Here is a 57,671-nt window from a genome sequence, read left to right on the forward strand (position 1 = left end):
ACGAGTATACTGAAGCATTTCCTTCGAACCCCAGCCTTCTGGAAAAAAGTTCACGCCTCTCTCCAAATCCTCTGCTCTATTGCGGAGAATGTTTACTGCTTGCAGTCCTCTTCCATATGCAACGGCCTTCTCATGATCGGTTTCCGTACCGTCAAACCAAAGCCAAATTTCAGAGAGCATTTCCCCTACCATACCTGCTACACTGTACGTATATTGATCCAAATCCTCTTCCGTACGAATGTTCCAACCATGATGCACCCACTCGGCCATCTGCTTGGACATCTTAGCAATGTAACGATAAATAATGGAATTAGCTGCTGCAGGACCATAAACAGCCCACTCATCAAGTCGCATCGTTACCGGAGGTAACACATCACGATAAGGAGACAATCGTTTCTGTATATCTGCAATCGGATCTGAAGATTGAAAATCATCATGAATCCCATTTAAGAGCTCGATTTTCAAATCATTATCGATCTCTTCGTGATCCTCGATCTCATCAATAGCCCTCATACACAGATAGGCCGAAGCGACTGCTTCTTTCAAACCTGAAACTAAGCGACTAATGGGGATGTAAAACGTTCTGCTCGTTTGCTTTAGCATAATCATCGCATCATTCAAAATAAAAACTCCTTCAAGAAAGCAGCTTGGCTTTTACTATTTATTCTTATATACCATGATAGCATATATGGATTTAGATATGGAAATTTCAGATGATTAATTTGAAAAATCGACACTTTAGCAACAAAAAAGGACTGCCAAAACGGCAGCCTCATGCTTTTTTTAAACATAACCTTACTTAATAAGTTCTTTATTCCAAAAATCGATCACCGTATGGTCGGCTCGCTCCATTGAAGCCCATGACACCTTTTTCTTAAACCCATAGCCATCCATAATTTTAATTGTTTTTTCGATTTGAGAATTTTCTACTCTCAATTCCATCGACATACAGTTGTTCATGATATTTGTTAACTCATTTAATTGATCTATAACTTGCTCTGAAGTTGTCATACTCTCTACATCCTTTCACATTACACGACGTCCTGAATGATTTTACCCTAAGAACAAAATTATATCCAGTCCAATTAAGTAGTTTACCTACATTTACTGCAACATTTGCGGGACATGCTCCGTCTTAGTACTCGGTAAAAATAATACTAACATGAGGAGAATGTACACAATGAAGACCCGGGTTATTTCCATGCTGTTGATTACTATCTTATTAGGGAGCTTATTAAGTGCGTGTTCCAGCAAAAATGAGGCAAACAACACAAATGCTGCTGCCGGAACTGAAGTATCCGCTAGCCCAGAAACAAGTCCTGAGGCAGAAACGAGTCCTGAGGCAAGCACAACGCCAGAGGTAACACCTAGCGAAGAGCCGACAGCGACAATAGCACCTTCTCCAACCGCAGAACCAGAAGCAAGCAAGGAACCTGCAGCAACAAAAAAACCAACAGCAACCAAAGAGCCTGCACCAACTAAGAAACCAGCAGCAACAAAAGAACCAGCACCTACAAAAAAACCTACGGCTACCAAGGAGCCGGTTCCAACCAAAAAACCAACACCAACTAAACCGCCAGTTGCTGAAACATTGCCAAACGTTACGAAGATAGTCGATGGGATGCTTGAAAAGGTAGAACAGCCTTCGCTTATGGCAATGGATAATGATAGCCTAAAAGAAATGTATGGAATTGATTCATCCTTGCTTGAGGATTATTCCGTTCGTTTACCAATGATGAATGTAAAAGCAACAGAAATTGCTGTATTTAAAGTGAAAAATAAAAAAGATATCGATACTATTAAAGACGGCATTAAAACACGCGCTACAACGATTCAAAAGAATTTTGAACATTATCTTCCTGACCAATATGAGAATGCATTGAACTATACTGTTACTACAAACGGTAATTATGTATTGTTCATTATTTCAGATAGTGCCGACGATTTGAAGAAAGCATTCAACAGCTACTTTGAGAAAAAATAACTTTTAACAGCTTACATAAGCATTTGTTCGGTAATTGAATCTTATTTAAACCAAAGAGAAAGAGCCCTCTCATTGCGTTATGAACGCAATGAGAGGGCTCTTTCTCTTTCACCACCCTGAACGTGCAATGAGCGATGCGATCTGTGCAATATGATGTCGACCATGCCAAGCATATCTTTGGGCTGCCATATCCAAGTTCATTGCGCCATGAGTGGGACTCGTAAATGTTCGATCAAAGTCTGACGGCTTCATGGACTGAAAGACGGCTACGAATCTACAGTGAATGGCATCAAGCAGAACAAGCGAGGTTTCAATTGGTTCCTTATAATCATTCAGTTCAGCCCACAAATCCTCGCGATAAGAGCCAGCTATTGGACTATCTTCAGTCAGTGTTCTCTTGAAACGTATATAAGCATTCATATCGTTATCAGCTAGATGGTGGACAACCTGTCGGACGGTCCAACCATTTGGACGATAGGGTGTTAGCAACTGCTCCGGGCTTAAGTTTTGCACCGTTAAACGAAGAATCTGAGGTATTGCAGAAATTTCCTCCATCCAGCTTTGACGATGTTCAACAGTTGGATTCTTAATAGCTGCAAATTGACCGATTGGATAGCGAAGTTGTTCCATTTAATCACCTTCTAAACGATTATTTCCATCTAATTTTTGAGATTTAATGTCATTATGAACGCTTTCGATATTTAAGCGGGGTCATGCCAACTACTCTCTTAAATAATTGGATGAAGTAAGGTACATTCACAAATCCAACCGATATTCCGACTTGTTCAACTGTCAATTCCGTCGTTTCAAGAAGTCGGCATGCTTGCTTAATCCGTCTAGCTGTTAAATAGTCCGTGATGCTGCTGCCTGTTTCCTGACTGAACACACGAGATAAATAAAATTTGGAAAGATGCGTTTCATCGGCAAGGCGATCCAGACTCACCTCTTCTGAATAATGCTCCTCAATCCAGCTCATAACCTTCTTGGCGTAGCGCAGTGTACTTCGCTCCTCTAGATCCGTAAGCGTCTCACCGTATGGGTCTCTGTCTTTCCCAATACCGTTCAAGGTTTGAAGCAGAAGCAATGCGATTTCCTCCGCTTCTTCCCCTCTCCCAGCCCTTCTGACTTCATCATAGCCTCGATAACTCCATTCCATCGACTCGGCCTGAGACTGCAAATCATAAGCATGAAGTTGATTTCTCCCCCTCCACAAGGCATTAAGAAGCGCATATCTCTTCGGAAATGGACGAAGTCTCTCCTCAAAGGACAAGGGATCGAAATAAAAAATGGAACGAATATACGGCGTTTCTGGACTCACATCCGCGTAGACGTGATGCAATTGATAGGGCTGAAAAAAAAACAGCATCCCTCTTCGCATTTCATAGGTTTGTCGATTAACGACTATTGTGCCTTTGCCCTCGTGAACAAACAGAACCTCACAGCATTGATGCCAATGATAGTAGCCCTTGAAATAGTCTTCCGTGCGTACATTATAATCCCAAAGCAAAGAAGTCCGATCAAATGGGACAGGCTCGAATAACCGATTCATACAACCTCCACAAGAGCAAGATTTCAACATTTTAGCATATCCTATCATAACTTTACTGGAAAATGAAGCGCTATAATAATCTAAATAACGAATGGAGGAATGCATAGTGGCAGCGAATTACTGGCAGAAAACATTAAAACTGCTTGAATCTAAAGTAGAGAGTATGATTGATGAAATTGGAGATAAATATCCACATGATGCGGGTAAAGACGGTAAGTATTTGGGCAAGTCTTCGGATTACTGGACAACCGGCTTCTGGCCGGGAATGCTGTGGATTATGTTCGATATGACTGGAAAAGAGCGTTTTCGAGAAGCAGCATGGCGTTATGATGAGGAGCTAGAACAATGGTTTATCAAGCATACGGCAGAGCTTCATCATGATGTTGGCTTTCAGTTTCTCTCTACAGCGGTAATCAAGCATACGCTGACTGGAGACGAGGAAGCTCTGCGCAGAGGTTTGGAGGCTGCTAACTTCCTAGCGAGCCGCTATAATCCAGTAGGTCGCTTCATTCGTGCTTGGAATGGGGATAAGCATGGGTGGGCAATCATTGATAGCATGTTGAATATCTCCATTTTGTTCTGGGCTAGTCAAATAACCGGTGATCCTCGCTACAAGCATATCGCTGTCGCTCATGCAGAAACAACAATGCAGTATGGTATCCGTGAGGACGGATCAACGAAACATATCCTCTCCTTCGATCCGGAGACAGGCGCATTCATTGAATCTTTCGGGGGCCAAGGTTATTCGGTTGAATCTACTTGGTCGCGAGGCGCAGCTTGGGGATTGTACGGCTATGCGAATACATATCGTTACACCGGAGATGAGCGTTTTCTGAATACGGCTAAGCGAATTGCGCATTACTTCATTGCAGCCTTGCCAGAAGACAATGTTCCTTACTGGGATTTCCGCTTGGAGTCATTTGAAGGACAGCCAAAGGACAGCTCTGCTGCCGCTATTGCTGCTTCAGGTCTGTTAGAGCTTGCTGAGCATGTGCCTGCCGAAGAGAAACAACTTTATATCAGCGCAGCCGAGCGTATGCTGACCTCTTTGACTGAAAATTATGCGACATGGAATATGCCAGAACAAGAAGCGATCCTACTTCATGGAACAGGAAGCGGCAACTCTTTCATCGATGTACCTTTAATCTTTGGTGACTATTACTATGTAGAAGCAGTAGCTAAGCTGAACGATTGGAAACACCGCATCTATTAAGCCTATTACCGGAATCCCCTTCATGTTTGACCCTCTTTCCAAATGGGTAAATAATTGAAAACAAGGAAAAGAGGTGGGCAAGCATGAATGATTCGAGAAGGATGCAGACGGTGCAGTAAAAAATGGCAAGCGTGACCATCCTGAGCAATATCCGACGGATAAGAAAAGCTTGTTCGACATGTATAAAAGCGAGCAAACGGTAGATCCGATCCCTCTTGAAGATTTGAAGCATCAAGTGCAGGACGAGAAGCATAAGGAAGAGACAAAACACCACTCATCAAGCGCTAATAAATATAAGTAAGGAATGCTGGAAAAAACAAAGAGGACGCTAGCCATCGCCTGCGTCCTCTTTGTTTTGTTGCTACAATATCTTATACAGCATGGTCTACTTGCCTCTTTGGACGAAATAAGAACCCAAGCAGCGCGAATGTCAGAAACGCAGCACCCAAAAATAGAAAGATGCTATGTACGGATACATAGCGGATGCCGAAACCTCCAAGAGTCGGCCCCATGATGCTTCCAATACTGAAGTGGATGGATGCAATGACATTTGCCGCTGGAAGGATGCCCCTGGGCAAAATATCTGCTGCATATGCGAGCCCGAGTGAATAGAACGAACCGACTACACCGCCTGCTAAGGCAAACAATACGAATAACAACACGACATTGTTCCCTGCGATAGGTATGGCAAAGAATACAAATGAGCCAATTATGCCGCAAGCGATCAATATAGGTTTCCTTCCAATCCGGTCGCTCCATATGCCAAGCGGAAGCTGCAGGGTCACTCCTCCAACACCGAATGCCAATAACAAGAGGGATATCCAATACTGACTCAAATCAATACGCAAGCCATAAAGCGGGAAGCTGCTGTTCATGGACGATTCCATCAATCCGTACAAGAAGCCGGGTATGAGTACGAACCACGCGACTCGGTAAGTCGTTATAAACCGATTTTCGGATGAAGCACCCTTTGCAATACGCTCAGGCATCTCATTCTTTAACCTTAGTACGATAAGCAGTACCGTGATGAAGAACAGACTCGATACAAGAAAAGGAACTGCCCTTCCGAGCGGAAGCAAATTAATGCCGAGCGGTCCCAAGCTGAAGCCAAGTCCGTATGACATACCATACAAGGATATATACTTTCCTCGTTTATCAGCTGGACATGAGCTTACAATCCAAAGCTGAGTAGTGAAATGCAAGGCGCTGTCGCCTACGCCGACCAGTAGACGCAAGACGAACCAGATTGCTAGCGAATGAGTAAAAGGAAAGAGCAGATTTGAAAACGCAATAAGCGCTATTCCTGCAACAATCACTTTTTTGTAACCAAAACGCCTGACCGGCTTCTCTACGAAAAACATCGTAACGAAGACACCGATGTACATAGCAGCTGAGTTCATGCCATTCATCTCTGATGAGATGCCGGAATCCTCTAGCATAATGGACAGCAGCGGCAGCAGCAGCCCTTGGCTCATGCCCGCTACGATAACAACTAGTAATAAAGTAATAAAACGTGAACGAAAAGAAAGTGAATCTGATTGAATAACTCGTGATGACAAAACTACTGCACTCTCCCTGCGATAACTATTAATCTAATTTCCCCTTACACATTGTATACTTGACAGCCAACCCTGACAACCGCTCTTTTATTTACAACTTTTGAGAGAATAGTCTCTATTAATGCTATCATGCGTCCAAGTTCCTTATTTCAAATCTCTATCTTGCTTATCCTTTAATGTATAAATTAAGACGTCGAGTCTTTCGATAATACGTTCATCATTTTCTATTTGTCTCTTCAACCTCACATCGATACTGATCATTCCCCAAACGATAATGCCAAAAACAATAATAATGAAAAAAAACATGAAATCTCCTCCTTACAGAATTTTGATCATTCTGAAATTGGCTAATTGCACACCGTTGCGCTCAACTATCTGTGACTGATTTACTAGATACCCGTGATGTTCAAAAAAGGGTTTTGCCGTAATACTTGCATCTGTATCCATTTCAATCAGTCCCATTGCTCTAGCTTCGTGTTCAAGACTATTCACAAGCGTTGAAGCAATTCCTTTCCTTTGATGGTCCTTGTGTATGTAAAGTCTATCTAAATGACCATCCTCCGTCATATCAGCAAAACCAATGAGCTTACTGTTGTCCTCAGCAATAAAGGTGATATTGCGACTCAGAGACTCCTTCCAAGCCTCTCGTTTAAGCGACTCTTCCGCTTTGGGTGCCCAAGCATCGAGCTGCACTTGTGAATAGTCTTGTTTGTTTACGGTATGCACCGTATCGTAAAACAATGAGACTATCTCTTGGATATCCGACTCATGGAATCTTCTAATATTCATTTTGTATTCTCCTTAAAAGCTGCCTCATGCTTCTATTAAACTTATTCATCCCCTAAAGATAGGGTAACAACCATTGCCCATCTAACTGTGTCCAACATTGATAAATCAGATGATTTCATTACATTCTGATCGGTGGCTTGCATGCCCCATACCGCAATTTCTTCATTTTCAGGAATCGTCAATAGTTCATCCATGTTGAGCTGTAGTAACGAGCTGCTTGTAGTTTTGAAATCCGCTTCAATTTCCGTCTCATAACTAGCAGTAGACTGTTTACCTATAAAAGAGGACAATACTGTATATTTTGAATTACCGTCGTTAGCAGAATCTGTTTTTTCCTTCACTCCTATAATAAACTCGCCGTCAAACTCATAGTCACCATCTTTCTCGTTCTGTTTCAATGCTCCTTGAAATGAATTCACTGTTTCTTTTTTCTTGCCATTTTCCCAAATTGCTATGCTAGCCTGAATGGAACTTTTGCTTCCTTTATATTTAAGTTTCACAGCCCCAGACATAGGACCAACAAATTGCTGGAATTTCTTTGCGTCCCCTGCAAATAAATCATACGGAGTTATACTTAGTGTAGCTGGTTTCACTTCATTAGCTTTCGAACATCCAGACAAAGTTATAGACAGTACAATCGCAAAACAAATAACAAAAATTCTTTTCAATTTCTATAATCTCCTTATCTCAACAATATTTTATGTAAGAACTAGCCTCTTTCGAGAATGTCATTCTATTATAGCAAACTTACACACCCATAATTATACAAATCTTCAAAATGAGCTATGAAAAAAACAATAGTATTATTGCAATAAATTCATTATTTCACTTGCATTTGTAATCCAATCCTTATTATCCGTATTTATTTCTATAGTTGGCAGCCTAGATAAACTAGCTTGTTTGCGTAGTTCTGATTGGGTTTGTATAAATTCATCAGCTGACTTTCTAATTTCTTCATCTGATTTGTTCGTCCATTCATAAGGTGTTCGACTTTGCATTCTTTGCTCTACGTTTTCAGATGAAACCGTTAATAATACACATTTCGCTCCAAGGAGGAGTAATTCATTTTCAAGCGATTCGATTTCAACTGAAGAGTCGGAGGGAAATGCCACTCTGTGATTCAAATGAAATCTTTCCAATATAAAAAATAATCCTCTAGATCCCCGAGATGCATCTGGCCCCAAATAATTTGCCCATTCATTTAATTGTCGCAACATGTTAACCCGTTCTTTCAATACCTGAAGATGTTCGTCACGATTTAAAAGTTGAAGCTCCCCATGAACATTGTTTAATACTTGGGAATAATGCTCACTAAGAACAATGATGCTACGCTCAATTGATTCATCTTTTGCTTGAAGTAGCTTTAGCGCTTTTAAAACAGACGTTTTTCCTGCATGTGAATACCCCTCTAGGATAATTCCTCTTATATGGCTCACTAATGACCTCCAACTAACAATTATTTAAAATCAATTATACCAAAGATTACCACTCATTCGTTTGATCTCAATGGATTTAACTTCAAAAGGCTGCCATTTCGGCAGCCTTTGTACACATATATTATTGTTGATGGTATAAGCACGAATATACAAAATGAATAACCATTATGCAATTTGAGTAATAACGAGATGTGCTGAAACAGGTCTTGTTCCTCCAGCAAGAGGAGTGATCGTTAGCGCTGTTGAATTCCCTGTAGGGTTCCGTACAGTTAGTATTGAATTAACGAGTGTCGTTTCTACGATAGACATACCTACTATTTGAGAAGAACCTGTTGCTCGCCCGACCACCGTATAACCTAAGTCACCGCCATTTAGAGTTAAAATCAGTTGTCCTGCTTCGCTCACACTCACCTGAAATAAAACCTGATAAGTGCCAATTGCAGCCAAGCTAAACGTATCGGCACCAGTACGAACAATAGTCGTACCGCTTGTAGGCCCATCTTGTGGAAAATCTACATCTCCGCCAACAGCAACAGTTGCAGCATTATCAAGAGGCATTAAAGCATAAAAATCAGCAAAGCCTAACACTCCTCCAGTTGCTCCGGTCGCCCCTGCTGCCCCAGTTGCTCCTGCTGCTCCGGTTGCTCCTACTGCACCCGGCGCCCCTGTTGCTCCGGTCGCTCCTGCTGCTCCCGGCGTTCCAGCTGCTCCTGTTGCTCCCGCTGGTCCGGTCGCTCCTGCTGCTCCCGGTGCTCCTGCTGCTCCGGTTGCTCCCGCTGGTCCGGTCGCCCCTGCTGCTCCCGGCGCTCCCGGCGCTCCCGCTGCTCCGGTTGCTCCCGCTGGTCCGGTTGCTCCTGGTGCTCCGGTTGCTCCCGCTGGTCCGGTCGCTCCTGCTGCTCCGGTTGCTCCTGCTGCTCCGGTCGCTCCCGCTGCTCCGGTTGCTCCTGGTGCTCCTGCTGCTCCGGTCGCTCCCGCTGGTCCGGTTGCTCCCGCTGCTCCGGTTGCTCCTGCTGCTCCGGTCGCTCCCGCTGGTCCGGTCGCTCCTGCTGCTCCCGGCGTTCCTGCTGCTCCGGTCGCTCCCGCTGGTCCGGTCGCTCCCACTGGTCCGGTTGCTCCTGCTGCTCCGGTCGCTCCCGCTGGTCCGGTCGCTCCTGCTGGTCCGGTCGCTCCTGCTGGTCCTGTTGCTCCCGCTGGTCCGGTCGCTCCCGCTGGTCCGGTTGCTCCTGGTGCTCCGGTTGCTCCTGCTGCTCCGGTTGCTCCTGCTGCTCCGGTTGCTCCCGCTGGTCCGGTCGCTCCTGCTGGTCCGGTCGCTCCTGCTGCTCCCGGCGTTCCTGCTGCTCCGGTCGCTCCTGCTGCTCCGGTCGCTCCCGCTGGTCCGGTCGCTCCTGCTGCTCCGGTCGCTCCCGCTGGTCCGGGCGGCCCACCTGCTGGTCCGGTAGCTCCTGGTAAGCCTGTCGCTCCCGTCGGTCCTCTTGCTCCTATAGTCCCCGGCACTCCTGCTGGACCTTGTATACCTTGTATGCCTTGATAACCTCTAGGCCCTTGCGGTCCTGCTGGAGCAGTAACATTCACTTCAGGCGGAGGACATGTTACTCTAACTATTTTTTTAACCACACGACAACATTTTTTCTTTCTTCTTCTCTTCTTAGGGCAAACCAATACTATTTTCTTTTTACACCGTTTCTTTTTATCCGAACATCCCAAATCGACACCTCCCTATCCTGATAGTTCAGTGTACGCGAGATGTTTATATTAGGGATGGACGAATAGACGTTGCTTGCTAGACTAAAAACCATTTTCAAAAAAATAGGTTAATGATAGGGTATAAATGATAAGGGAGATTAGCACTTAGCATTAAAAACCACAACCCCTATTCAGAGAGATATTATAGGCTTTTCTCCATAAAAAAAGGACATGTTTCTTAGAAACATATCCTTACTTCAATTAGTTGCTATTTGCCGAATAAATAAAATAATCAAAATCCGCATGCTTCTTCGTTCCATTAATATCCTGCGCACATAAACCGATCATCGTGCCCGTGAAGCCTAGTTTTCCACCATATTCATCAGTCAGCATACACATATCCAGTTCATCGCCAACGGCTTCCCACTGCTCGCCATTAGGGGATGCAAAAAACTGCAGGGACTGATTGCTGACGATTGCTCGCAAATAATAAGTCGGCCATCCTTCCACAGAGAGCTCATTTGCTCGATCTTCCCCATATGTTCCATTCATTGAATAGACCACGCCCAGCCTGCGCCCATTGCCATTATCCTTCGTGACTCTTAAATAGAAATAATCTCCTTCATCATAATAAAATACCAATCCAGCCATTTGCATAAAATGGTCCGGTTCATAGTCCATTTTGGTCTCCACCGTGCAATTGAAATGCTGAAGCCGGCGAGCAACCATGCTTTGCTGATGCCAGGAATGAAGAGACTCCCTGCCCCGCAGGCGAAGATGACCTGGACGTTCACATAAGCTAAGCCAGCTTTCTTCGGCTGGTATGCGCAATGTTTGATACTGATGACCAAGAGCTGTCTCATCAAAATCATCCTTCGCAGGCAATTCCCTAAATGGATGCGGAGCTAGATCTGGTAATGGAGCTTCAAGTGCTGGCAGCCTTCCCCCATGAGCGAGCCTTAACCAACCATCTTCGGTCCAGACGCATCGCTGCAGGGATGTTTCTCTGCCTAGCGGATTATACTTTGTGCCTGGGAACGGACGGCTGCATATATGCGACATATACCATTCACCATTTTGCGTTTCAACGAGCATACCGTGTCCCGCATTTTGCAGCGGATAATCCGGATTGCCTCTGGTCGTGAGGATTGGATACAGGGGATCCGTTTTATATGGTCCTTCAAGGCTTCTAGAACGTGCTAGCGTTGCTGCATGATTACTGCCTGTTCCTCCCTCTGCGACGAGTAAATAGTAATAGCCATCCTTCTTAAATACTTGCGGTCCTTCTGTCACGCCGATATCTGTGCCTTCATAGATTTTCCGAATTGGACCCATGAGTTTTTGCTCCTTCTCATCATACTGCTGCATGATGATGCCTCCGAACCGATTATGATGATCACGGAAATCCCACTGCATGTTAAGCAGCCATTTCGTACCGTCCTCATCATGGAACAAATAAGGATCGAAGCCGCTACCGTTCAAATAAATAGGCTCTGACCACGGACCATTAATATGATCCGCCGTAACTAAATAATTATATAAATCCTTATAGACACCTTTCCGTGCCTTCACATCCGTATAAAGCAAATAATAGGTTCCATTATGATAGGATAATGCCGGCGCCCAAATGCCTCCTGAGCTCGGATTCCCACTTAAACTCAGCTGTGATTTACTCTGCAAGGCATGAGGAATGAGCTCCCAGTTTGCCAAATCTCTGGAATGATAGAGCTGAACACCAGGAAACCATTCAAACGTAGAGGTCGCAATATAGTAATCTTCCCCTACCCGCAAAATGGAAGCATCTGGATTAAAGCCGGTTAAAATCGGATTGCTTATCATAGTCAAATAAACCCCCATTTTCTATCTCTCATTTTGTCAAAGCTGTGATTGCAACAGACCATATTTTAACATGCCGTTTTTTTATTTTACATGTACTTTCTATAGCTTTATGTGCAGTAATTTGATCAAAATGGTTGTAGATTTTCTTCGCTCATTGACATGTACATCCTCATAAGGTACATTTATTATACATTTTAGTATATTATATATAGGTATTGAAGGAGAGAATTTTCCAGTGGAACATAAACGGACAGATGAATTAATAGACATAACCATTATTGGCGGCGGTCCAGCTGGCATGTTTGCTGCCTTCTATGCGGGGATGAGACAAGCAAGCGTTAAAATTCTGGACAGCATGCCTCAGCTTGGCGGTCAATTAGCAGCTCTATATCCAGAGAAATATATTTATGATGTCGCGGGGTTTCCTAAAATTACAGCAGCTCAGCTAATTCAAAATTTAAATGAACAAATGAACCATTTTCCAGTACAGATTTGTCTCGAAGAAAAAGTAGAGCAAGTAATCAAAAAGGACGAGCATCATTTTGAGATCATTTCTGATAAAGGTATCCATTACAGCAAGTCAGTTATAATTACCGGCGGCATCGGTGCTTTTGAACCACGGCGTTTAGAATTGCCGGAAGCCAAACGTTTTGAACATACAAACTTAAATTATTTTGTGAATGACCTGAGCATGTATAGCGGCAAAAGAGTGATCATTAATGGCGGCGGAGATTCTGCTGTAGACTGGGCGCTAATGCTTGAGCCTATTGCCAAAGAAGTGACACTCATTCACAGACGGGATAAATTCCGTGCTCATGAGCATAGTGTGGAGAATCTTATGAAATCGAAGGTTAACATCGTGACGCCTGCGGATATAACAGAGCTGCATGGGGATGAGCAAATTGAAAAAATTTCAGTGACTTTCAATAAAACAGGACAAGTAAGAGAGATAGAATGTGATGCTGTTATTGTGAATTTCGGTTTTGTATCTTCCCTTGGACCCATTACAGAATGGGGTTTAGACATTGAAAACGGCTCGATCGTTGTTGATACGCGTATGGAATCCAATATTCCTGGTATATTTGCAGCTGGTGATATTACCACCTATCCAGGGAAATTAAAGCTTATCGCTGTCGGACTAGGCGAAGCGCCTACTGCCATTAACAATGCCAAAGTGTATATAGATCCAACTGCTAGACTCTCCCCAGGTCATAGCAGCAATATGAAGCTTTAACATAATCCTATAAAAAAACAGTGAGATAGCATGCTATCTCACTGTTTTTTTACCTTTTTGATGGAATAGGTGCATCTCTGTCCTCCCTTTGCCAGACACTCAGTCCGTTCGACAGCAGCATCTCCCAGCAAAGATTTAAATAATTGGAGCTCGCATTGGCAAGCATGCTGATACTTTGAAGCGACTTGCTCAATGGGGCAATTATGCTCCTTCAGTAGAAACTCCTCATCATTGATCTGTTCCAACTCGACCATATATCCGTTCTCGTTTTGAATCGTTGCAAGTGTGGATACCCGATCCGCTAGATCCTTGCCTTGCATGCTGGTATCGTATTTCTTCACCATTTTATTTTTTCGGCCTTCAAAAAGCTGCTCAATGGATGAATCGCCAAAGCTTTCACTCAACTCATCTAGCAGCTCTAAAGTAAGGGCATGATATTTTCGTGGAAAAAAGCCTTCGGCATGCTTCGTTAAGCTATAAACAGCTGTAGGTCTGCCCATAGACTGTCTAATTGTTTTTGAGGTTATGAGATTATCCCGCTCTAATGATTGAATATGGCGCCGAACAGCCATAACCGTTATCCCCAACTCCTCTGTAAGATCCTTCGTACTTAATTCACCTTTCGTCTTAAGAAGCTGAAGAATATATTCTCGCGTCGAAAGCTGTCCTTGATCTATATGGGTCATTCCTAATCACCGTCCGATAGGTTTCATAATAGTAATCTCTTGCTCGCAATGAATACTGCAATAATACCATTTTACAAAAATAAAGTCTTCATCCTTATTGGATTCAGCATTTGATATTTTATATACTATTATATATAATAAATATATTAAATCAAATCCATATCCTGCAATCAAGTCATTATTTTCAATGAGAGGTGTGTTCATTATGATAGAAATAAGTGAAAAAGCTGAAGAGATCCTGTCTCAAATGATAGCCGAGAGCGGCGTTTCTGATATGTTTTTGAGGATAGGCATAGATGATGGAGGCTGCAGCGGTTTATCCTATAACATCAAGCTTGATGACAACCTTACAGAAGTGGATCATTCCTTACAAAATAATGGTTTTCAGGTCGTCTGGGACTCCCGTCACGAAGAGTACCTTGAAGGCATGAAAATTGACTATTTGAATCAAGGCATGACCGGCGGGTTTACGATAGATAATCCCAATGCCAAAGCAACCTGCGGCTGCGGTGCCAGCTTCCGAACCGCAACCTTTAAAGGTACGCGCAAAAAATGTGATTAAATAAACAAAAACCCATTTCTCATTCAAAACGAGGAACGGGTTTTCTTTTTATTAGGTATAGGGAGGTTCTTTCATTAGTTATGGTTCGAAGTATGAACATCGCTCATTCCGAAATATATCCTCGCATTTATCTCATCGAGCTTCATTTGTTCTACTAGCTGATCCAAATTAGAGAACTTAATCTCTCCGCGAAGATAACTAAGAAAGGTTAAAAAAACTTGCTTGTCGTATAGATCACCTGAAAAATCCAACAAGTAGGCTTCGATTAAATACGTAACGCCATCTACAGTCGGTCGGTAACCTGCACTTATAAGAACATTGTATTTTTCATTCTTACGATTCTCATTGTCTATTTCTACAACACCAACATATACACCTGGTTTAGGACGGACATATTGGTCTACAGCCCCGCCTAAATTGATCGTTGGAAATCCCAATGTTCGACCTAATGCCTCACCATGGACGACGAGTCCTGTTACCCTATAGGGCCGACCTAACAATAATTCAGCAGCTTCCGCTTCCCCCTCTTTAATAAGTGACCGAATTGCGGTGCTGCTTATTGGTTGATCCTTTTCTTTTAGAAGGGGAATCACCGTCACAGGGACATCGATTTGTTTGCAAAGCTCAATCAAATCATTAGTATCCGATTCTCTGGCTTTTCCAAAACAAAAGCCTTCTCCGACAACCATTCGCTTTATGTTCAATCCCTTTAGATGCTCCAAAACAAACTGTTCTGCTGATATCTGGGCATATTCTTTCGTAAATGCGACATTATAAAATCTCCTAACACCATGCTTCTTCAATATCGTCATTTTATCATTTATAGGGGTTAGAGAACCGCTGAAATCAGGATCATTTTGCAGTACCCAACCGGGATGCTCAGAGAAGCTGAGCACAGCTAATATTCCTTCTTCAAATTGGCGTGCTGTATTCAAAATCTCTAAATGGCCTCTATGCACGCCGTCAAACTTACCTATAACTAATACGATAGGAGTTTTGTCTGCTGGCGGTTTGGATGTAACCTCGATGTACTCCATTGTATCCCTTCTTCTACTTATAGTGTCCAGTAAATGACTGAATGAAACAGTGTCAACACTTCGTTTTTAAGTTGTTTCTCGCGTGTAATGCTGCACCCTTCTGCTTATCATTATGAGTATTCCATTTGATCTTTGTCAATGATTTTTATATTAATTATACACTTATGTTGATTAAGTTTAAAAACTGGAGTATGATGGTTGTATAACGTATAACAATACATCTTACGGAGGCTAACATTATGACACATCAATTACCTGCTCTACCTTATGCCAATAACGCATTGGAACCCCACATCGACGAACAAACCATGATGATTCATCACGATCGCCATCATAATACGTATGTTACTAACTTAAATGCTGCTCTTGCTAACTATCCTGAATTGCAAGAAAAATCCGTAACAGATTTGATTCAAAATCTAGATCAGGTTCCTTCAGACATTCGGACTGCCGTTCAAAACAACGGTGGCGGACACTTCAACCATACGCTGTTTTGGGAAAATATCGGACCTAATGGCGGCGGATTGCCGACAGGTGCACTATCAGATGCTATCCAACATGAGCTAGGAGGATTTGACTCCTTCAAAGAGCAATTCAATAAAGCTGCCGCTACTCGATTCGGCAGTGGATGGGCATGGCTAAGCGTTGATAACAACGGCAAGCTAGTGGTATCGAGCACACCTAACCAAGACAGCCCTCAAATGGAAGGAGTAACACCTATTCTAGGGCTGGATGTTTGGGAACATGCTTATTATTTAAACTACCAAAACAAACGCCCTGATTATATTGCCGCATTCTGGAGCGTTGTACAATGGGATGTTGTATCCGAACGCTATGAAAATGCGAAGAAATAAATAAAAAAAAGGGCTGTCCCATAAGTAGATCAAACTACTTAAGGGGCAGTCCTTTTTTTATTTTAGAACGTTATTTTTTAAAAGCGAGTCTGAAATCATTCATCACTTTTCTTTGACGCTCAATGTAATTCCAAACCCAGAATACCAATATGAGAGAAGCAATTAAATAAAGGATAGGAACAACAAGAGAAAGATTGTTTAGCAGAAAAGCAAAAACAAGCAGCAATCCGTTGAACAAATGATTGATCGCCGTATGCGCATTGCTAGGAATGATGTCCCCAGCATTTTTGTCATAGTATTGCTGCGCGTAACGGATCGCTTGAATAGCAAAGGGAATAGACATAAAAGAAAAATAAAGCGTAAACGGAGCGTAATCCAACAAAGGAAGAGCCGCAATAATGAAATAACCGATGACGAAAGAAGCAATTAGAACGTTCTTCGCCTTCCGTTTGCCAATTCGAACGACCAATGTTTTTTTGTCAGTGACTGCATCTGATTCTGCATCTGGAAATTGATTGATTAACAGAACATTGCTGATGAACAGAGCTACTGGCAAAGAAATAAGGAAAGCTTGCAGGGAGAAGTGTCCCGTTTGCACATAATAAGCTCCAATCGTCATAAACACGCCATACGTCGTTGCAATTAAAAATTCAGCTATACCGGGCGCCATATTAATGAAGGAAAGCTTTCCTTTTCCGTTTGTATAGAAAAATCCTGCCATGATGCCATATAAGATTAGCGGTATTAAACCAAGACCGCTTGCAAACACTAAATAGATACCAATCAATGCTGCTCCTATTGAGAGCGATAGTCCAAAGAAGCCCATATCCGCACGAGAAATTAGACCAAGCTGAATCATTCTTGAACCGCCTGTAAACGGTCGAATTCCCGTTCTATTCTCACTGTCTCGCTCGGCATCCTTCCAGTCATTGATCATATTCGTCCCTGCTTGAATCATAATGGCACCGAACAGGGTCAATAGAAAATGAAGCACATTTAACTGAGCCGTTTGAGAGAAAGCAAGCGCTCCGCCAAGCAGGATGGGTACCAGTGCAGCTGTTAGTGATAAGGGACGAACCGCATCCTTCCAAGCCCTAGCCTTGGACTTCACGTCATCCCAGCTATTCACACTCTCCCGGTTACGTTCGAAATCAAATACCGTTGGCGGTTCCCCTTGCAGAATTTCCGGTACATAACGATATTTAACCGTAAACGGCTTAACGATAATAAACTCCAAACGATCCAGAGCGCCTATATTATGAAATTGTGCCACGATTGGCGAACGAGATATAAGCAACTCAATCGCTTTCTCACGATCCTTCTCTTCCTTCAGCACTTCTGCTCTTCCGATGACCTCACATTCCTCCATCTCCATAAAGGTCGGTCCTTGATGGATCAATATCGCTGTCTCAGGAATGTTAATCCATTGAATGACCTTAGGATCACCCTTCGTACTCGTTAAATAAAAATTGAAATGCTCATCAACTGCAAAATGCATCATTCGTTGACGGGGCAAGCCCATATTCGAAGTGCCAACTGCGGCAACCTCCGCTCGTCCTAAATAGCTTAGAACCTCTTCTTTACTTCTTAATGCCATGCTATGGTCCTCCGTAACTTGTGGTTTATACTTAATCATTGCTAATAACTACAAATTCCTTTAGTTTATAAATTATTTAATGCTATACTATTTTACTATAAATGATAAATGAGAGATACCTTTTATACGAATAACCATATTATTCTGAAAAACATTGCATATCCGTCATAACTGCATACTTTGAGGGGATATACATCTCATGTGATGTTTTACTTCTCTGTTCTAAGACGTATACTTAAGCTATAACGTATTTAGGAGGCAAATATCCAATGAACTACGAAACCTATTTTCAGAACAACAGAGAACAACATTTGGATGAGCTAAAACAATTTTTAACGATACCGAGCATCTCAGCTCTATCCACTCATAAAAATGACATGAATGAAGCAGCGCAATGGGTAGCTGCCAAGCTAGAGAAGGCTGGACTCGAAAATGTTGAGATCCACCCTACAGAAGGGCATCCGATTATTTATGGCGAGCATATCCATGCTCCAGGCAAACCGACCGTACTCGTCTATGGTCACTATGATGTGCAGCCGGTTGATCCGCTGAATCTTTGGGAGACACCTCCCTTCGAGCCAACCATTCGAGATGGGAAGCTGTATGCTCGCGGTGCAACCGACGATAAGGGACAGCTTTTTCTGCATGTGAAGGCGGTAGAGGCGCTTCTAAGCCAAGAAAACGAACTTCCTGTAAACCTGAAGTTTTGTATCGAAGGGGAGGAAGAAATTTCAAGCCCCAATTTGCCTGCCTTTATGGAGGCTAATGCGGACAAACTGGTAACGGACGTTGTTATCATCTCAGATACATCGCTGCTTTCAAAAGGAAAGCCTGCCATCTCCACCGGTCTGCGCGGACTTTGCTCTCTCGAGGTTGCGATACATACCGCTAATACGGATCTGCATTCAGGTACATTCGGCGGCGGCGTTCCCAATGCACTTCATGCACTGATTTCATTGTTAAGCTCTCTTCACGACGACAAAGGCCGTGTTGCAGTTGAAGGCTTCTATGAAGGCGTTCCTGAGCTATCCACGGCTATGCGAGAAGAATTTTTGAAACAAAATCATAATGAAGAAGAATTAAGAACGAATCTTGATCTCGAAGCGCTGTATGGGGAAGAAGGCTATTCCTTTGTTGAGCGCACTGGCGCCAGACCAACTCTTGAACTGAATGGCGTGTATGGCGGATTTCAAGGCGAGGGCACGAAAACTGTTATTCCTAAGGAAGCTCATGCCAAAATTACTTGCCGACTTGTTGGCGATCAGGATCCAAACCAAATTTTAGATCGCATTGTGGCACATCTGGAATCTCATGTTCAAACCGGAGCAAAGCTTGTGATTAAGCGCGGTGAAAAAGCTCGTGCGTTCGACATGGATCCATCAAATCCAATGCTTCAAAAGGCAGCTGATGCCTATGAGCGTGTATATGGTACACGTGCTCTATTCACAAAGGATGGAGGTTCGATCCCAATTGTCGAGACCTTCTCTCGCGTTCTAGAAGCACCTGTTGTCATGATGGGCTTCGGTCTTCCGGACGAAAATTTGCATGCTCCCAACGAGCATTTCAACCTTGAGAACTTCGACAAAGGACTTCTTACAATTGTTGAGTTTTTGAAAAGCTTTAAGTAAAAAGTCGGCTGATTCATTCGTAAGATGAAGTGATCAAGAGCCTGTTGTGTAAAATGTGAAAATAACATGTAAAAGCTGTCTCCAAGGCAAAGTGTCTGTGGGAGACAGCTTTTTTCATAACGCAAAAATGCACCTCTTCGTATTTCATCGGATAAACCAGTAGTTTTCCAATGTAACCTTTAGGGGTGCACTTTTTAATGAGTAATACCTTATTGTAGTAAAACATTCAGCCTTTTGTTCCACCCTGCATACTGAAGCCCTTTGACATAAAGCGCTGCGAGAGGATGTACAAGACAATAGAGGGTATCGCATAGAGCATCGAAAACGCCGCTAATCTACCATAGTCGACCATTCCATATTGTCCGAAAAATTGATACAGCTTAAGAGATGCCGGAAATTTCTCTGGTGACTGGAGCAGAATATACGGCACAAAGAAATTGCCCCAGCTGCCGGAAAATGTGAAAATCGCTACCGTACAAATACCAGGAACCATTAACGGCGCAATAACCTTACGTATACCCGCAAAAACAGACGCCCCATCCACCCATGCCGCTTCTTCCAAGTCAGCAGGGACCGAATCCATAAAGTTTTTCAGCATCCAAATGCCATACGGCATCGATGAAGCGACATAAAATAGAATGACACCGAAAATATTGTCATATAGTTTCAAGCTTAAAAATAGTTGATAAACAGGAACCATAACGGCTGTAATCGGTAATGAGGTCATGAATAAAATAGTCAGCATGAACGGCTTCTTAAATTTCAATTGATAGCGTGACAATGGATAAGCTGCCAGCAAAGCCAGCATAACGACTATGATAGCTTGGCCCAATGACATGATGAGTCCAATCATATACGCGCGTTGATTGTCTTTGTTCGTGATGACATCGATGTAGTTATTCCCTGTGATACGATTCGGCATTTTGAGCGATTGCATCGCATTGGCATCTACGGAGGCAACAAGAACCCATAGAAGCGGCAATACGAAACAAAGGCCAATGAGCGCAAGAATCGTATACGGCAGAACACGATAGATTAGTTTTTGTTGTTTTGCATTCATACGCGGTCTCCTTAACGTTTTTGTGAGCGATGCTTCTCTCGTTAGACTTCTAATTAGTTGGAGGTTCTTAGAAGCATTCACGTACATGCACTATTTCATCGAGCGAATGTAGAACAAGCTCAGCACAATTCCGATAAGCAGTAGCAGCAAGGATATCGCTGTTCCATATCCAAGCTGGTAATTGACAAAGGCTTGGTTATACATAAAGATTGGCAAGGTCGTTGTTGACGTACCCGGTCCTCCGCCTGTCATCGCATAGATGAGCCCAAATACACCAAGCGTCTGCAACGTTACCAGCATCATGTTCGTCATTATCGTATCTTTTATATAAGGAAGAATAATTCGAGTTAGAATTTGCCATCTTGATGCACCATCAACTACAGCCGCTTCCTCAATCTCATTCGGCACATCATCTAATGCTGCTTGAAACACGAGCATGGAGAATGCTGTACCATGCCAAATATTCGCAAGTATAATCGTGATCATCGGTACGGTATACAGCCAAGTGACTTCTGGAATACCAAAAGAAGAAATGATTGCATTCAATGTTCCTTCATCGCCAAAAAAACTGTACAAGCATAGCGCGCAGACGATTTCAGGTGTAACCCAACCAGCTAACACAATCGTTCCGATCACACGGCGAAACATTTTATTTTTATGCTTCATCAAGAGCGCAATTAAAAAACCTAATACCTGCTGACCAATAACAGCTGAACCAAACAGGAACACAAGCGTATTCCAAATACTGATCCTGACCGTTGGATCTTCAAACATATGTATGTAATTGTCGATCCCGATAAACTTCAGTTCCTTAGCTGATTCTCCGGTCAGTGCTAGATTCGTGAAGGAATAGAAAAAAGTTAACAAAATCGGATAAATAAAAAACAATAGCATGATCGCAATCGAAGGAAGTAAAAAATAAATCCAAGCATAAGATTTCCGTTTCTTATATGGCGCATTAATCGTCAAGCTGCTCATGCATCGTTCTCCTCCTGCCCGCCGTTAAAAATGAAAAAAGCGGCTTGCTCAAGTATTTCTTCCATCGGAATTTGCTTGAGCAAGCCTTTTACCGTTATAACCCGTTATTTTTCAATCACTTTATCATCGCCAACAATGCGTTTGACATCCTGCGTGTATTTCTTCATAGCATCTGCTGGTGAAGTCCCTGATGCTACAGACTCGACCATCGTTTGGATTTGTGTAGACACTTCAGGATATTTATCCTGAGCCGGTCTAAACTCAGCATTTTTTAAATATTCCGTCGCCGTTTCATTAAAAGGCATTTTCGTATATCCTGGATCCTTCGCCACATCTGAACGAACTGTAATATTTCCTTGAGCTATAACAAGCTTCTGGGTGTTATCTTTGTTGAGCGCATATTTGATGAATTCCCATGCCTCGTCTTTGTGCTGTGCATTGCTTGGAATCGATAATGCCCAGCCCCCAGCGAGTGTAATGGAACCTGGACTTTGACCTTTACTTGTCGGCATTGGGGCAAAGCCTAATACATCTTTATACTCCGGCCAAGGAGCAGCACCGGTATCAAAATAGTTGCCTGTAATCCAAGATCCATCCAATGATATAGCCAGCTTGCCTTGTGGCAAATACTCACGGGTAGATGTATTGCCTGCTTGACCGTTCAACACTTTTGAAAGCGGCGGTCCCAGTTTTTCTTTATTAATGGTCTCAATGAAGCTCAGCGCATCTAGAATACCTTGGCTCTTGCTGATCCATTTTCCGCTGGCATCCTCATAAAGTCTCTCCCCTGTTCCATAGAGGAGCATCTCATAGGTTTGCATGGACGTTGCTTCACCCGTTGCCTTACCCATATTCATCCAAATCGGTACGACATCAGGTGCTTTCTCTTTGATTGTTCGAGCTGCGCTTAGAACCTCATCCCAGTTTTTCGGCTGCCAATTTTCTGGAAGACCTGCTTTTTTGAAAATTTCTTTGTTATACCAGAGACCACGGGAATCGGTGTTATACGGAACACCGTATACTTTACCATCGCTCGCGGTTACCCCCTTCTTCATCGCTTCAATGAAAGAGCCGTTCGTCCAGTCATCCCAGCCCTTCAACCGGCTATCGAGAGGCTCAAGAAAGCCTGCGCTCGCATCTGAATTCAGAATAAACGTATCTTCTGTTACGATATCAGGCGCTGTATCCTTGGATTTAAGCGCTAGAGCGATTTTGGCAAAATAGTCCCCTTCGGACGCTTGAATTGGGGTTGGTTTAATTTCTACATTTTTATTCGGATAGCTGGCTGCCGTCTCCACAATCCACTTATAGAACGAACCCTCCACACCAATTCCATCATCCCTATAGGTGATCGATATCGTCGTTTTCTTCGATGAATCCTTCCCGCCCCCCGATTTACTTGTACATCCAAACAACAAAGTAGCACATAATACAATGGAAGCAATGACAAAAAATCTTCTTTTTGCAGATGTCATTCTTTACCCTCCTCTTTTTACTTGCTGCTGATTATTAGCGCTGTTCCAAACGTTATGTATACGCTTTCTAGTAGTGTTATTAAAGATACTTTAGTAGTTGCGTTTTTATTCGAACTTTTCTTAGGGAATTTAGACAAGCTTGGTTGAACCCAACCATCTCTCTATGGTTAAACCTCAGCCGCTGACCTCCACTTCGCGAATTGATAGTTAAAGACAGAAAAAAACACCACTTCTAGTTGGATAGAAGTGGTGTTTGAAGGTTGCTTAGTTGGTGCCGATGTTCTTGCTAATTCATTAATTTATCCAAATGAGCTCATTGGAATGCTTACGCCAATTACGACCAATTACCTTCATTCAACATACGATAAAACTCATTATAAAACGCTTCTTGATGCGGCCAGCGCTTAAATGCTTTGACATATTGTTCGTAGAGTTCATCCGACTGTTCTTGTTCAATCGCCTTCGACAAACTGCCGGTTACTGTTTGATAGTGCAGGTGCTCGCGTAGACGAATTAACTCCAACAGTTTTTCTTGCACAGGCATATTGTTACGCATTCTCAACTCAACAAACAATACTTCTACTAATCCGGAAGAAAGGCATACTTCCTCTTTATCATCAGGATGATAGGGAGGATCACCTAAGTATCTGTTACCTGGCTGAAGGCATAAGTATTTCATTACATTTCCAACTCTATCATACTGATTTCATGCTGAAGGGAGTCTATCTCACTTTGCGCAGCGTTAATTTGCTGGCGCGTTTTATTACGGAAGTCCTCCAAATTGGCTACTTTTCCGCGACCTTTTTCAAGCTGATTATCTTGCTCAACGATTTGAGCATCTACACTGACTATGCCAGATTTCAAGCGCTGATTCTCAGCTTCCAAAGCTTTAAGTCGAAATGTAATAGCTGCAATAACCTTTCGAAAACGGGAATCATTTTTACGAATCTGTTCAGCGAGGTTAGTTCTTTCTTCCTGATAACCTCGCATTTGTTGCTCTAATAGAGCGATAAATTGCTGTTGCTCTTGCAGTTGCTGCTGAAGCTCATTCATTTTCTTCAAAAGCCTTTGTTCTCGCTCTTGGATCTCTTCAAGCTCCGTTTGCAGACGGTAGATTTTATCCTGCAACTCAGCCACACGCTTTTTATGTTTTGATTCCTTGTAGACGGCTGCACCGCCAGCTCCAACAAGGGCGCTTCCTACGGCTATCGCCGCACCAACTAGAAAAGGAAGAGGCATTTATTTAATCTCCTTTATCGAAAATATTCAGATTCTAGTCCAGACAAGTATGTATTCTGATCTAGCAGCATGGCAAGACAATCAGAAGTGCATGCCTCCATAAGCAGTTGATTGCGCTCAATCATTGCTTTGAGCTGGATATGTGTAGAATGGAGTTGACTTGTCTGCCTATTAATCTGTTGATAGGCTTGAGACAGACTTTCTCGATTAACTGAAAGAGAAGAATCATTCATAGCAATGACCCCGTCACGCGCCCTCAATTGCTCATGTACTCGCTTATCTACTTTCCAAAGCGTTATCATGTAAGGGACGATAGCAGCCAATGAAGCATGGTTAAACGATGGCTTCGGCATAATCATTCCGAGAATAATCGATACAGCGAGCGCACCAATGGTCAAGCTTGTATAACGATAATTGAAAAATTTTCTTTTATTCCCTATTTCCGTGCCAAATACGTATGCAGTCATTGCTAGAGGAACAAATCCCGCAGCGGTTACATCACGCATTTTTATTGTGAAAAAGGTTTTATACACCTGATGACTAGTCATTCCCGGAATATTTCCAAGTATATTTTCCATGATTGTGTCCCGCAAGTAAGAATGTCCCGGGATAGGCAATCCTTCAGTGGAAAAAGTATCTTGGAGCATATGCCTAAGCCAAGCAAATACTTTTGTACCCATCGTTGCCGTTGGGTTTCCATAGGTAAAATAATTGCTCCAGTCTATTTCTCCGGGGTTGAACAAGTCATGTCCATGTTTCAAGCGGTGAAACAGACCTCGTATTTTATCCGCTGTTTCCCCAGAGTGACCTCCTTGGTCAAACGTGGTGCGTCCCCAATTATCATCATGTAATTCCTTGAACACATCATGCAAGCCTTGGCTCAACAATGCCCCGAGAAAACCAACCATAATCATGACCGGTATATCTGCAGCACGCCAGCGGGGAAACAAATCATAATCGACTGTAGGCCAGTTTTTCTCAAGAGTCTTCCAATTATGAAAAGAAAGATCAGGAATTTGAGGAATGGTTATCTCCTGCATGGCCGGCATATTAGATGCCAAAAGTTCGAGGTCAAGCTGTTCTTTGCTGCCAAAAGTAGGGAGGATACCATATTCTTTCTCCATGTCTAATAAAAACTGATTTTGCTGTTCAAAAAATTTTTCATCATTCACAAACCATACCCGCCTTTTGATTCAGAATCACAATCTGATTCTCTATCAGTTCAACCTGAGCTTTGGGATAGCCAGCATCGCTTTGGAGTTGGATACATGCTTTGAGATTCTGAATAACGAACTCTTTTCTTGGCATGTATTCTCTAAAAACCGTATCGTACATTTCATCAACCCTGCATAGCAGCGGTCTTGCTTCATAAATGCCGCATCGCTCATCAGCAGTTAGATGACAACATGCTCCATCCCCGCGATCGTAATGTTGCAAATCTTCCACACTGGAAATATGTCGACAACATAAACCACAAGCCGAACATGGAAATGGATCAAACTCGGATAAGCTCATAGCCTTGGGCATACATGCCATTCAAATCCCTCACCCATTGCTTGAAAGATTTCACTTTTTCATCATTAAAACCAAAGCTTTGCTGCACGGTTCTTACGAAATCCTTCTCCTCATCATTGTACTCACCATCGGCAAAGATAAGGGCGATAAGCTCGATGAAAGCTGCATTTTTCGCTTCTTCTTCCTCAAAATGAGAGAGTGCCTCTTCTAAGTTCATAGTCTCGTATGAATAAAATGTAAGATCAAGTTCATGTAGATACATCTTCATAATGGATTCCTCATTCTGCCCAATAGCACCATCAGACTTTGCGGCCAAGTGAGCCAATTCCAAAAAAGCTTCCTTTTGTTTACCTGTCAATTGGCTTAAAAACATGTTTTCAACCACCCTCAAAAGAAGAATTCATTTAACATATACTTTATTCTACAATTCCCAGCATTATCCTTCATAAAATTCTCGAAAAATTAGTCCATTACTCCTAAGTAAGTAGGTATATGGGTCAATCGTAAAGCATTTAAGTTTTGGTAATCATAAATACCTATGAAGAGAGGAAGATCAAAAATCATTACTTACTAAATAGTAAATGATTATCAAACAAAGAAAACCGCCCTCTAAAAAGAGCGGTTAGTTAAATTATCGTTCAGAGCTAGTTGTGTTGTAGTGCTTTATGCTTATGAACATAAAAATACCTCCCCCTTTTTGCTTTAATCATTATCTATTCAATCCTTATCTACAAAAAAAAGCAGCAGACCACTTTCGCAGTCTACTGCTCTCTCTATTATCTCTTACGCTTTAACCAAAATCTTCACTTGATTCTTCTCTTTCAGCAAAGCTTCAAAGCCATGCTCCATCACTTCATCAAGCACGATACGCTTCGTTACCAGCTTGTCCGCAGGGAAATAACCTTTTTCCATAAGACTGATGACAGCTGGGAATACGTCGCGGTAACCGATAATGCCTTTCATTGTCCGTTCCTTCATGACAATATGGTTCGGTTTAATTGGAGCTTCTCTTTCGAAAATACTCACAATCATAATTTCTCCGCCGATTTTTGTGGAGTTAATCGCTTGTGTGAGAACCGGTGGCACTCCTGTTACTTCGAATGCGGAATCGACACCGCCATTTGTTCTGCTGTGGATCTCAGCTACCGCATCGAATTCGATTGGATCAATTACGATTGCTCCTAGCTCAGCTGCTTTCTGTTTCCGTTCAGGTGAAAGCTCCACAGCATAGATTTCTGCTGCGCCGGATGCTTTCAAAGCCTCGATGACAAGAAGACCGATTGGACCTGCGCCGAATACGACAGCTGTGTCGCCAACTTTTAGCTTGCTTTGTCGAACCGCATGAAGCGCAACAGCCGATGGCTCAACAAGAGCACCTTGCTCGTAAGAAATGCTGTCCGGAATTTTATGAACCATATATTCTTCTACAGCCGCGTATTCAGAGAATCCACCGCCGCCACCTGCAAGGCCATAAAAGCCCATAGTACTGCACAAGTTATATTTACCTTGCTTACATGCTTCACATGTTCCGCAAGAATAGATCGGTTCTACGACTACGCGATCACCGACCTTGATTCGTGTTACACCCTCGCCAACTTCAACAACTTGCCCGGAGAATTCATGACCCATGACGATAGGTGCTTGTTCACCGGTTATTGGATGTGGCGCTTCCGCTGGGATAAAGATGGGTCCAGCTGTATATTCATGCAAATCGCTTCCGCAGATTCCGCACCATTCTACTTTAATTTTCACTTTTCCTTTTTGAGCAACTGGTTCTTCTATGTTTTCCAATCGCAAATCTTTTAAACCATGCCATCTTAATGCTTTCATTATATTCATCTCCTAAATTGAAAAAAGAAAATAACTTGTGCTATGATAAATGTTTACATGTCGACATCAAAGATTAACCCGATAGTGAACTATCGAATCGAAAAAGAGGAAACGTTTCCTAAATCAAATATGCCATATTCCAAACCCACTGTCAATGTTAATAATCTGTTTTTATACCTAATATATGAGTATTTACAAGTTAAATTCAGAAGAAAAACCAAAAATTATATGAATTTTTCATTAGAAATATTAACAGCGATGCATACATAAAGGAAACGATTCCGATAATATAGAAAAGGATGTGTAACCATTGTCAAATAAGAAAAAGATAACGATTGAAGACGTAGCCAAAAAAGCTGGCGTCGGCATTGCAACCGTTTCGCGTGCGATCAATGATACAAGCGGCATCAGCGCAAAGACAAAAGCAAAGATTTTGCAAACCATCAATGAGTTAGGTTTTATCCCCAACACATCCGCTCAAAGTCTGAAAGTACGTAATACGAAACAAATTGCGCTAGCCGTTCCAGATATACGTAACGCCTTTTTCCCTGAGATTGCATGGTCAGTCGAGCAGGTTGCACAGCAGCAAGGCTATCGAGTAGTTCAGATTAATACATCGGCCAATTCAAAAAAAGAGCTGGAAATCATCCGAGAAATTAATCAGCTTCATGTAGATGGACTCATTATTTTACCGCTCGCCTATCCAAAATTGTTGAAAGAAACAATAAATAAATCCACTTTTCCAATTTCTATTATCAATTACGGAAAGCGGTTAGAACCTGACATCCACGCGGATATCGTCAGTTTGTCTACGCAAGAAGGAATGCTGGTCATGGAGCATCTAATCAAGATCGGAAGAACGAGGATCGCTTACGCGGGTGCTGCTAAGGAAGTGATTGAAGAAAGATATTTTGCTTACGAGCGATCATTGAGCAAGGTTGATCCCTCCCTCGTATACTTCGGCGATGATTTCACCATAGGAGTTGGAGCTGAGGCTGTAGACTATTTTCACACTCTCGATCAGCTGCCGGATGCTATCTATGCTGGCAATGATATGATCGCCATTGGCGTGGTGAATCGCTTAAAAGAGCTTGGTGTTCGAATACCAGAAGATATTGCTGTCGTTGGGATCGATGATATCTTTTGGAGTACCATTACAACCCCAAAAATCAGCTCAGTCAGTATCATGGGAACCGATGTGGCGAGAGTCGCTACAGAGCTTCTATTGAAACGGATTAAAGAGCAAACGGTCGGAGAGTATGAGAAAATGCAGTTCCAACCCCGACTTATTGTAAGGGAATCTAGCGTCACAATGACACGTTCAACGATAAATTAAGACATGGATTTATTGATAAAATATCATTTCTAGTAAAAAATCATCTTGTAATTCGCACATTTTGCGAGCAGTCCACTCCTCGACTATGTTTTTCACATAGAATGCAGTAGTTGAGCGGAAGAAACTCCCATCTATATACACACTACTTTTTCGTCTCAAAATCATACTTGAACACTGAAAAGAGATTCATGATGAGGGGAGGAATAACGAAGTGGAAGAAATGTATCATTTAAGCAGAAGATATATGAATTGCAGAGTACGTATTCATACTTGCGACGGGCGTTGCTATGAAGGTGTTATCGAAGGCGTGGATCGTAACAATGTTTATCTACGAACATCAGGTGGCGTCCGTACTTCGGGTCAGGTAAATATTTCGCAATGGTTTGGAGCTGGACTTCTAGGTTTATCTCTATTTACCCTGCTTGCTATAGCTTTAATCTGACGTGAAATGATAGCTGAGCGTTTTCCTTCTATTTAAAATCAATATCCCAATAGACCCTTTTCTAGGGTCTATTTTCATTCCTAGGCTAAAGCAAACATCGGAAGGCGACTTGTTATGGGTTATGGGGGGCTATCGGGGTCGATCAACAAAGAGATCATTAAATAAAATAGAGGCACCCGGATAGGTGCCTCTTCTTTTATTCCATTATTTTGCCGCAAGGAATGCATCAATCTGTTTTTGTACCTCTGCAATAATTTTATCGATTCCAGCTGCATCAAGCTGCTTCTGCAAATCTGTCAGCCCTTTATCAACATCCTTGATTGCCCCGTATTCGAGTGGAATCGCATAACGAAGCATCACATTACTCACATTCGCTACCTCTGTTTTCACAGCGCTATTATCTAATACGAAGGTTTCAAGCGGATAGTGATAGACCTTCTCTTGCCATGACTTTTCCATAGCCGATGCCTCATCTGGGAATGCCACATCTCCACGATTCAATGGTGAGTTGAAGCTCCAGTTAGAGAAACCCGTGTAATTAGCACTTTTGTCAGTTGATTGATACTTGTCATCCCCAACAGCTGTGTAATGTACCCCATCAATACCGTACATCATTAGATTATGCAGTTCTTCATCATTTTGTATAAGGTCAATGAACATCAAAGCGCGCTCTGCATTTTTGGATGTTGCATGAACCGATGTACCATTCTGTGTTGCAACTGCCTGTGACTTTTTCTTATCAGGAGTAACGTCCGCCAGAGCAACCTTGTATGGAGAATTTTCTCTTTCCATCGCAGCCTTTAATGATCCGAGCGTTCCCATATTATGTGTAATCGATGCTGTCTTTCCTTCTTTGAAATCCTGCTGATGGTCGTTCTTATTGTTCAATACGTTCTTTGACCAGGAATTATTGTCTGCAAGATCCTTATAGTAAGCAAGCAGTCCTTTGAATTCCTCCGTTTCGTAAACGTTAAAAATTTGTCCCTTCTCATCCGTTAGCTTAAAACCAATCGGCAGATCGAAGTCAAGCATGTTCCATTCGAATTGTTGCTTCAACAATATTCGATCCAAATTATGAAGCTTCCAGTCGCCCGTTTCCGGAGTAAATGGAATGACACCCTGCTCCTTTTCAGCAACCGTCTTCAAGTAGTTCGCATAAGCTTCGGGGCTATCAATGGCCGGAAGATTGTATTTCTCACGTAAATCCTCACGGTACAAGATAAGCTTTTCTACGGATTCTCCTCTATTTTGAGGAACCATATAGAGCTTGCCGTTTACTTTGGCCTGATCCCAGCTAGACTCAGGCATCAACTCCCACGTTTTCGGCATGTAAGTGGAAAGCAGCTCTTCTGTTAGTTCTAAGAACCCACCTTTTAGTGCTTGGTCGTTATAACCAGCCCAGTTGGCGGAGTAAATCAAGTCGAAATCTTCATTCGCCGCTAATTTGAGAGGATATTTCTGAGCCCAATCCGACCAATCCAGAAATTCACCTGAAATCGTCGCATTGATTTTTTCTTTCAGCTTCTTGTTGATTTCAGCAAAAACCGTATCATAGTCTACTGGTTTAGGCCCTACGAAAATCATTTTAAGCTTAACTTCTTTCGATGTATCGATTCCGCCCTCTACAGGGTCAGTTTGTGCAGCAGTCGCTTGCGGCTCCTTAGTAGGCTGTGGTGACTCGGTTTCCTTATTTGTGCCTCCAGAACAAGCAGATAAGATCATTACAAATGTTAATATAAGCGCGAGCAACATTGATTTTTTCTTTGACATGCCGAATTTCCCCCTAGACTTATATTGTTATATTGATAAACCAGGTATCCCTGGAATCATCCTTTTACAGCGCCAATCGTTAAGCCTTGAACAAAATATTTTTGAACAAATGGATAAGCAATGAGAATAGGACCGCTGGCTACAATCGTCATCGCCATCTTTAATCCCTCTGTCGGGATGATGGTCGTAACAACGGCACCTGACCCCATCATCGCCTTCCTCATCCCATCCATATTCCCTAGCATTTTGTACAAATAATATTGAAGCGGCATTAAATTCTGTTCGGATATAAACAAAAGCGCATTGTACCAATCATTCCAGTAGCCAAGTGCCAGAAATAAGCCGATAGTAGCCAATGCTGGTTTGGATAAAGGTAGAATAAGACGAATAAAGATAAGAAAATCGCCTGCACCATCTATTTTTGCTGATTCTGTAATCGCTTCCGGTATACCGCTCATAAATGACTTCATCACTATAATGTAAAAAACGTTGAGCAGTAATGGCAGGATTAAGGCTAGCGGCGTATCCTTCAAATGGAGGTAATTGACCATAAGCAGGTACCAGGGAACCAACCCTCCGTTGAACAAGGTAGTGAAGAAGAAAAAGAAGGAAAAATGATTACGCCATTTAAAATCCTTTCTAGAAATACAGTAAGCAGTCATTGCGGTAAGAAACAAGCCTAAGGCAGTACCAACTGCAGTAACAGCTATCGTGACCATGTATGCTCTAAGCATTTGGTCAGGATATTTAAAGAGGATTTTATAAGCCTCTACTGAAAACTCTGTCGGAAAAAATTGGAACCCCTTCACGACAATACTGCTTTCTTCCGTTAGAGATGACGAGAGAATAAGAATAAAAGGCAGTATACATAGACATGCAAGAATGGCGAGTAGCGTATAACCAATTGCAGCGAATAGCTGGCGATCCGTTTGTTTTATACCCGAGCCCTTGCTCATTTTTTTATTTAAGCCCAAGTCAGATGTATTCATAGCTTGACCCCCATTTAGAATAGCGCACGATCCTTGTCGTATTTACGAACGGCATAGTTGACTAGCATAATTGTTGTGAAGCCTAAAATAGACTGATAAACCCCTGCTGCTGCCGACATTCCAATTTCATTCGTCGTAATAAGTGATCGGAATACGAAGGTATCAATAACATCCGTCGTAGAGAACAGCACCCCGTTATTGCCAATTAAGTTATAGAACATTCCGAAGTCACCTCGGAAAATATTGCCGATTGCAAGTAAGGTCAGAATAATAATGGTCGGATAAAGGTTTGGAATCGTTACTCGCAGCATACGTTGAAAAATATTGGCACCGTCAATTTCAGCTGCTTCATACATTTCTGTATCAATACTCGTAATTGCTGCTAAATACATGACCGTACCATACCCAAGCATCTTCCACGCCGATACAAACACTAATATATAAGGCCAATAAGCAGGTGTGTTGTAAATATCGACTGGCTCCATCCCCAAACCCTTAAGCAGTGCATTCACTGTTCCTATGTCAGTGTTTAATAGGTTATAGGCAATAGCTCCAACAACGACCCAAGATATAAAATAAGGCAAGAACATAATCGTTTGGGTAACCTTACGAAACCATTTGCCGCCAACCTCAAATAAGAAAATCGCCGTAAACATCTGGAGTAAATTATTCACGATAATAAATGCGATATTGTATAGCGCTGTATTTCTTGTCACTCGCCAGGCATCACCTGATTCAAAGAAAAAGCGAATGTTTGCCAAACCATTCCACGGACTACCAAACACACCGCCCGCATAATCATAATGTTTAAAAGCGAGTATAATTCCCACCATCGGTACATAAGCAAAAAGGAGAAAAAATAATACTCCTGGTGCCAGCATCAACAATATGACTCTATATCTGACAAGGTCATTCCAAAATTGATGTAGTTTCATCTATACGCTCCTCTCTACCGTCTGTACGTCTTATTATAAAAGGCTAAAAGGATCAAAATAATTATGAGAAACAACTAAAACCAATACTAAATCAACGATTTTATAAAAAAAGGCAAATAAATAGCTCATAGTCCTACCACGACTTGAGCTATAAACATGATTAAACTTTATTCTTTTTGCGATACTCTCCAGGAGACATGCCTATCGATTGCTTAAACTGTCTATTGAAATAAATAATATTTTTATAACCCGCTTGCTCAGCTATTTCATAGATTTTCTTCGTAGGATCAGCCAACCGCTCACATACTCGCTCCATCCGCAATTTATTGACATAGTCGCTGAATAACGTATTCGTCTCGGATTTAAATAGCTGTCCCAAATAATTAGGCGTAAAGTCAAAGTGGAGAGCAACCTCATTAAGCGTAATTTTCTGATCCAGCCTCTCCTCTATATACATGGAAATTCTATCGATCAGCTTTCGTTTTTGTCTTTGTTTCTTTAAATACAGCAGCTCGGATAATTCGAAAAACCTTCTTCTTATCCAGGAGAGAATATCATGCACGGTTTCAAACTCGAACAAAATAAACGGCTGATGGGATTCCCACTTTAAAATGTCATATAAATGCTCGTTCATTTGCTGCAGATCCGCGTGGAGCTTAGAGGTAATCCGAATAATAAGGTCATAGATATCATTTTTCTGAGTAAGTGGTCTATCACCGCTAAAGAGCTTAATCAAGCAATCATCAATCGTCATCAGATCATATTCGAGCATAGCTTGAAGCATCGTATTAACAACCTCTTCGAAATTCGGTGCCATTGCAGCCTGCGGCCGCCATTCTGAAGCCCCTTGAATTAACCGGTTTTTGCCCATTATCCATTTAATGCTCAGAGCAGCCTGTGCCTGCCGATAGGAATCATGCAGCTTGCTGACTTCATTGGTATACAAGCCGGTACCAATTGTAATGGAATGTGAGAAGCTTTGATTGAAGCTCTTCACCAGCTCTTCCAGCAACGCCGTAAAATATTCTTCTTGAATTGTTGCTAGCAAAACATAACGATAGTCATAGCTTGTCATGATGCTGCCCAAGTTTTTCTTCAGAACAAAATCTCGTAAAAAATGAGTGATGCTGTTCATAAAAGAGCGGCGCTCATCCTCGGTCTTGTCTTTAAACCTCCATGCGATATCATCTATCTCTATAATGGCCACTGTTGATCCTCGCTGCAGCAACGGTGTTAAAAAGCTATGAATATGTGCCTCGACCTGTCCAGGAGTTACATCATTAAACCAGCGCAGCAGCAGCTCCTGATTGACTAGAGTCAGCGTTTCAAATAGGGCTCGATCCTTTTTTTGTTCATCTTCCATTTTGGAACAGATCCCAGTAAGCATATCGTTAAGCTCATTGTCGTCTACCGGCTTCAGTAAGTAACCGCTTGCATTTAACTGAATCGCTTCTTTGGCATAACTAAAATCCTGATGACCGCTAATAAAAATAATATGGACATTTCTATTGATTTCCTTCGCTTTACGAGCAAATTCCATGCCAGACATAATCGGCATTCGAATATCTGATAAAATGAGATCTATCCGCTTCTGCTCCATTATTTTCAAGGCTGTAAATCCGCTCGATGCTGTCCCAACGTCCTGTAGATTCAAATGCTCATTGTCGACTATACGGCGCCTTAACCACTCTAAATCAACGGCTTCGTCATCTACTAATAAAATGCTAATGTCCGATTTCATTTACTGCACCCCTCACGACTTCACTAAGATTATGCATTACGCGTCCTCACGAATTTCCTCATTATCAATCGGAAGAATAATTTGCACCGTCGTACCTGCTCCATAAATGCTGCCAATACGGATGCCAAAGTCGCTGCCGTATCTGAGCTTTATTCGCTCCTCTACATTTTTCAATCCATATCCATCTGATTCTATCGTATTATGCAGCATTTTTTTCATCGTCTCAGGTCTCATTCCAATACCGTTATCAATAATTTTCAATTCAATACGGTTGTCTAAACGTCTGCCGGTAATCCGAATAGCTATCGATTCTCCAAACCAGGCATGTTTAAATATATTCTCTACGAATGGCTGAAGAATTAATTTGATAACCGTTTCCTGTACAATATTTGGTTCGATGTCAAAATAAACTTTAAAAGAATCAGCATACTTCACTCGTTGAATATCAAGGTAAGCCTCTACCTGCTTCAGCTCTTCTTCAAGCGAAATATAAGCATTCCCTCCGTTTAAGGTTAATCGATAAAATTTAGAGAGCGCTTTAACCATCTTCGTGACCTTGTCGACCTCCCCTAAATTTGACAAGCTTCCGATGGTCGATAACGTATTGTATAGAAAATGCGGGCTAATTTGAGCCTGAAGCACATCTAGCTCCGCCTGCTTTTTCTGAATGCCTTGTACATATACATTCTTAATGAGATCTTGAATACTAATAGCCATACTGTTAAAGGAATCAGCAATATGAACAAATTCATCATTTCCGGTGAATCCAATCCTTTTGTGAAAATTACCTTCCTGGAACGACCGGACTAAGCTCACAATACGCTTCATTTTTTTGCCAGATAAACGAGCAACAATAAAGCCAATGAAGGCCATCACTAGAAAACTAATAATACAAACGGTACTGATTGCCCGCTGCATTCTGCTAGCATCTTTATTCAAATATGATTGCGGAACCAACGACTCTATAATGAAGTTTGTTCCTGAAATTTTTTCGCTCACGCTCAGGTAAGCGCTCTCATTTAAATTCTCATCGATCATGCCTCGTTCATACAAAATGGCATCTAAAGACGTATCAATTAATCGAAGGCTCATTCCCTCCTCAATCGGAAAAGCATCAAAGTTGCCTAACAACTCATCAAATCGAGCAGTCACACGCACATAGCCTATCGTAGAGGAAAGTCCACTTGATGAAACCAATTTGCGAAAATGTGAAATATTATTATACTTTTGATCGGTATCGATTTGCAGCCAGAGGTTATCCTTGTATGAGGCTGTAATCTCTTTGTACCATTCACTATTCTCAATGCTATGGTATGAAAGCACATAGTAATCCCGTCTGTGAATCGGAGTCTCCATGCTATCGCCGGGAACCTCCAGCATACTTTCATTCACCGTATACAATGCGAGTCGGATGTTATTTCCATACAGCTGAAGAGGAGCTTTCATCTGCGGGATCATATCATCTCTCATTTTGAGCATAATCTCTAGCTGATTCCCTTCAAACTGAAGAGCATTTTGAAAAGTGAGACTGCTAAACAGCGTATCAGACATCCGTTGTATTTCGTCCATCTGGTATTCAATATTACTCTTAGCCTGCTTCATAGCTGTTCGAATATTCGTTTCAGCCATTTCCGTCCTAGACTGAATAAGCATCGTATAGGATATATAACCGATTACCACATCTGTCAGCAATACTAAAATGAGATAAGGAATCATGACCTTATACGTGAACGGAATATACAGCTTATTAGGAATGAGTCTCTTCATTATCCCCCGCCTTTGATCAACAATCTTAAAATGTGATAATCATCCATAAATATATAAGATAATACATGAGCCAGTTCATAAGTACAATGATTTTGTCATATCTTGTAACCGTATGAGTGATTATAGGAAACTAGCTAATTAAAACTGGCATTGAAATCTCACCAACTAGAATTGATTTCATTTCCACGGACGATTCCATCACGTGTTAGATCCCCCTCATTAGCACGCTGCCGGGCACAAAAAAAGCTGATCATTTGAACCAAAATTCAGCTCTTGTAATGGAAGCAGCCGCACGGAAAGTATGATCGGAATATCCATTTAATTTTTCCAGGTTGATCATCATTTCTACCTCATTGGATGCATATTGATGTTCCATATCTGTAAATAGCTCATTTACATCCAACTGACGATTACGCTCTAATTTTTATTTAATCGATTGAATGAGACCTACTATACGTAATTGGAAGCAGCAGTAAGTCTCTATGCGATAATCCTGTACTGCTTGACGTAATAGAACGCAGCAGACATAGAAGTAATCATCAATGCTATAAATTTAGCAGTTGTATATTTTAACTTCATATCATGATACTAACGCAGTCATTTGGCTGCCAGAGGGTAGCTTAGTTTCAAAAAGTGAAACTAGCCCCCTCTAAATGCTTCTACCGCAATCCAATTGGTTGATATTATTTCAAAAATTGAAACTACGACATTGAAATACCGTTGAATTTTATAATTAATTTCAATTTTCAACACTAAAGTTACTCAAAAAGACAAAATGCTGCAGTATGCGGGAATACTATACGAAATTGGGCGCAGCGGAAAAATCTCTGTGCCAAATTTCAACGTCTGTCCACTACGGGTTGTTCAATCTCCGGAAATAATTTCGAATTGCGATGGTATGATTACGACTACAGAGATTTCATTGCCAACCTGTGTTCCTCCAAATACGCTGTAATCTAATTTGTAGGTAAATGTTTCTCCTACATTCACTATACTATTACTAACCGTATTCTCGAAGATTAACCCTGGAATTGACGAAGCAGCATGCATAGGTGTAACCAGCGGTTGAAGCAACAACTGTAACAGCAGTTAATAACTTGACTTTAATCCATCTAATGTTTCAAAATCATCAAAATTAGTTACGCCATATTTGTCGGTGTTCATATAATAAAAGGCGGCAAACCTAATAGGTTGCCGCCTTTTACACTTATTTGATTTAATTATTTTGAACGCCGCCATTGCGTTTCTCTGAAAAGTAGCTGAATAATGTTAGCGCTAACCCTAAAACGGTGACGAGTGCCGCTATTAAAGGCAATTGGGCCAACCCAACACGTTCAATAGCAAGTCCTCCAATGATCGCACCACCAGCATTACCTAAGTTAAAAGCAGACTGATTGATCGTTGAAGCCATGGTTTGCGCGTTCTTTGCTATATTCATAATACGTATTTGCAATGCCGGCACAATGATGAATGAAGCCGTTCCCCAGAGGAATATTGCAATGACAGCAGCTGTTTTATTGTCGATGGTAAAATAAAATAGAATCAGAGTCGCAATCAGCAGACCGAGACCGATAAATAGTGTCCCCATCAGCTTCCAGTCTGCTAGCTTTCCTCCAATAATATTGCCTAGTGTCACTCCGATTCCGAACAGCACTAGAATATAGGAAACATTATGTTCCCCGAAGCCCGTAATCTCCTCCAGCATCGGTGCGATATACGTAAAAGCAGTGAAGACGCCACCAAAGCCGAACACTGTCATTGTAAACGCAAGCAGCACTTGTGAATTCATGAGGAAGCGAAGTTCCTTAAAGGCTGATATATTCCGGTCATACGGTATGCGAGGAACGAAAGCAATAATACCTGCAAATGCCGCTATGCCGAGTATGGCAACAACCCAAAAAGTAGAGTGCCAGCCAAACCTCTGACCGATAAATGTTCCGATGGGAACGCCCATAACAGTCGCTAATGTTAAGCCCGTGTACATAATCGAAATCGCACCAGCGCGCTTATCCGGAGAGACTAGTCCGGCAGCAATTACTGCTCCTACGCCGAAAAAGGTTCCATGCGCCAATGATGTAATAATGCGGGCAATCATTAACAGAGGATAATTTTGCGCCAGCGCCGCCATCATGTTGCCGGCAATGAAGATAACAAGCAAAGCGATAAGCAGTTCTTTTCGTTTCATGCGGAGGGTAAGGAGTGTAACGATTGGTCCTCCTATTGCTACTCCAAGCGCATAGCCAGTAATAAGCTGACCAGCACTTGCAATCGAGGTATTCAAATCTGCTGCTACATTCGTCAGCAGACCCATAATGACGTACTCGGTCATACCAAGCGCAAAGGTTCCCAGCATTAATGACACTAATGCCGCACGAACAGTACCACCTGACTGCTGTGCTATGGGGTCTAGCGTTGCGTTCTTCTCTAGTAACATAGTATGGTTTTCTCTCTCTCTTCTCTTGTATAATATTTCTCTAGTTTGATTGCTCTTTCTGGTTGAAGAAGGTAGCCTGGCGCAGCTTCCCTATCATATTTATATAGGCTTAACCCCCTTCTAAACGACATTTATTTCTACTACAGGAACAATAACGTTAATTATATTAACATGATTAGTAAAAATCATTGAGTTATTGACAGGAATATCATCCATTTTTTTGAAAAATTCAGGTGGATTTCGTATAATTCTTAACAAGCTGACATGAGTTTAATTTGATCTTTACATAAAAAAAAAGCCATCTCACTACGATGGCTTTTTTAAAATAAAATATCCTGTACCACATTAATCCGATAGCGTTATACCGCTACAGACTATCCCACATTGCAGAAAATGCCTCAGGCTCTAGCTGAAAAAAGACAGGTGCACTTGCATAATTAACATAGTTGCCTTTAAACAGCCATAACTTCACTTCCGTTTGATCCCTTAGCTTAAAGAATATGACCTTCTGGTTTTGCTCCCCATTATCATATATGCCTTCCTTATACAGCTTATCCGCATCAATAGGTTTTGCTTGATATAATGCTTTCATAAAAGTAAGGAGCGTTTGATCCATTTCATATGCATTAAATTCTGGTTTACTATTATACCAGCTATTATAATCCTGCCATCTAACAGACTCCATCTCTTCCTGCAGATGCATTTTCCCGATTAAATCCTCACCAGTCGATATCGTAATGCCATTAAGCTGCTCGTACAATTCAGCATGCACTTGCCCTTCATATTCTTGGTATGACATAATTCTAAAATCACTGTCATAACCCTTAACGGAATAAATGTCCATAATACCAATGGTCGAAGCTAATTCCTTATAATCCGTCAGCTTGCTCCACTCATCAATATTTCCTTTTGTACGTCCGAGCCTGTCCCCTAGCAACGACTTTGCAAACTCTGGGGCAATAGAAGTGCTTGTTTGTGTATAAATATTGCCTTTATAAACGACAAGCCCAACCATATTCGCCATCGGATTCGTTTTTTCGGGAAGCTCTATCTTAGGAATGACAACTGCATTTGGATCAATAATTTCTACAGGCTCTGGAATTGTAACAATTGGTTCAGTTTGGGCTGTTAAATCAACTGGATGTTGATTAGCGCTCTTCCGCATTTCAGGGATTACAATGACCAGCATTAAAATGACCAGCAGGCTTGTTACCGTATATAGAACCGGTCTCCGATTCACATGACTACGTTTCTGAAGAGTAAGCTCACTAGAAAGTCGATTCTCTAAATCTGCATCCGGCTTTATTTGTTTCATTATTTGTTTATATTCATCCCGATTCATTCTCCAGCTCTCCTTCCAATTCCAATTTCAGACGTTCCCTGCCGCGCTGCAAACGCATCTTCACAGCTGATTCGCTTATTTGCAAGATGTCGGCAATTTGTTTAACCGCATAATCCTCATAGTAGTATAGATGAATAACCGCTTTGTATTTAAAAGGCAAACCCATTACATTTTCGAGCAGCGCACGGTCAGAAACAGTTTCTACAAACTGGTCCATTCCTTCCATCTTTACTACACGTCTATGCCACACACGACCTGCCATCGTTTTACAATGGTTCGTAATGACTCTAATCAACCATGCCTTCTCATGTTCCAGATCATTGAATGGAGGTGATTTATAAAGCAGCTTCATGAAGGTTTCCTGTAATGCTTCTTCTGCATCCTCTTTATTACCAAGATGAATCATCGCTATTTTAAAAAGCATTTTGCCATACAAACGATACGTTTCTGTAAATTCTCCGCCCGGCCGAAGCGAATGTTTTTGCATTGGATTTAGGCCTCCTTTACTCATTAACACTATTATGAACGTAGATTGGTCACATTTGGTTTATCTTTTATTAAAAGAATTCTTTCAAATAAAATAAAGCTCAAGCCACCAACCGGCTCAAGCTTTATAATCCTTTCCTATGCTCATCTCTTAGCCGTTACCGCAAAATAAACAGGGAACATCCCTAATGACTTCCACTCTTTATAGGTATGCATCCTAATCTCTCGATAACCTGCATCTCTCAATTTCGCTTTCAAGCCCTTCATCGTAAGAAAATTGGCTTGTGTACGGTGAACATGATGTTTGTTAACACCCCGCCTCGAACCAAAAAGCTTGTTAAGAAGAAAAGATATATTTGCCCTTCGGAATAATCCTTTTCTAGCAAATAAATAATCCAAAATATATCCCGAGCCATGAACGAGCAAAAACACTTTCCCTTGCGGGGAGAGCACTTGATTCATTTCCTGCAGCACCTGCTCCACATTCAAATATTGCAGTGCTACTCTGCATACCACCAAATCTACAGATTGGCTAGCAAGCGATAACGCATGCGCATCTCCAACCTTTGCAATAACGGTACTTGTAACCGTTTGCGATTCACGGAGCAAGGCTTCCAGTAATTTGATCTGATTCTCGTTCCAATCCAATCCATATATGAGATCTGGTTTGTTTTCCAGTAATGAGAAGATTGTTGCCCCTCCACCGCAGCACAAATCCAGTATTTTTCTACTATCTCTAGCCTCTTTCATGAGCAGCCTATCAAAATAATCAGGCGTATACAACTGCCTATAGTACTCGTAACAGGTATAACCAAATTCCTTATCTACAAGCTTAAGATCACTAGCTACAATCCCCTTTGAAATCAAATCTTCCTTGATCTCATCAGAGGGCTTCGCCATCTTCCATTTATGGACACCTATTTCTCTGCAAAAGAAATAAGCCGTACCCTCTAAAAGACTCTTATTCAGAATAATTTCGGACCTTCTGTCCACCTATTTCTATACCCCCAATCTGAGGATAATATTGACTGATTGATGTGCATTCAAAATCCGACAATAAGCTTTTTATTTTTAAATAGGTATCTCCTAAACCATAATACCTTCTAACGCCATTTGCCCAGGAGGTATTAAATATTTGCGGTTGATTATGGTCTAAATCATAGGGATGTATATAAAACACAAAAGAATTTCTATTCTCAATAATTCTTCTTGCGCCTAAATTAAAAAAATAATAGGGATATATTCGAAAATAACCGCCGCCGCCCCACGGTAAATTAACGCCTCCAACACGATATACGGGTAGCGGAACCTCCCATAAATCATCTTTTATTTTGAATGTTTGGGAGACAGTCGCGGCTAAATTGAACTTGGAATAGAGATTATTTAACGTATTAGGTATGATGCTGGAATCATACACAAAGCCTTCTTCTATTAAAATATCAAGACCCCATTCCGTCATCGAAAAACATGGCGCACGATATCCATTCACCTTTGAGCCGATTAATTGTTCTAATATGTTTTTGGATAACCGTATGTCTTGTTTAAACTCTTCGGTTGACTGCTGATACACCAAGCGATGGGAATAACCGTGTGAAGCAATTTCATGCCCTCTTCGATAGATTTCTTTAATTAAATCCGGCCTTTTCTGAGCAATCCAGCCCAGTACAAAAAAAGTGCCGGTTGAATCATATTCGTCGAGCAAGTCTAGTATTTGATGAATGGGCTGCTCCAGTCTTAATTCATAGCCCTCCCAGTCAGAAAGTGATAACATCGGGCTGCAAAACCAATCCTCCACATCAACTGTAAAAGCCATTTTCATGACGCTCCCTCCCTTCTACCCTATTATTCCTCAAATATTAGATAATGGCAACATATGTAATTAATTCAATTATATTGTACGCAGATTTGCGATAATTCCAGGTAGCAAAACAGGCTGTCGAGATGTCCTCGGCAGCCTGCTTCTACTTCTCCCATTTCACTGGGCACAAATAGTAAATATATTCTCCATTTTCAAGTCTCAACTCAAGTAATCCGTAATAATGCCATCTACACCAATCGTCTTCATTCGCTTCATATCACGATCATAACGTAATGTCCAAGCCATTACCTTCAAGTTGTGATCATGTATATCTCGAACGTAGCTCTCATTCAGAAGCTCATGGTTATAGTTAATGTAAGAGGCATACTCAGCCATCTTATTAAGCTTCACTTTCGATAGAGGATGCTGATCCACATGAATTAGAACGGCAATCGAAATGCTTGGCAATAGGGTATGAATACGGCGTAAGGATTCAGAATCGAAGGATTGAATAATAATAGAATTAAAGTTATCTCCCTGTAATACCTTAGCCAACTTTTCTTCTATACCTGGATATAGCGGCGGGTCCTTGAGTTCAATGAGAATACCTATTCTATTCTCGAATCTATCTAATACTTCTTGAAGTGAAGGGATACGCTCCTCCGAAAATTCGGAGCTATAGTAGCTGCCAGCATCCATGCTCTGAAGCTCCTTCAACGAATACTGGCTTACGTTTCCTGTATAAGGGGTTGTTCTATCAACCGTCTTATCATGAATGACAACGAGTTCTCCATCCTTGCTCAGCCGAACATCCAGTTCAATGAAGTCTGCGCCCATTCGTTCTGCTAATAAAAAAGCAGCCATCGTATTCTCAGGTGCATAACCAGCCCCGCCACGATGCGCGATCATGGAAGGTCCATCACCGCGATAAGGAATGACTGCCGATAAGGTCAACAGGGCTAAGCTTAGCGTTAACAATAGCAAACCACTCTTTTGCCATACATAGGATGCTTTCCGGCTTGCCATTGCTCCACCTCCTCCTGACTGGACTATCTACTTAAGAACTTACATGCGTTCTTCTCACAATTTGCAGCAAGCGGTCAGGAAAGTTCGTTGTAATACGGATATTCGGATACTGCTCTACGATACTCGCAAGAATGTCGGAATGATCCACCGTCCACACACCCAAATCAATCCCATTTTGGTTCATCTCATTCACCAAAGCAGGTGTAACGAAGGCATAGTGCATCGATAAGCTCGTTGCGCCCGTGTATCGAAGCTGCTCCATCAGCAGCGTAGCTTTCCCTAAGTAAATTAATGCTGTGGGAATGGTTGGGTCAAGCTCATGAGCCCGCTTCATCGAATCATGATCGAATGAGGACAGGATCACAGCGTCCTTCATACCATATCGATGGATAGATGCTATGACCTTATCTTCAATCCCTTCATACTCATTGCCCATAGCCTTAAGCTCCACATGCAGCTTGCCGCGCCCCTTAACGAGCTCCAGCACTTCATCCAGCATTGGGATTCTTTCCCCAGCAAATTGCGGTGCAAACCAGCTTCCTGCATCCAAATCTCGCAATTCCTCTAACGTGTGAGCTCTTACAGAGCCGCTTCCATTGGTCGTCCGATCAAGGGTGTGATCGTGGATGACGACAGGAACTCCATCCTTCGTTAAATGTACGTCGAGTTCGATGAAGGCAATGTCAGGGTCAGTCAAAGCAAGTTTGAAAGCTGCGATTGTGTTCTCCGGCGCTTCTCCCGACCATCCACGGTGAGCAACAATAGTAATCATAATGAAATCAATCCTTCCATTCTCTTATTTAACTCCGTTGTATACGAAAGCTTTAATAATCTGACGTTGCGATAGAAAGAATACAACAAGAATTGGAGCGACTAGAATCAGATTGCCGGCCATCAGAATATTCCAAGTTGCGACGCCCTCTACTTCCCGTATTTTAGCTATACCAAGGGGCAGTGTTCTTGCCGTTTCATTCGTCGTCATAACAAGCGGCCAGAAGTAATCATTCCAGTGAGCAATAAAACTAAATAGTGCAAAGGTGATGAGAACCGGCTTGACCATGGGCACCATGATCTTCAAAATAATCTTCCACTCTTTCGCTTGATCAAGTCTTGCTGCCTCTAGCAATTCATCCGAAATTTGCATAAACGCTTGACGAAGCAGGAAGATACCGAAGGCGCTTGACGCAAAAGGAAGAATTAGACCTAGATGCGTATTGAGCAGCTTAAAAGCGCTTAGCTCCAAATAGACCGGGAGAAAAATCAACTGAGCTGGGATCATCAATGTCACCATAACGATACCGAATAGAAAGCTTGAACCGCGAAACTTATATCTTGCAAAAGCATAAGCGGCTGGTATGATCGTCAGCATTTGAAGAATAAGGATGCCAACTGAAATGACAACACTGTTCGTAAAATATTTCAGGAACGGCCCTGTATTCCAAGCCTCTACATAGTTGTTCCAGACCGGGTTGCTCGGAATCCACTGTGGAGGAAAGATCATCGTCTCAGGCATCGTCTTGAGCGAGGTAGAGAGCATCCATACAAATGGCATGGCGAATACCAACACTAATGCGAGTAGTCCGACTACATTGAATAGGCGGAGCACAAACAGCAATATTTTACGCAACGTAATGGGATTAGACCGTATTTCATTTCTCTTAACTGTGACAGCAGGCTCGGCAGCATTGCCGCTGATTGTATGGTTAACAGCTTTCAAAAACTTCACCACTTTCTAACGGTAATGAACGCGATTCGACAGCAGCTTGAAGTATATGATCGTCAAAATACCAACAATGAACAAAAGGATTACACCAGCAGCAGAGGCATACCCGATTTTGAAAAAGCGGAAGCCGTATTCATAGATGTAATAAACCAGCGTGTTCGTTGAATTGACAGGTCCACCCTGCGTCATAATCGCGATCGTCTCAAACACTTGAAAAGATCCGATCATATTAATGATGACAAGAAAAAATATCGTCGGAGACAGCATCGGCAGAATCAACTTTCGAAAAGTTGTCCAAGGCTTGGATCGATCCAAGGAAGCCGCTTCGTAAATATCAGTCGGAATACTCTGCAAGCCCGCAATGAACACGAGCGCGTTGTAGCCGAGGCCTTTCCATACCGCAACCAACACGAGTGAAACCAGTGATGTGCTAGGATGGGACAACCAATCCAGCTTGCCAAAGCCAACTAAACCGATTACCCAGTTCAATAGCCCGTACTCGGGATCCATAAGCCAGCTCCAAAGCAAAGAGATGGACACTAGTGAAATGATATGAGGGCTGAAGATAGCGCCCTGTACGAAGCCATGAAAGAAACTCTTCTTATTCAGCCAAAGCGCTAGTAATAAAGCAAATCCTGTCGTACATGTCACGGTCATGACTGTATAAAGCGTCGTATTGGAGAGGACTTGTAGAAAGTCTGGCTCCATGAGTAAATCCTTGAAGTTCTGTAAGCCAACAAATGTCTTTGTCGGACTGACAAAGTTCCAATCGAACATACTCAAATAAATCATGTAAAAAATCGGGTAAATAAAAAATAGCGAGAAGATAATAATGGCCGGAGCCACCATCCCATAGGGACGCAGCTTTTCCCAAACTGTCATGTTAAATCCCTCCAGCAGCAACAAGGCGTTTTATGTTTACTCCAATATCGCGAAGCCTCTCCCCGTTTTGCCCAAAATAATAGAGCTGGTCATGAGGAACGGTAATTTTAACTCGATTGACGGTTACCAAAGGAGCAAGAAAGGTTTTGACGAAAAAAATATTTGCTCCGGATTGAATCTGATAAATGTTTTCTGCTCCCAAGCTCTCACGCGTTAAAATTTCGCCTTCCAGCACAAAACCTTCCATCTCTGTACTCCCAGCGCTAATATGGGCTTGCTCCGGTCGAAATCCTACATGCTCGATATCCGTGATCGAGTCCACATGTAACCCTTTCACGTCCCGCATATTCATCATGTTCATTGCTGGTGTTCCGATGAATTCTGCTGTAAATCGGTTCGCAGGGTCATGATAGAGCTTCATAGGAGAATCAGCTTGCTGAATGACACCTTTGTTCATAACCACGATCTCATCACCCATAGACATGGCCTCCACTTGATCATGTGTCACATAGAGGAACGTCGTTCCTAGCCGCTTATGAAGCTGAATCAGCTCCGTTCTCATCTGGTTGCGCAGCTTCGCGTCCAGATTAGAGAGCGGCTCATCGAGTATGAACACCTTCGGCTTCTTAACCATTGCACGCGCAAGCGCTACGCGTTGACGTTGTCCTCCGGACAGGTTTTGCGGCTTCTTATTCAGAAACGGAGCTAGCCCGACTATCTCCGATATGTCCTTAATCAGCTTATCGCGTTCCATACGCGGAACACCTCTATTTTTCAAACCGAACTCGATATTGCCGCGTACAGTCATCGTTGGATATAGCGCATAGTTCTGAAAAACCATCGCTACATCCCGCAGCCCGGACGGTGTATCATTCACACATTTATCATCAATCCATATTTCTCCGCCAGACTGCTTCTCCAGCCCCGCCACCATACGCAATGTTGTTGACTTCCCGCAGCCAGAAGGCCCTACAAGAACTGTAAATGAACCATCCTTTATGGTTAAATTCAAGTTTTCTATAACGGTCTCATCCTTAAACGTTTTGCTTATGTTTTTCAATTCGATCTTCGCCATTCGAAATTCTCCTCCTTATAATGGACTCCTGAATTTCACGCATGAGCAGCTCCAACTCATCCAGCGTAGTTAGCCGCAAATCCCATGGCTCATGATCACTGCTGGAATAGGGGGAAATAAAACAGGTTTTACCGCCCATTCTTTTAACGGGATGCAGATCATTCCAAGGGTTATCACCGACAGATAGGATCTCATGAGCCTTGTACCCCTGCTCCAGCAGGGAATGGAAGTAATCTTGTAGTCCATAAGGCTTCTGGGCACCGCAATGCGTTTCCTCAAATAATTCATGAATGCCCATGTACTCTAAAAACTGAATACCTGATTCCAGATAGGTATTGGTCATCAGTATTTTCTTCTCAACAGCCGTTAGCTCTTTAATCGCTTGAAATAGTTCACGCTTAAATTCGAATTGATAGGGTGAGAGCACCATTTCCTCACGTATCCGTTCAAAAGCTGACCATGATTTTTCTTCTGAAAGTTTGTATTTATGACTGATCGCTGCTGCAATACACCACGCGTCACCAATATGAATGAGATGCTCCACTTGGCTGGAAATGTCTCCATAAGCGCTTGCGCGTTCATCAATGGAAGTGCCTTCCCATGTAAAGCCTTGCACGAAGCCATCTTCATGACGGACGAGGCATAGATCATCCACCTTATGATAGAAATGACCCATTTTGATAGCATGCTCTCCCATTAGAATTGCTCTTCCCGCTCCAACAGCCTTCTCGGTTTCACCTACATACTCTGTACCTTCCAACAAATAACGGATATATCGTTCCAAGAACGTATCTTCCTGATAGAGCGTACCGTCCATATCAAAAATAATAACTTTAATTTCGGACAACCAATTCTCGTTGCGCATAGGATGTGACCTCTCAGCTCATATGATTGGGGGAGAAGATTCCCGAACCGGGATTCGGAAATCCTCTCCAAAACAAATGTGACGCGTTAACCAACTGATAGATTCGGCAGGCTCTTATTTTTTCAAAAGCTTGTTTGCTTTTTCTGCTGCCGCATTAAGCGCATCCTGCGGTGTTGTATTCGGATCGATAATCGCTTTTTGAATGGATTCCTTAATGATTTTAGCCACTTCTGGATAAGCATTTTCCATTGGACGCGGTCTTGCGTATTCCAGTTGATCTACAGCTACTTTGTACTGAGGATTTTCTTCAAAATGTGCCTTTAGCTCATCTGACTCTATTGCAGAAGTACGAGTCGGCAAGTAACCAACATTCTTGTGCTGATAAATCGTGTTTTCTTTAGAGGTCATCCATTTAATAAACTCCCAAGCTGCATCTTTTTCTTCATCCGAGCTCTTGGATGTCATAACTAGCTGACAACCTCCTGTTGGAACGCCATAGCTCACGTTTGCCGGCATAAATGCCGTTTGAAGTTCAAAGCCATTACCTTTAGCAATTTCCATACTTCCGTTCACACCTGCTGTGGAACCGAACTTGAAGGCTGACATTTGATTCGCCCAGTCTTTATCCGCGTTTGCTCCCGCGTCATCGCCTACTGGCATTTTGATAAGACCTTCACTAGATAGCTTCTTCCAAAATGTAACCGGCGCTACGCCCTCTGGAGAATTAAATGTAGCGGATTTGCCGTCTTCACTCAGCATTTGACCACCACTTTGCGCAACTAATGCTTCGTAGAACCAGATATCAACAGGCACAGTCATGCCGACTTTCCCCTTCTCTTTCAACACGCGAGAATACTCTTCCAGCTCTTCCCATGATTTTGGACCACTTGGATCAAGACCCGCATCCTTCAGCATCGTTACGTTTTTGTACATGATCGGAGTACTGCGCATGAATGGAAGACCATACAGCTTCTCGTCCACATAGGCATTTCCCATTAATCCAGGAATGAAATCATCAATGTTAAGTTGATCCTTATCTCTTTCCGCATACTTCGTAAGCTCTTCGATCATGCCGGATCTTGCAAATACGCCAGTAGAAGAGATTTCAAGATCATTTACCGCAGGTGCATTGCCCGCTGCAAATGCCGCCTGTACTTTGGCATGCAGATCATCATAGTCTCCTTGGTGCTCAGCTATAACTTCAATATTGTTTTGTGACTTGTTGAATTCTTCGACCATATGCAGCTTCGCAGCCTCGATCTTGTCTCCGAACGCGTACCAATACTTAATGGTGATTTTCTTGGATGATGCGGAGCCTGTATTCTCCGCTTTCGCACCGCTTTTGTTATTGCCTGTGTTAACATTCGTACCATTTGATCCACAAGCCGCCAATATGACCACCATAAAAATTGCAAGCGATAGTGCAGTAAGCTTCTTAAACATTGTCCAATCCTCCACCTTTTCTCTTTTTGAATGTGGGCCGCAGCATACGAAAAGAAACCTTAATCCTGCCGGGGACATAAACGTCCACAGCGGATAAGGTTTCTCCAATGCTCCAACCGATTGCTATTTACTTTTCATAATGAATGATACAGCATGTTTATTAAATCTATGTTATCGGGTTACTAAGAAAATATTAAGACCTTTTCTTTTGATAGACTTATACGGTTTGCAGCTTTTTCTCTTGAAGTAGCATCGCACTTCTCCAAAGTTCTGGTTTCGATGAGGATATAGCCGTAGCCCCATACTTCAGACATTCAACCGCTTGGCTCTCCTCATATAGCAGACCGCCAGTAATAATAGGAAGAGTGGTGAATGCCTTCACCTTGCCAATCATATCAGGAATGCGTGCAGGCATGACCTCAACAATGTCAGGTTCAATCTGAGAGAGACTTCTGGCGATATTTTCCAGTCCCTCTGTATCAACAAGGAAGAATCGCTGAATCGTCATAAGCCCCATTTTCTTCGCCGTCTTTACTACATTTGTTTTCGTCGAAATAATGCCTGTCGGCTTAATGACCTTCGCCAAATAATCGAGACCATAATTGTCCGTGCTTAAGCCGCCAATTTTTTCGAGATGAAGGAAGATGGGGAGACCATGTTCCTTAAACACATCGACATAACCTTTTAAAACACCGATATGTCCCGTTAATAGGAAAACGCCGCTCAATTGATCCCGCAGTGCAAGCGCTTGATCAATATGTCTCGGATCTTTAATGGAAGCAATCATCCGGTGCTTGGCAAGACCCCTTAAGAAAGCATCATGATTCATTCCATTCTTCATTACACTAACCTCCACGCTGCTATTATTGGGACTGCACGACGCTAAGTAGGGAAACAATAAACTGACGATCCGTTTCCTTCCCCCTTGCGTCTGGATTATGCGTGAAGTAGTTCATATGTTCATGAAGAATTGGCGCATGATCCACAACAACTGGATCGTGAATATCTATAGCAGAAATGCCAATCTCCTCCTTGGTAATTTCCACAACTCTTAATCCATGCTGATCCAGACAAGCCGATAACTGAACAAAGAGCCAGTTGCTCTGTGCTGCGATCGAATCCACATGCGTGTGCCCGTTGAAGTAAACGCCAATCCCTTTTTTCTGATTCAAAATACGCCACATATCAATGCTTGGGTCGATTGAGCCCTTCTCCCGCATCGATCCTGTCGTCGTTCCATAAACAGGGTGATGACCAAAAACGAGCATCGGCTTTGAGCCCGAAGCTGCTACCATTTTCTCCAGCCACATGAGCTGCTCATCGTCAATCCATCCTCCCCAGTGGGAGTAATCCATTTCTTTCGCTGTATCCAGAAAGACGAGCATCGCCGAATCGGTTTCAATGGCATGATAACGCTGCTGCCCCGTAATCTCCAGCACTTGGTTTCTCGTCTGCGCATAAAGATCATGGTTCCCCAGCACATGGATAAACGTTCGATCCTCACGAGTTAACAGCTTATAAACCTCCTGCAGCTCTTCCGTTGAACCAAAGTTCGTAAGATCACCCAGCGATATATGATAATCAGCATCCATTTCTAGAAATCGATCTAAGAAGGTGTGATAAAACGCAGTCCGCGCTTCCGCTAAACCTGGAATTGTCTCGTCAATCTCATGATAATGCAAATCGCCCATCAGAACTAATTTCATTCTCGTTCTCCTCCTGGCATATCCGTATTAGTTGTTCACTCCTTAATGGTATAGGTGAAGTATTGTCTGGTCGTTAAGTAGAGAATGAGATTTTGTAAAGGTGGGGTGGGGGAGGAATGGGGTCTTGGGGCTTGTAGATATTATCAGAGTAGCTTGTGACCTTTTGAAAGGTAAGAAAGAAACCACATGGAGTCTGTTGACCGCATGTGGCTATAAGTTTGTTTTTAATTTAGATATTTCCTATGTAATTTCTTTCGTCTATGAATACATACCGCTTTTAATTATTAATATTTTCTATCTGGTTTAACCCTCAATTTTAAATATCTCGCCGAACTTATTGGCGAAGAACGTATTGCTTCGTAACACTGGTGCAGCTTCACCATCAATTTGAATGCCATAGGCCTCGTTGTTCCGCAACACATTAAAGCAAATCGTAGGTACTGCCTTCATGTCAATGGAAATACCGCTGTTCATGTTTTTGTTCACGTTATTCTTCTCCAGCAATGGGGAACTTAGTTGGGTTACATAAATGCCATTCATGTCATTCTCATAGCAATTATTGCTAGTAGCAGTACCCGATGATTCATCCAGATAACAAATGCCGTGCAGAGAATTCGTGAAGCACTCGTTTTGCTTTAACAGTGGAGCAGACTTACCCGATATATGGATGCCAAGCTCATTCACACTACAAAAATTTTGAGACACACTTCCCTTAGCTTCATCGTTGAAGGAAATTCCAAACAGCTTATTGTCACTACAACTATTCGAGAGGAGATCTACATTCGTCTGCTCATTGACAGCGATGCCCGAGTTCCCATTCATTTTACATATATTGTTTATTGCTTTCCCAGTCGCTTTTCCTGCAAAACCAATTCCATGCACATGATTGCTGTTGGTAATGCTGTGTGAAATAACTCCATAAGCATCATTGCTTATACCAACACCTGAATTATTTGAGTTGCATTCACAGTTTGTAATGGTAACCTTGGATTGCCCACTAGCAAATATTCCAACGAAACCATTGTTATTACATATGTTTTTTACTAAATCCGCCTTTATTTCTGCCTTTATAAAAATACCGGAATGATTATATTCACAAATATTAGAGTGTGCATTCACACTGGCGCTTCCGTCCAGTGATATACCGGTATCGTGATTATAGCAGCATGTATTTCCTTCCAGATCAAGTGATCCCTCACCAATGACATAGATTCCATGCTGTAAATTTTGATTACATTCATTGTTGACTACGATAGCTGACCCTGCTGCATAGTGGGCAATACCAGCGCCTCCGTTAAGTGAACAAACGTTACGCTCAACCACGAGCTTACCCTTCGTCTCATAACCAATCCCCAGTGAAAGATTCCTCTTACAGCTATTGGCCGCAATATATCCTCCTGCTAAATCTGAGAAATGTATGCCTATAGAATTTGCGTGGCACAAATTTCCTATTACCGTGAGAAATGCGTTGCCCTCGCCACGTATAGCATAGTTATCATTTCGTACCACTTCATTCCCCTCAATAGTCAATTCTACTTCGCCACTTCCGATTATTCCTTCCTCATTGGACCATATTCTGTTGGTCTCAAAGTGTCCTTTTGAGAATTCATACATCTGAACCCCAATTGCGTTATGCATAAGTTCGCTATCGTACATCTCTATGGTAGCATGATCGATAGCAGTAACTGCTGTTAACTGATGATTCCAGAATAGACTGCTCCGTATAACCATATTACTGGAGTTAGTTGCGACTGCTCCAACACCATTTCCATCAAATTTACAGTTGTTGACGATTCCTTCAGAAGTTCCTTTCCACAGCAGGGCTGACCCTCTCGATTCGGACTCCGAAGGATTATTAGGGGAGTTGGCACCTATAAACTCGCAACGTGTAAATGAGGCACGACCGCTATCAATTATGGCGATATTGCCTTCGGTACCACACAAATCAAAACGAATGCCCTCGGCATGCAATTCTTTATTTGAAGTCAACCGAAGCAACACATCCAACTTGCCTGTAATGATTGTATCTCCCGTTTCCGCACCGAGTAATCGCAGCGATTTGTCAAATACGAGCGTTTCGTTAAGTGTGTAAAAAGCCGCCTCCAGTTGCAGCTCAGAATGCTCCTTAGCCTCAGCAATAATATCCGCTAGATCGACGATGATGGTCGATGAGCCATAATCGATCTGCGACGCGGGTGCTGCCTCATTCAAATTTAGAGACTCTAACCCGCTCAGCAACTTCTTCTCAAGTTGTTGCAACTCAGATAGCCCATTGATCAATGTATCGGGGATCATTCCGTCGCTCATACCAAAAACGAACCTGTTAAGAGCTACTGTGGTTGCTCCAACTTCCCAACCCAGTAAACTGTTTATCATTGATTTAGCTGCGGTTGTCCAGTACAAGAGCTCTTGCTTACGGGCCGCTTCATCTAGCATTTCCTGCTGATTATCAAGCAACTTATCGAAATTATTAATTGTATCTTTTAACTTCACAACAATAAGTTGGGACAACTCGAATCCTTCCTGTTCGTTGCGATTTAGTCTCTCTAAAAAAAGCTTCAACTGCGATTGAAGTTCTTCCTCCCGTACATTTATTTCAGTCGCCTTGGTCTCCAATTGACTGGCACGCTCGTTAATAGCTTTGAGCTTGCCATCCCAGTCAAGAAGAGGCCTTCCGCCAAACATTCCGGATGAATTGTAAGTGTCATACTCTTTCTGAATCTGCTTATGTGCAATGTTATGTTTGTTTATACGTTGATGATTATTGTCTAACCCGCGATCGATTTCCGCGCGTTCTTTCCTCAAAACCTCAAGTACACCTATCATCATATCCAGCTGTACGTTCATCTTCATATAGTCATTGACCAGATCAGGCAGCGGATAATACGACTGTAAATTATATAGTGCCGTTTCTGCATTGAAGCTTGCCCAATTACTCAACTGATGCTGTACTTTACTTCGATTGTCCGTTAACTTTTGTATGGTTTGAGCTTGGTTATTAATCAGTGCATACGCATGTTCATATTTCTCATGCAGCTCATTGACTTGTTCTTGCAGACTGGAAATCGCATCATGTAAACGCGATAGCAGCCGCACGCCCTTCTTCATAGCTGCTTTATCATGTAACTCCTCCTGCAGCGCTTTCTCTAACTTCGGCCAGCCGCTTTGTCTAAGCAATGATGCATCACCGCTCAGTCTTGCTTCAGTTGCTTGCAGCGTCGACACGGCTTCCAGCCTACATACGCTTACACCCAATTTTCGCTGCACCTGCTTCAAGAAGGCTTCCAGTTCCCCTTCCTCCGAATCGTGCTCATCAATATAATTCACGACACCGATCGGCTTCCAGTCACCAACCAATTGTCCAAGCTTCGATAACTCAAGCCTTGAGGCAGCCTGACTATAGGGGAACAACCATAGTACTTGGTCAGCTCGCATCATGAATTTCTCAGTCACTCTCGTATGCTGCTCATTATTCGAATTTAATCCTGGCGTATCGACGATCGTAACCTTTTTCAAAAGCTCAACCGGTATTTTGACCTCTAAATATTCCACTAAAGCTCTCAATTGATTGGCATCTTCATCCCCCTCCGCGGACAGGGAATGCAGTCTTTCAAGAGGGTAAGCCTGAACCGTACCATCGAGCAAATGAGCGATAACCTCTGACTCCTCACCATAACTAAGCATCGTGATAACCGCTGTAGCCGGTATATCTCCGGTCTTAAGAAGATCCTTCCTACCAATCAATTCGTTAATAAAGCTGGACTTGCCTGTATTAAACAATCCCATAACGACGAGCAGAAGCGGCTTCGCCGCATCATTCGCAATCTGTTCCAGTTTCTCTGCATGTTCCTTCAGTTCCTCATAAGGCTTAAGCATAAATGCCATACGCTCTGCTGCAATTTGTACGAGAACATCCAAAGATTGACGAAGCGCTTGTTCAGGCAAAATCGGTGATCGCTGCGGCAGCTTGCTTTCAAGCTCCTCCTTCGATTTCCTCAAGATAGGAAGATCACTAACGGCTTTTTGCGCAGCAGCCTCATTAACGCTATTATCAACAATCCGTTTCGACCTCTTGTTCAGCAACAGTGCGCATACAACAATAATAAAGACTGCTATAGCTATAATTACTGAAGGCTGTAATGCCATGCGCTTATTTCCTCCCGTGCTTGAAGCAGTCGTTGCTTCTCCTTCAGTTTATCTTCCAAAGATTGCTTCATGCCGGAAATCTCAGCATCCAACCGCATCCTATGTACATTTACGATTTCTAAATACCGCTCCTCAGCAGCATGCCGAACAAGTTTGGCATTTGTAAGAAGCCAACTCTCGACGTGGCCGCTAAACTTCTCCATGACCTGATCAAGCGCTGCATCTAGCTCAGGGAGTAACTTCTCTCTCGCCTTTTTGAGCTGATCCTGCATCATATGTTTCTGAATAAAAGGGAATCCTGCCATTCCGACGACCGGTAGCAACAGTGGACCACCTAGCAGCATTGCAAGCATACCCGCCCCACCGGCGATAAGCCCGGCCATAATTGGTGTATTGCTTAGATCTGCTCCTGTTAACATTAATCCGTATTCCATGCTATTCAATTCGTTTGGCTTATTGTTTACAAGTAGCGGTCGAAGTGCTGTATTAAACTCAACAGCTAATGCGGTTGCCAGTTCCTGCTCCAGCATCTGCAACAGCTTAATCATTGCAGGCATATGCTGCTCGATCCATTGCTTCAACCGCCGCTTGACCTGCATAGGCATTTGGGTCTCTATTAAATCTTTAAGCTGAGTGCCTGCATACTGCATGACCATAAATTGCATATCTTCCTTTAATTGCTGCTCAAAATAAATAAGCGATTTACGAATGATTGCCAACATCTCGGTCTCGCGATCCATTGTATAATCGTCCATTTGCTCACGAATGGTATCATGACGTTTGATTAAACTTACCAGACCTTCTAGTTTACTAGTAAGCCCTTCACCCGTTTCTTGTAGCAAGGCGAGACGTCCGTCGAGTTCGCGTCCGATTGAATCAGCAATACTACGCATATGGAAGCGGAACCGATCCAGTTTTACTTCACCTTGCGAGCCATGTTGAATAAGCTGCTCTACTGCTTCCATAACTGCAGGGTATCCGGCTTCTTTAAGCTGCTCGTAATTACCGGATTGCCTAGCCTCTAACGCTGCCGTTGCACTATAAGGCAGAACTGTCTGCTTCTTGCCTCCCATTGCAGCAGCAAGCCGCTTGCTAATGCTTTCCAGATGTTTATTCGCATCTTCTTCCTCCACCTGGTCAAAGAAATTAGCGATGAACAGCAGACGTTCAAGTCCTTCCGAAAGCAGCGTATCCGTCAGAAAATCTTTCTCGGACCGTTTGACGGGTGCTGTCGCATCCAGCAAAAAAATGACAACATCGGCACGGGGAACAAACCGATACGTGACCTCAGCACGCTGTTGGTTCAAGTCATTCACGCCTGGTGTATCGACAAGAATGACATTCGACTCAAGTAAAGGAACTTTCATTGTAAGTCTCAAATAACGAACAGCATCAGGATCCACCGTTCCCTCAACGGAGAAAGTGTCAATATTCTGCTTGGTTAGCTCAAAATGCTCCGTTTTCCCATCCTCCAGATGGACGCTTAAGCTTCTTTTTTCACCGTAAATGACTGCGTTTATCGTAGCCGTTGTTGGGGTCACATCAACTGGCAGCAAATCCTCACCCAACAACCCGTTAATAAAAGTAGATTTGCCTCGCTTAAATTCTCCCAGAACGACGACTGTGCAAAAATCTTCTTTTATCCTTACTTGAAGTTCATCCAGTTCTCTCAAGAATACTGAATCTGTTAATAGCACGCTTACCAATTCCTGAGTTCTGGCAATGCCCATCAGTAATTCCGTCTTACTCGCTTCATAACTGCTCAATGCTATATGCCTCCTATTGCAATTCGTACTGTTTGGTTATTGCTGCCAAGCTCATCTGTCAGCATGACCAATCCTTCTACAACCTTGTTTAACTTCTTCTCCAAATGCAGCAAATAGGCTCTCCGCTCCTCCACGCTGGTTTCTTCGCTATTACGATCAGCTATAGCGCGGTGAAGTTGATCCGTAATAGCGCTAAGCTTGCGGCTAACTTCCTCTTCGAACTGAGCGGCCATTTCATCAACCATTCGGTTC

At 42.5% G+C, this 57,671-nt stretch carries 56 protein-coding genes (2 of these 56 cut by a window edge); 9 read left to right on the plus strand and 47 right to left on the minus strand.

What is annotated here, in order from left to right; all coding sequences use genetic code 11:
* Positions 1 to 609, minus strand: partial view of a squalene/phytoene synthase family protein gene (locus AC0YOD_RS25105; RefSeq protein WP_475802137.1) — the 5' portion only. The gene continues 171 nt to the left of window position 1, outside the view; only the first 609 of its 780 coding nucleotides appear in the window; the start codon lies at positions 607 to 609; its stop codon lies beyond the left edge, outside the window.
* A gap of 186 nt (positions 610 to 795) precedes the next feature.
* Positions 796 to 1,011: a hypothetical protein gene (locus AC0YOD_RS25110; protein ID WP_475802077.1), complete on the minus strand. Its 216-nt coding sequence runs from the start codon at positions 1,009 to 1,011 to the stop codon at positions 796 to 798.
* A gap of 169 nt (positions 1,012 to 1,180) precedes the next feature.
* Here AC0YOD_RS25110 and AC0YOD_RS25115 point away from each other — a divergent pair, with 169 nt between their 5' ends.
* Positions 1,181 to 1,984 carry a DUF4358 domain-containing protein gene (locus tag AC0YOD_RS25115; RefSeq protein ID WP_475802078.1) on the plus strand — a complete coding sequence of 268 codons (804 nt, stop codon included), beginning with the start codon at positions 1,181 to 1,183 and terminating at the stop codon, positions 1,982 to 1,984.
* Between the two features lie 108 nt (positions 1,985 to 2,092).
* Here AC0YOD_RS25115 and AC0YOD_RS25120 read toward each other — a convergent pair whose 3' ends face one another.
* Both AC0YOD_RS25120 and AC0YOD_RS25125 read right to left on the minus strand, forming a co-directional pair.
* Positions 2,093 to 2,614 (minus strand): YfiT family bacillithiol transferase, encoded by a 522-nt coding sequence (locus AC0YOD_RS25120; protein ID WP_475802079.1) that lies wholly within the window; start codon positions 2,612 to 2,614, stop codon positions 2,093 to 2,095.
* 52 nt (positions 2,615 to 2,666) lie between these two features.
* Complete coding sequence (locus AC0YOD_RS25125; protein WP_475802080.1) at positions 2,667 to 3,533, minus strand: helix-turn-helix domain-containing protein; 867 nt, start codon at positions 3,531 to 3,533, stop codon at positions 2,667 to 2,669.
* Between the two features lie 91 nt (positions 3,534 to 3,624).
* Between AC0YOD_RS25125 and AC0YOD_RS25130 the strand changes: the two genes are divergently transcribed.
* Both AC0YOD_RS25130 and AC0YOD_RS25135 read left to right on the plus strand, forming a co-directional pair.
* Positions 3,625 to 4,746 (plus strand): glycoside hydrolase family 88 protein, encoded by a 1,122-nt coding sequence (locus tag AC0YOD_RS25130; RefSeq protein ID WP_475802081.1) that lies wholly within the window; start codon positions 3,625 to 3,627, stop codon positions 4,744 to 4,746.
* Positions 4,747 to 4,924: 178 nt separating this feature from the next.
* Entirely contained in the window at positions 4,925 to 5,047 is a 123-nt protein-coding gene (locus tag AC0YOD_RS25135; RefSeq protein ID WP_475802082.1) for a hypothetical protein, read from the plus strand.
* A gap of 70 nt (positions 5,048 to 5,117) precedes the next feature.
* On the opposite strand, the gene AC0YOD_RS25140 is transcribed toward AC0YOD_RS25135, so the two are convergent.
* The 7 genes from AC0YOD_RS25140 to AC0YOD_RS25170 form a co-directional block, all read right to left on the minus strand.
* Positions 5,118 to 6,305 carry an MFS transporter gene (locus tag AC0YOD_RS25140; protein ID WP_475802083.1) on the minus strand — a complete coding sequence of 396 codons (1,188 nt, stop codon included), beginning with the start codon at positions 6,303 to 6,305 and terminating at the stop codon, positions 5,118 to 5,120.
* Between the two features lie 144 nt (positions 6,306 to 6,449).
* Positions 6,450 to 6,611 carry a hypothetical protein gene (locus AC0YOD_RS25145; protein ID WP_475802084.1) on the minus strand — a complete coding sequence of 54 codons (162 nt, stop codon included), beginning with the start codon at positions 6,609 to 6,611 and terminating at the stop codon, positions 6,450 to 6,452.
* Between the two features lie 12 nt (positions 6,612 to 6,623).
* Complete coding sequence (locus AC0YOD_RS25150; protein WP_475802085.1) at positions 6,624 to 7,094, minus strand: GNAT family N-acetyltransferase; 471 nt, start codon at positions 7,092 to 7,094, stop codon at positions 6,624 to 6,626.
* Positions 7,095 to 7,135: 41 nt separating this feature from the next.
* Entirely contained in the window at positions 7,136 to 7,762 is a 627-nt protein-coding gene (locus AC0YOD_RS25155; protein WP_475802086.1) for a hypothetical protein, read from the minus strand.
* Between the two features lie 135 nt (positions 7,763 to 7,897).
* Complete coding sequence (locus tag AC0YOD_RS25160) at positions 7,898 to 8,530, minus strand: hypothetical protein (protein ID WP_475802087.1); 633 nt, start codon at positions 8,528 to 8,530, stop codon at positions 7,898 to 7,900.
* A gap of 165 nt (positions 8,531 to 8,695) precedes the next feature.
* A complete protein-coding gene (locus AC0YOD_RS25165) occupies positions 8,696 to 10,144 on the minus strand; it encodes a collagen-like protein (protein WP_475802088.1) in 1,449 nt (482 codons plus the stop codon).
* 330 nt (positions 10,145 to 10,474) lie between these two features.
* Positions 10,475 to 12,052, minus strand: coding sequence for a glycoside hydrolase family 43 protein (locus AC0YOD_RS25170; protein ID WP_475802089.1), 1,578 nt, complete (start codon positions 12,050 to 12,052; stop codon positions 10,475 to 10,477).
* 235 nt (positions 12,053 to 12,287) lie between these two features.
* Here AC0YOD_RS25170 and AC0YOD_RS25175 point away from each other — a divergent pair, with 235 nt between their 5' ends.
* Positions 12,288 to 13,286 carry an NAD(P)/FAD-dependent oxidoreductase gene (locus tag AC0YOD_RS25175; RefSeq protein ID WP_475802090.1) on the plus strand — a complete coding sequence of 333 codons (999 nt, stop codon included), beginning with the start codon at positions 12,288 to 12,290 and terminating at the stop codon, positions 13,284 to 13,286.
* 38 nt (positions 13,287 to 13,324) lie between these two features.
* On the opposite strand, the gene AC0YOD_RS25180 is transcribed toward AC0YOD_RS25175, so the two are convergent.
* Positions 13,325 to 13,972, minus strand: a complete 648-nt coding sequence (locus AC0YOD_RS25180; RefSeq protein ID WP_475802091.1) for a helix-turn-helix transcriptional regulator — start codon at positions 13,970 to 13,972, stop codon at positions 13,325 to 13,327.
* Between the two features lie 205 nt (positions 13,973 to 14,177).
* Here AC0YOD_RS25180 and AC0YOD_RS25185 point away from each other — a divergent pair, with 205 nt between their 5' ends.
* Entirely contained in the window at positions 14,178 to 14,534 is a 357-nt protein-coding gene (locus AC0YOD_RS25185) for a HesB/IscA family protein (RefSeq protein WP_475802092.1), read from the plus strand.
* A 74-nt stretch (positions 14,535 to 14,608) separates the two neighbouring features.
* Here the strand turns inward: AC0YOD_RS25185 and AC0YOD_RS25190 are convergent, their stop codons facing one another.
* Positions 14,609 to 15,571 (minus strand): bifunctional riboflavin kinase/FAD synthetase, encoded by a 963-nt coding sequence (locus AC0YOD_RS25190; RefSeq protein WP_475802093.1) that lies wholly within the window; start codon positions 15,569 to 15,571, stop codon positions 14,609 to 14,611.
* Positions 15,572 to 15,810: 239 nt separating this feature from the next.
* Here AC0YOD_RS25190 and AC0YOD_RS25195 point away from each other — a divergent pair, with 239 nt between their 5' ends.
* Complete coding sequence (locus AC0YOD_RS25195; protein ID WP_475802094.1) at positions 15,811 to 16,425, plus strand: superoxide dismutase; 615 nt, start codon at positions 15,811 to 15,813, stop codon at positions 16,423 to 16,425.
* A 70-nt stretch (positions 16,426 to 16,495) separates the two neighbouring features.
* Here AC0YOD_RS25195 and AC0YOD_RS25200 read toward each other — a convergent pair whose 3' ends face one another.
* Positions 16,496 to 18,022, minus strand: a complete 1,527-nt coding sequence (locus AC0YOD_RS25200; RefSeq protein ID WP_475802095.1) for a UbiA family prenyltransferase — start codon at positions 18,020 to 18,022, stop codon at positions 16,496 to 16,498.
* 269 nt (positions 18,023 to 18,291) lie between these two features.
* Here AC0YOD_RS25200 and AC0YOD_RS25205 point away from each other — a divergent pair, with 269 nt between their 5' ends.
* Complete coding sequence (locus tag AC0YOD_RS25205; protein WP_475802096.1) at positions 18,292 to 19,650, plus strand: dipeptidase; 1,359 nt, start codon at positions 18,292 to 18,294, stop codon at positions 19,648 to 19,650.
* Between the two features lie 226 nt (positions 19,651 to 19,876).
* On the opposite strand, the gene AC0YOD_RS25210 is transcribed toward AC0YOD_RS25205, so the two are convergent.
* The 9 genes from AC0YOD_RS25210 to AC0YOD_RS25250 all read right to left on the minus strand — a co-directional run bounded on the left by AC0YOD_RS25210 (position 19,877) and on the right by AC0YOD_RS25250 (position 27,747).
* On the minus strand, positions 19,877 to 20,710 hold the full coding sequence (locus tag AC0YOD_RS25210) for a carbohydrate ABC transporter permease (RefSeq protein ID WP_475802097.1): 834 nt from the start codon (positions 20,708 to 20,710) through the stop codon (positions 19,877 to 19,879).
* Between the two features lie 90 nt (positions 20,711 to 20,800).
* A complete protein-coding gene (locus AC0YOD_RS25215) occupies positions 20,801 to 21,688 on the minus strand; it encodes a carbohydrate ABC transporter permease (RefSeq protein ID WP_475802098.1) in 888 nt (295 codons plus the stop codon).
* Between the two features lie 104 nt (positions 21,689 to 21,792).
* Positions 21,793 to 23,163 carry an ABC transporter substrate-binding protein gene (locus AC0YOD_RS25220; RefSeq protein WP_475802099.1) on the minus strand — a complete coding sequence of 457 codons (1,371 nt, stop codon included), beginning with the start codon at positions 23,161 to 23,163 and terminating at the stop codon, positions 21,793 to 21,795.
* 334 nt (positions 23,164 to 23,497) lie between these two features.
* The gene (locus AC0YOD_RS25225) at positions 23,498 to 23,842 is read right to left on the minus strand and encodes a hypothetical protein (RefSeq protein WP_475802100.1); all 345 of its coding nucleotides are present in this window, start codon (positions 23,840 to 23,842) and stop codon (positions 23,498 to 23,500) included.
* Positions 23,842 to 24,402, minus strand: coding sequence for a hypothetical protein (locus AC0YOD_RS25230; protein WP_475802101.1), 561 nt, complete (start codon positions 24,400 to 24,402; stop codon positions 23,842 to 23,844). Before AC0YOD_RS25230 ends, AC0YOD_RS25225 begins: the two co-directional genes overlap by 1 nt.
* A gap of 14 nt (positions 24,403 to 24,416) precedes the next feature.
* On the minus strand, positions 24,417 to 25,574 hold the full coding sequence (locus AC0YOD_RS25235; protein ID WP_475802102.1) for a hypothetical protein: 1,158 nt from the start codon (positions 25,572 to 25,574) through the stop codon (positions 24,417 to 24,419).
* Positions 25,567 to 25,917 (minus strand): YkgJ family cysteine cluster protein, encoded by a 351-nt coding sequence (locus AC0YOD_RS25240; protein WP_475802103.1) that lies wholly within the window; start codon positions 25,915 to 25,917, stop codon positions 25,567 to 25,569. Before AC0YOD_RS25240 ends, AC0YOD_RS25235 begins: the two co-directional genes overlap by 8 nt.
* Positions 25,898 to 26,290: a TerB family tellurite resistance protein gene (locus AC0YOD_RS25245; RefSeq protein WP_475802104.1), complete on the minus strand. Its 393-nt coding sequence runs from the start codon at positions 26,288 to 26,290 to the stop codon at positions 25,898 to 25,900. The genes AC0YOD_RS25240 and AC0YOD_RS25245 overlap by 20 nt, the downstream gene beginning before the upstream one ends.
* Before the next feature lie 410 nt (positions 26,291 to 26,700).
* Complete coding sequence (locus tag AC0YOD_RS25250) at positions 26,701 to 27,747, minus strand: 2,3-butanediol dehydrogenase (RefSeq protein WP_475802105.1); 1,047 nt, start codon at positions 27,745 to 27,747, stop codon at positions 26,701 to 26,703.
* Positions 27,748 to 28,057: 310 nt separating this feature from the next.
* Between AC0YOD_RS25250 and AC0YOD_RS25255 the strand changes: the two genes are divergently transcribed.
* Both AC0YOD_RS25255 and AC0YOD_RS25260 read left to right on the plus strand, forming a co-directional pair.
* A complete protein-coding gene (locus AC0YOD_RS25255) occupies positions 28,058 to 29,083 on the plus strand; it encodes a LacI family DNA-binding transcriptional regulator (protein WP_475802106.1) in 1,026 nt (341 codons plus the stop codon).
* A 244-nt stretch (positions 29,084 to 29,327) separates the two neighbouring features.
* Positions 29,328 to 29,525 (plus strand): hypothetical protein, encoded by a 198-nt coding sequence (locus AC0YOD_RS25260; RefSeq protein WP_475802107.1) that lies wholly within the window; start codon positions 29,328 to 29,330, stop codon positions 29,523 to 29,525.
* Between the two features lie 204 nt (positions 29,526 to 29,729).
* Here the strand turns inward: AC0YOD_RS25260 and AC0YOD_RS25265 are convergent, their stop codons facing one another.
* From AC0YOD_RS25265 to AC0YOD_RS25380, 24 genes are all read right to left on the minus strand, one after another.
* Complete coding sequence (locus tag AC0YOD_RS25265) at positions 29,730 to 31,295, minus strand: ABC transporter substrate-binding protein (protein ID WP_475802108.1); 1,566 nt, start codon at positions 31,293 to 31,295, stop codon at positions 29,730 to 29,732.
* A 56-nt stretch (positions 31,296 to 31,351) separates the two neighbouring features.
* A complete protein-coding gene (locus AC0YOD_RS25270) occupies positions 31,352 to 32,251 on the minus strand; it encodes a carbohydrate ABC transporter permease (protein WP_475802138.1) in 900 nt (299 codons plus the stop codon).
* Positions 32,252 to 32,298: 47 nt separating this feature from the next.
* Positions 32,299 to 33,219: an ABC transporter permease gene (locus tag AC0YOD_RS25275; RefSeq protein WP_475802109.1), complete on the minus strand. Its 921-nt coding sequence runs from the start codon at positions 33,217 to 33,219 to the stop codon at positions 32,299 to 32,301.
* A gap of 160 nt (positions 33,220 to 33,379) precedes the next feature.
* Entirely contained in the window at positions 33,380 to 34,960 is a 1,581-nt protein-coding gene (locus tag AC0YOD_RS25280; RefSeq protein ID WP_475802110.1) for a response regulator, read from the minus strand.
* Between the two features lie 36 nt (positions 34,961 to 34,996).
* Complete coding sequence (locus AC0YOD_RS25285; protein WP_475802111.1) at positions 34,997 to 36,727, minus strand: sensor histidine kinase; 1,731 nt, start codon at positions 36,725 to 36,727, stop codon at positions 34,997 to 34,999.
* Positions 36,728 to 36,977: 250 nt separating this feature from the next.
* Complete coding sequence (locus tag AC0YOD_RS25290) at positions 36,978 to 37,103, minus strand: S-layer homology domain-containing protein (RefSeq protein WP_475802112.1); 126 nt, start codon at positions 37,101 to 37,103, stop codon at positions 36,978 to 36,980.
* A gap of 488 nt (positions 37,104 to 37,591) precedes the next feature.
* Positions 37,592 to 37,801 carry a hypothetical protein gene (locus tag AC0YOD_RS25295; RefSeq protein WP_475802113.1) on the minus strand — a complete coding sequence of 70 codons (210 nt, stop codon included), beginning with the start codon at positions 37,799 to 37,801 and terminating at the stop codon, positions 37,592 to 37,594.
* Between the two features lie 142 nt (positions 37,802 to 37,943).
* Positions 37,944 to 39,161 carry an MFS transporter gene (locus AC0YOD_RS25300; protein WP_475802114.1) on the minus strand — a complete coding sequence of 406 codons (1,218 nt, stop codon included), beginning with the start codon at positions 39,159 to 39,161 and terminating at the stop codon, positions 37,944 to 37,946.
* Positions 39,162 to 39,528: 367 nt separating this feature from the next.
* Positions 39,529 to 40,476: a hypothetical protein gene (locus tag AC0YOD_RS25305; protein ID WP_475802115.1), complete on the minus strand. Its 948-nt coding sequence runs from the start codon at positions 40,474 to 40,476 to the stop codon at positions 39,529 to 39,531.
* Positions 40,477 to 40,489: 13 nt separating this feature from the next.
* On the minus strand, positions 40,490 to 40,990 hold the full coding sequence (locus tag AC0YOD_RS25310; RefSeq protein WP_475802116.1) for an RNA polymerase sigma factor: 501 nt from the start codon (positions 40,988 to 40,990) through the stop codon (positions 40,490 to 40,492).
* Between the two features lie 143 nt (positions 40,991 to 41,133).
* The gene (locus AC0YOD_RS25315; protein WP_475802117.1) at positions 41,134 to 41,982 is read right to left on the minus strand and encodes a class I SAM-dependent methyltransferase; all 849 of its coding nucleotides are present in this window, start codon (positions 41,980 to 41,982) and stop codon (positions 41,134 to 41,136) included.
* Positions 41,951 to 42,808, minus strand: coding sequence for a polysaccharide deacetylase family protein (locus AC0YOD_RS25320; RefSeq protein WP_475802118.1), 858 nt, complete (start codon positions 42,806 to 42,808; stop codon positions 41,951 to 41,953). Before AC0YOD_RS25320 ends, AC0YOD_RS25315 begins: the two co-directional genes overlap by 32 nt.
* Positions 42,809 to 43,006: 198 nt before the next feature.
* On the minus strand, positions 43,007 to 43,813 hold the full coding sequence (locus AC0YOD_RS25325; protein ID WP_475802119.1) for a glycerophosphodiester phosphodiesterase: 807 nt from the start codon (positions 43,811 to 43,813) through the stop codon (positions 43,007 to 43,009).
* 31 nt (positions 43,814 to 43,844) lie between these two features.
* Entirely contained in the window at positions 43,845 to 44,585 is a 741-nt protein-coding gene (locus AC0YOD_RS25330) for a glycerophosphodiester phosphodiesterase (protein ID WP_475802120.1), read from the minus strand.
* Between the two features lie 24 nt (positions 44,586 to 44,609).
* Entirely contained in the window at positions 44,610 to 45,440 is an 831-nt protein-coding gene (locus tag AC0YOD_RS25335; protein WP_475802139.1) for a carbohydrate ABC transporter permease, read from the minus strand.
* A gap of 105 nt (positions 45,441 to 45,545) precedes the next feature.
* Complete coding sequence (locus AC0YOD_RS25340) at positions 45,546 to 46,418, minus strand: carbohydrate ABC transporter permease (RefSeq protein ID WP_475802121.1); 873 nt, start codon at positions 46,416 to 46,418, stop codon at positions 45,546 to 45,548.
* A 1-nt stretch (position 46,419) separates the two neighbouring features.
* The gene (locus tag AC0YOD_RS25345) at positions 46,420 to 47,493 is read right to left on the minus strand and encodes an ABC transporter ATP-binding protein (protein WP_475802122.1); all 1,074 of its coding nucleotides are present in this window, start codon (positions 47,491 to 47,493) and stop codon (positions 46,420 to 46,422) included.
* Complete coding sequence (locus AC0YOD_RS25350; protein ID WP_475802123.1) at positions 47,453 to 48,358, minus strand: HAD family hydrolase; 906 nt, start codon at positions 48,356 to 48,358, stop codon at positions 47,453 to 47,455. Before AC0YOD_RS25350 ends, AC0YOD_RS25345 begins: the two co-directional genes overlap by 41 nt.
* 114 nt (positions 48,359 to 48,472) lie before the next feature.
* A complete protein-coding gene (locus AC0YOD_RS25355) occupies positions 48,473 to 49,801 on the minus strand; it encodes an ABC transporter substrate-binding protein (RefSeq protein WP_475802124.1) in 1,329 nt (442 codons plus the stop codon).
* Positions 49,802 to 50,018: 217 nt separating this feature from the next.
* Positions 50,019 to 50,642 (minus strand): glycerol-3-phosphate responsive antiterminator, encoded by a 624-nt coding sequence (locus tag AC0YOD_RS25360; protein ID WP_475802125.1) that lies wholly within the window; start codon positions 50,640 to 50,642, stop codon positions 50,019 to 50,021.
* A 22-nt stretch (positions 50,643 to 50,664) separates the two neighbouring features.
* Positions 50,665 to 51,507, minus strand: a complete 843-nt coding sequence (locus AC0YOD_RS25365) for a metallophosphoesterase family protein (protein ID WP_475802126.1) — start codon at positions 51,505 to 51,507, stop codon at positions 50,665 to 50,667.
* Positions 51,508 to 51,810: 303 nt separating this feature from the next.
* Positions 51,811 to 55,653 (minus strand): right-handed parallel beta-helix repeat-containing protein, encoded by a 3,843-nt coding sequence (locus AC0YOD_RS25370; protein ID WP_475802127.1) that lies wholly within the window; start codon positions 55,651 to 55,653, stop codon positions 51,811 to 51,813.
* Entirely contained in the window at positions 55,632 to 57,419 is a 1,788-nt protein-coding gene (locus AC0YOD_RS25375; RefSeq protein WP_475802128.1) for a dynamin family protein, read from the minus strand. Before AC0YOD_RS25375 ends, AC0YOD_RS25370 begins: the two co-directional genes overlap by 22 nt.
* A gap of 2 nt (positions 57,420 to 57,421) precedes the next feature.
* On the minus strand, positions 57,422 to 57,671 hold the 3' portion of the coding sequence (locus AC0YOD_RS25380) for a dynamin family protein (protein ID WP_475802129.1). The gene runs 1,679 nt beyond the window's last position; the window shows 250 of its 1,929 coding nt (coding positions 1,680–1,929); its start codon lies off the right edge, out of view — the gene reads right to left on this strand; its stop codon occupies positions 57,422 to 57,424.

Source organism: Paenibacillus sp. J31P13 (assembly GCF_056269295.1).

Bases quoted from the DNA above. Each gene is read 5' to 3' on its own strand.
- AC0YOD_RS25110 (WP_475802077.1), bottom strand. From the start codon at position 1,011: ATGACAACTTCAGAGCAAGTTATAGATCAATTAAATGAGTTAACAAAT.
- AC0YOD_RS25115 (WP_475802078.1), top strand. From the start codon at position 1,181: ATGAAGACCCGGGTTATTTCCATGCTGTTGATTACTATCTTATTAGGG.
- AC0YOD_RS25120 (WP_475802079.1), bottom strand. From the start codon at position 2,614: ATGGAACAACTTCGCTATCCAATCGGTCAATTTGCAGCTATTAAGAAT.
- AC0YOD_RS25125 (WP_475802080.1), bottom strand. From the start codon at position 3,533: ATGAATCGGTTATTCGAGCCTGTCCCATTTGATCGGACTTCTTTGCTT.
- AC0YOD_RS25130 (WP_475802081.1), top strand. From the start codon at position 3,625: ATGGAGGAATGCATAGTGGCAGCGAATTACTGGCAGAAAACATTAAAA.
- AC0YOD_RS25135 (WP_475802082.1), top strand. From the start codon at position 4,925: ATGTATAAAAGCGAGCAAACGGTAGATCCGATCCCTCTTGAAGATTTG.
- AC0YOD_RS25145 (WP_475802084.1), bottom strand. From the start codon at position 6,611: ATGTTTTTTTTCATTATTATTGTTTTTGGCATTATCGTTTGGGGAATG.
- AC0YOD_RS25150 (WP_475802085.1), bottom strand. From the start codon at position 7,094: ATGAATATTAGAAGATTCCATGAGTCGGATATCCAAGAGATAGTCTCA.
- AC0YOD_RS25170 (WP_475802089.1), bottom strand. From the start codon at position 12,052: ATGATAAGCAATCCGATTTTAACCGGCTTTAATCCAGATGCTTCCATT.
- AC0YOD_RS25180 (WP_475802091.1), bottom strand. From the start codon at position 13,972: ATGACCCATATAGATCAAGGACAGCTTTCGACGCGAGAATATATTCTT.
- AC0YOD_RS25185 (WP_475802092.1), top strand. From the start codon at position 14,178: ATGATAGAAATAAGTGAAAAAGCTGAAGAGATCCTGTCTCAAATGATA.
- AC0YOD_RS25190 (WP_475802093.1), bottom strand. From the start codon at position 15,571: ATGGAGTACATCGAGGTTACATCCAAACCGCCAGCAGACAAAACTCCT.
- AC0YOD_RS25195 (WP_475802094.1), top strand. From the start codon at position 15,811: ATGACACATCAATTACCTGCTCTACCTTATGCCAATAACGCATTGGAA.
- AC0YOD_RS25200 (WP_475802095.1), bottom strand. From the start codon at position 18,022: ATGGCATTAAGAAGTAAAGAAGAGGTTCTAAGCTATTTAGGACGAGCG.
- AC0YOD_RS25205 (WP_475802096.1), top strand. From the start codon at position 18,292: ATGAACTACGAAACCTATTTTCAGAACAACAGAGAACAACATTTGGAT.
- AC0YOD_RS25210 (WP_475802097.1), bottom strand. From the start codon at position 20,710: ATGAATGCAAAACAACAAAAACTAATCTATCGTGTTCTGCCGTATACG.
- AC0YOD_RS25215 (WP_475802098.1), bottom strand. From the start codon at position 21,688: ATGAGCAGCTTGACGATTAATGCGCCATATAAGAAACGGAAATCTTAT.
- AC0YOD_RS25220 (WP_475802099.1), bottom strand. From the start codon at position 23,163: ATGACATCTGCAAAAAGAAGATTTTTTGTCATTGCTTCCATTGTATTA.
- AC0YOD_RS25225 (WP_475802100.1), bottom strand. From the start codon at position 23,842: ATGAAATACTTATGCCTTCAGCCAGGTAACAGATACTTAGGTGATCCT.
- AC0YOD_RS25230 (WP_475802101.1), bottom strand. From the start codon at position 24,402: ATGCCTCTTCCTTTTCTAGTTGGTGCGGCGATAGCCGTAGGAAGCGCC.
- AC0YOD_RS25240 (WP_475802103.1), bottom strand. From the start codon at position 25,917: ATGAGCTTATCCGAGTTTGATCCATTTCCATGTTCGGCTTGTGGTTTA.
- AC0YOD_RS25245 (WP_475802104.1), bottom strand. From the start codon at position 26,290: ATGTTTTTAAGCCAATTGACAGGTAAACAAAAGGAAGCTTTTTTGGAA.
- AC0YOD_RS25250 (WP_475802105.1), bottom strand. From the start codon at position 27,747: ATGAAAGCATTAAGATGGCATGGTTTAAAAGATTTGCGATTGGAAAAC.
- AC0YOD_RS25260 (WP_475802107.1), top strand. From the start codon at position 29,328: ATGAATTGCAGAGTACGTATTCATACTTGCGACGGGCGTTGCTATGAA.
- AC0YOD_RS25265 (WP_475802108.1), bottom strand. From the start codon at position 31,295: ATGTCAAAGAAAAAATCAATGTTGCTCGCGCTTATATTAACATTTGTA.
- AC0YOD_RS25270 (WP_475802138.1), bottom strand. From the start codon at position 32,251: ATGAGCAAGGGCTCGGGTATAAAACAAACGGATCGCCAGCTATTCGCT.
- AC0YOD_RS25275 (WP_475802109.1), bottom strand. From the start codon at position 33,219: ATGAAACTACATCAATTTTGGAATGACCTTGTCAGATATAGAGTCATA.
- AC0YOD_RS25280 (WP_475802110.1), bottom strand. From the start codon at position 34,960: ATGAAATCGGACATTAGCATTTTATTAGTAGATGACGAAGCCGTTGAT.
- AC0YOD_RS25285 (WP_475802111.1), bottom strand. From the start codon at position 36,727: ATGAAGAGACTCATTCCTAATAAGCTGTATATTCCGTTCACGTATAAG.
- AC0YOD_RS25290 (WP_475802112.1), bottom strand. From the start codon at position 37,103: ATGGAACATCAATATGCATCCAATGAGGTAGAAATGATGATCAACCTG.
- AC0YOD_RS25300 (WP_475802114.1), bottom strand. From the start codon at position 39,161: ATGTTACTAGAGAAGAACGCAACGCTAGACCCCATAGCACAGCAGTCA.
- AC0YOD_RS25305 (WP_475802115.1), bottom strand. From the start codon at position 40,476: ATGAAACAAATAAAGCCGGATGCAGATTTAGAGAATCGACTTTCTAGT.
- AC0YOD_RS25310 (WP_475802116.1), bottom strand. From the start codon at position 40,990: ATGCAAAAACATTCGCTTCGGCCGGGCGGAGAATTTACAGAAACGTAT.
- AC0YOD_RS25320 (WP_475802118.1), bottom strand. From the start codon at position 42,808: ATGAAAATGGCTTTTACAGTTGATGTGGAGGATTGGTTTTGCAGCCCG.
- AC0YOD_RS25325 (WP_475802119.1), bottom strand. From the start codon at position 43,813: ATGGCAAGCCGGAAAGCATCCTATGTATGGCAAAAGAGTGGTTTGCTA.
- AC0YOD_RS25330 (WP_475802120.1), bottom strand. From the start codon at position 44,585: ATGATTACTATTGTTGCTCACCGTGGATGGTCGGGAGAAGCGCCGGAG.
- AC0YOD_RS25340 (WP_475802121.1), bottom strand. From the start codon at position 46,418: ATGACAGTTTGGGAAAAGCTGCGTCCCTATGGGATGGTGGCTCCGGCC.
- AC0YOD_RS25345 (WP_475802122.1), bottom strand. From the start codon at position 47,493: ATGGCGAAGATCGAATTGAAAAACATAAGCAAAACGTTTAAGGATGAG.
- AC0YOD_RS25350 (WP_475802123.1), bottom strand. From the start codon at position 48,358: ATGCGCAACGAGAATTGGTTGTCCGAAATTAAAGTTATTATTTTTGAT.
- AC0YOD_RS25355 (WP_475802124.1), bottom strand. From the start codon at position 49,801: ATGTTTAAGAAGCTTACTGCACTATCGCTTGCAATTTTTATGGTGGTC.
- AC0YOD_RS25360 (WP_475802125.1), bottom strand. From the start codon at position 50,642: ATGAAGAATGGAATGAATCATGATGCTTTCTTAAGGGGTCTTGCCAAG.
- AC0YOD_RS25365 (WP_475802126.1), bottom strand. From the start codon at position 51,507: ATGAAATTAGTTCTGATGGGCGATTTGCATTATCATGAGATTGACGAG.
- AC0YOD_RS25370 (WP_475802127.1), bottom strand. From the start codon at position 55,653: ATGGCATTACAGCCTTCAGTAATTATAGCTATAGCAGTCTTTATTATT.